This is a genomic window from Brevundimonas sp., from assembly GCF_046293315.1.
Classification (GTDB): Bacteria; Pseudomonadota; Alphaproteobacteria; order Caulobacterales; family Caulobacteraceae; genus Brevundimonas.
In genome coordinates this window covers 56929-114599 of sequence record NZ_JBKBPF010000001.1, presented here as the reverse complement: position 1 = coordinate 114599, position 57671 = coordinate 56929, and the positions used below count along the sequence as shown (strand labels likewise).

The window sequence follows — 57671 nt, the reverse complement described above, 5'->3', positions numbered from 1 at the left end:
GACCTGCGCGTCTCCGGCCGCGAGGCCCGCCCCGACGGGGGCGAGGCCTGTCGTCTGGCGGGCGAGATCAGCGCGCGCCTGCGCGCCCCTGACTAGTCATTCGGCCCGGGCGCTTTCCAGCGGTCCCAGATAGCTGTCCGGCGCGCCGTCGCGGACGAGCATCACCCGCTGGATCACCACCCCCGGATCGATGCGCCAGATCCTGATCGTGTGCGGCCCGGCCGTCGCCACCTGATGCCGGGTGACGTGGACGGCCACGGCGTCGGCCACATCGCCCTCCCACGCCGCGGCGGTGTCATTCGGGTTCAGGGCCACGATCTGCACCGGCCCGTCACCGATGGAGACGCCGTAGCGCAGGCCCTCGCCGCCGGTGAAGTCCAGCGTCGGCGACAGCACCAGCCGCAGCTGGACCTCGCCCGGTTCGAACAAGTGGACGTCGTATTCCAGACGGGGCCCCTCCTCCGGTTCAGACGCCGGGGCCGTGGCGGGGGTCGTGGTCACGCCCGACAGGGTGCGGCCCAGGCCCGGGATGATCCGCCAGTCCACCCCGTGGGCCGCGACGGCGCGCGCGTGGTGTTCGGCCTCCATGGTCACATGGCCGTCGGCCTCGATGAAGCGGCCGGGCTCCACCGGCGCGCCGGGATTGATGATGGGCGCGAGGACAGTGATCTCGGTCCCGTCGGCGCCGCGCACCCGCACCGCGCCCTCGGCCTGACCTTCGGGCGCCGCGGACCAGTCGACAGAGACCCGCACGCGCATGTCGCCCCGGCCCTCGGCGGTGGACAGCCGGATCCATGGCGCGTCGGCTTCAAGCGTCCAGGCGACGGGCTGATCGCCCCGGTCGAACAGGTCGATCCAGCGGCTCTCGACCCCATAACGATGCAGGGTGGGCAGGGAGGCCGCGCCCTGCGCATCCGGCCACGCCCGCGCCTCACCCTCCACCGCCACGCCCAACGCGGCGCCGGCAACCGGCGCCGCCTCGGCCAGATCGGGCAGGACGTCCTCGTCCGGCTGCTGCCAGTAGGTGTAGCTGATGTGGGTCTGGGACATCATGTGGTTCCAGCGCCCGCCGGCCACGTCCTCATGATAGATACGGGTCAGTTCAGCATCCCTCGCGAACAGCGCGCGCACCTGCCCCGCCGCCGCCTCGGCCGCCGCGGCGCGACCCTGGGCGGCGTAGAGGCGGTTGCGTCCCGTCTCCACATGCAGGGCCGTCAAATTGCCGCTGGCGTGGATCGGGAACCAGACCAGCTGGACGAAGGCGTCGTCGTACGCCGGCGGCAGGGCCGCGCGCATGACGTCGGCGCGGACGGCCAGATCGGCCCAGTCCGCCGTCACCCGCTCGGCCTCGTTGTGATGGAGCAGGCTGAAGGTGTCCGGCCCGATCAGCTCCGGCTTCCGCCGGGAATTATAGCGGGTGTAGAGCCGCAGCAGGTCGGCGATCTCGTCGGCGTGCTGGCCCCCGAACTGCTGCGCCGCCCAGTCGCGGGTGAAGCCGGTCATGGCCTCCAGCGTCATGGCCTCGGGGTTCCAGGCCTGGGCCAGGAAGGCGCTGATGGGCAGCTCCATGGGCTTGAGGTCGCCCACATTGACGATCCACAGCCGGTCCGCGCCGTATTCCCAGGCCAGGTTCATCTGCTCCCAGGTGCGCTCGACCTGGGTGGTGTTGAGCCATTTGTAGTTCCGGGGCCCGCCCACATAGTCGAAGTGGAAATAGACGCCGTAGCCGCCGGGCCGCTCGGCGCCCGGTTCAGGCAGGCGGCGGATGTTCCCCCAGTTGTCGTCGGCGAACAGCAGGGTGACGTCGTCCGGAACCCGCATGCCGTCGTCGTAATAGTCCTGCACTTCCTTGTAGAGAGCCCAGACCTGGGGCGTCTCGGCGGGGTCGCGGCCGGTGACCTCGGCGATGATGGCGCGCTGGTCGGCCACGATAGTCTCCAGCAGGGCGGTGGCGGTGTCCTCGGTCATGGCCTCGTCGCCGTCGCCGCGCATGCCGACGGTGACCAGACTCTCGTGATCACCCATGCGGGTGACGCCCTCGCGCCAGAAGCGACGCAGGGCGTCGGGGTTGGTGGTGTAGTCCCAGGCGCCGACGCCGTACCGCTCCCACTCCACATGGGCGCGCATCATGGGTTCGTGGTGGGAGGTCCCGATGACCACGCCGTATTCGTCGGCCATCACGGCATTGAGCGGGTCGTCGTCGGAGAAGGCCTTGCCCCACATGGCTGGCCACAGATAGTTGCCCTTCAACCGCAGGGTCAGTTCGAACCCGCGGGTGTAGAAGTGGTGGTTGAAGCCGCCGAAGGTCTCGTTGACCCAGCCGTACAGGGCCGGGTTCTCGTCGTTCAGGAACATGCCGCGATAGCGCACGCGAGGCCGGTCGGCCCGGCGGCCGGGCAGTACATGCAGGTCGCCCTGACGCACCACGGGCACATCGGCCCACCAGGTCCAGGGAGAGACGCCCATGCGCTCTGACAGGTCATAGACGCCATAGATCGCGCCGCGCATGTCCGATCCGGCGATGATGAGGGCCCGGTCCACGCCCGGTGCCGGGTTGTCGATCACCTGCTGGACCCAGGCCTCCCACTGGCCGGTCACGTCCGAGACGTCGAGCCGGCCTTCGGCGGCGAGGGCGTCGATGACGGCGTTGCGGCCCAGGGTTCCGACGATGACCGCCAGCCCCTGCCCTGCGTCATGGTCGAGCGGCGAGGGCGAACCGGACACCCGCTCCAGATCACCGCGCAGGTCGGCGGCGGCGCGCAGCAGGCCCGCGTGGTCGCCGGGATCGGTGCGCACCACGGTCGGGCGGCCCGAGGCGATCAGGGCGAAGGCGTCGCCCGACGCGGCGCCGGGGCAGATCGCGCCCGGGCCTTCGCAGGCGGCGGCGGGCAGGGCGGCGCCCAGCCACAGAAGACAAAGGGCCAGAAGACCCGTCACGAAACGCGGCATCCACGCCTCCTGTCGCAAAAAGGCGCCGCCCGCCGCTCCCGAAGGAACGACGGGCGGACGGGGAGGATCAGCGTACGGTCAGGGTTGCGGACTGCAGGTCGACCGAGTTGGGTCCGGCGTGGATGGTGAAAGTGCCGGGCTCCACCACCCGCTGCATGTTCAGGTCCCACAGGGACAAGGCCTCGGGCGACAGATCCAGGGTCACCGTGCGGGTCTCGCCGGGCTGCAGGGTGACCCGCTCGAACGCCTTGAGCTCCAGCACCGGGCGGGTGATCGAGGCGTGGTCGTCGCGGACGTAGATCTGCACCACCTCGTCCCCGGCCACGCGGCCGGTGTTGGTGACGTCCACCTGCACCTGGGCCGCCTCGCCGACGCGGATGGTCGGGCTGGTCAGACGCGGCGCGGACATCCGGAAGCTGGTGTAGCTGAGGCCGTAGCCGAACGGGAACAGGGGGCTGGTCTCGTCGAACAGATAGCCCCGGCGCGCGGTCGGCTTGTGGTTGTAGAACACCGGCAGCTGCCCCACCGAGCGGGGGATGGTGACCGGCAACTTGCCGCCCGGATTGACCCGGCCGAACAGGACGTCGGCCACGGCGTTGCCGGTCTCCTGACCCAGATACCAGCCCTGGATCAGGGCGTCGGCCTGCTCGACCAGTTCGCCGACCGCCAGCGGGCGGCCGTTGAGCAGCAGCACGATGGTCGGCTTGTTGAGGGCGAAGATGGCGCGGGCCAGATCCATCTGCTGGCCCACCAGCTGCAGGTCGGCGCGGTCGCCCAGGTGGCTCTCGGCCCAGGCCTCGCGGCTGAGCTGTTCGTTCTCGCCCAGCACCATGACGATGACGTCGGACTGGCGGGCGACCGCGACGGCCTCCTCGATCAGGCGGGCGTTGACGGCGGGGTCGACCAGATCGACGTCGTCGGCGGCCCATTCGCGGCTTTCGGTCAGGCGCACGCCTTCGGAATAGACCACTTCGAAGCCGCCTTGTTCGGCCTCGGCCTCAAGCCCTTCCAGCACACTGACCACATGGCGCGGGATGTCGCTGTAGCCGCCGATGGGGGTGTCCACGGCGTGGGTTCCCAGCACCGCAAGACGGCCCAGCCCTTGCGCGCGCAGTGGCAGGGTCTGGTTGTCATTCTTCAGCAGGGTAATGGCGCGTCCGGCCACCTGACGGGCCAGGGCGATGGCGTCCGGCGTGGCGGTCAGGGCGTCGGCGGTTTCGGGGTCCGCATAGGGATTCTCGAACAGGCCCGCCTCGAACTTCATGGTCAGGATGCGGCGCACCGCATTGTCGATCTGGGCCTCGGACACGCGGCCTTCGGCGACCAGCGCGGGCAGGTGCGTGAAGCCCTCGCCGTCGGGCAGTTCGATGTCGACGCCCGCGTCCATGGCGCGGACGGTGGCGTCCTGGATGTTGGCGAACATCTGATGGCGGGTGACCATCTCGCGGATGGCGAAATAGTCGGAGACGATCAGGCCGTCGTAGCCCCACTCCTCGCGCAGCACGTCATTCAGAAGCCAGCGATTGGCGTGGGACGGCAGGCCGTCGATCTCGTTGTAGGAGGCCATGATCGAGCGCACCGGCAGCTCGCGCACCGCCCGCTCGAAGGGTGGGAAGAACACCTCGCGCAGCACCCGCTCGGAGATCTGGGCCGGGCCGACGTTGATGCCGTTTTCCGGCTCGCCGTGGCCGGTCATGTGCTTGAGGGTGACGAAGACGCGGTCCTGCGCCAGCGGCAGGGTCTCGCCCTGATAGCCGCGGATGACCGCCAGACCCATTTCGGACACCAGGTGGGGGTCCTCTCCATAGGTCTCCTCGATGCGGCCCCAGCGGGGGTCGCGGGCCACGTCCACCACCGGCGCGAGGGTCAGGTGCACGCCGCGGGCGCGCATCTCCCGGGAAGCCACATTGAACACCCGGGTGATCAGCTCGGGATCCCAGGTGCTGGCCAGGGCGATGGACTGGGGAAAGCTGGTGGCGCCGCGGGCGGTGTAGCCGTGCAGCGACTCCTCGTGGAAGATCAGGGGGATGCCCAGTCGGGTCTGTTCGGTGGCCCAGCGCTGGGCGGCGTTGATGTACTCCACCGTCTGGCGGCCGTCGCGGTTGACGGCGCCCTCGGTGACGCCCGCCGCCCCGTTGGTGGAGGGATCGACCCCGCGCATGTCGGACGGCCGCGAAATCTGGCCCAGACCATGGGGAAAGGCGGCCGAGGCGCGCTCGGGCGAGAAATCACCCTCCGGCGTCTGCACATCGCCCTTGTTCTCCCACAGGCCCTGCATCTGGCCGACCTTCTCCTCCAGCGTCATGCGCGAGAGCAGGTCCTCGACCCGGTCGGGCACAGAGCGCGCGGCGTCGCGATAGGCCGGCGTCTCCTGCTGAAAGGCGAAGGCCGGCTGCATCGGCGCCAGCGTGATGGCCAGGGCGGCCCCGAAGGCGGTGATCGCCCGTCCTCGCCGGAATCGCTCCGGCCGGTCCCATTTGGTCATTTGCGTCCTCCCTCGCTCCCGCCAGTTCGTCAGTGACCGGCTTGGTAGCGCTATCATCATTTAGAGGGCATCCCGCCACCCTGGTCAACCAATGGTCTGACGATTGCATGGCGCCCCAGAACATCGCATAGGCATTTCTCGCACAAGAGGCGGGCCTGCGACCACGCCCATACCTGAATACCGAACGGAACGAGACAGCCGCCCATGGCGCCCGAAAAGAAACCCAGAACCGGGGGTGACCGGCGCATCAGCAAGCCCGTGCGCAGCCCGGCCCGAATCCATGGCGTGATCGCCCACGACCTGGGCGTGGCCATCGTCTCGGGACAGTACAAGCCCGGCGAAATTCTCCAGAACGAGATCGACTTCTCGGAGCATCTGGAGGTGTCCCGCAGCGCCTATCGCGAGGCCATCCGCATCCTCGCGGCCAAGGGACTGGTGGAGAGCCGGCCCAAGACCGGGACGCGGGTGAACCCGGAGGCGCGCTGGAACCTGCTGGACCCGGACGTGCTGGCCTGGTCGTTCGAGACCGAGCCCAGTCCCTCCCTGGTCAAGGGCCTGTTCGAGCTGCGGCTGATCATCGAGCCGGCCGCCGCCGCCCTGGCCGCCCAGCGGCGCAGCCCCGAACAGGTGACCCGCATGCGCGAGGCCCTGATGGCCATGGAGCGCCACGGCCTCAACACCGAGGAGGGCAAGGGCGCGGACCGCGAGTTCCACGCCACCATCCTGGAGGCCACCGACAATCCGCCCCTGCTCAGCCTGGCCAGCACCATCGGCGCGGGCGTCCGCTGGACCACGGTCTACAAGGAGCGGAAGAAGGAACTGCCGCGCGATCCCATGCCCGACCACTGGAAGGTGTTCGACGCCATCGCCTCGGGCGGGCCGGAGGCGGCGCGCGCGGCCATGACCGAACTGGTGGAGATGGCCCTGCACGACACGGCCCGGGCCCTGCAGCAGCGCCCGCGGGCCTGATCGCCGTTCATTAGGCACTTGTCCGACTATTGAGACGCGTCTATTTGTCCGACTAATACGGGCGTTGTTCGGAGACCACCGGTCGCCATCGGCCCGGCGCGTTTCCCCTCGCCCCCGGTTCGCCGGCGGCCCTGACCGACAGGCCCGAATGACCAAGCCCCTCCGCTCCCGTCTTTGGTTCGACAACCCTTCGAACCCGGACATGACGGCGCTGTATCTGGAGCGTTACCTGAACTACGGCCTGACGCTGGAGGAGCTGAGGTCGGGCAAGCCGATCATCGGCATCGCCCAGACGGGCTCGGACCTGTCGCCGTGCAACCGCCACCATCTGGAGCTGGCCCAGCGGGTGCGCGAGGGCATCCGCGAGGCGGGCGGCATCGCCCTGGAGTTCCCGGTCCATCCGATCCAGGAGACGGGCAAGCGCCCCACCGCCGGGCTGGACCGCAACCTGGCCTATCTGGGGCTGGTGGAACTGCTGTACGGCTATCCGCTGGACGGGGTGGTGCTGACCATCGGCTGCGACAAGACCACGCCGGCCTGTCTGATGGCGGCGGCCACCGTGGACATCCCCGCCATCGCCCTGTCGGTGGGGCCCATGCTGAACGGCTGGAACAAGGGCCAGCGGGTGGGCTCGGGCTCCATCATCTGGACCGCCCGCGAGATGATGGCCCGCGGCGAGCTGGACTATGAGGGCTTCATCGAGCTGGTGGCCACCTCGGCCCCGTCGGTGGGCTACTGCAACACCATGGGCACGGCCTCGACCATGAACAGCCTGACCGAGGCGCTGGGCATGAGCCTGCCGGGCTCGGCCGCCATCCCGGCGCCCTACCGCGAGCGGGGCCAGATGGCCTACCGCACCGGCCTGCGCATCGTGGACATGGTCAAGGAGGACCTGAAGCCGTCGGACATCCTGACGAAGGACGCCTTCCTCAACGCCATCGCCGTCAACTCGGCCATCGGCGGCTCCACCAATGCGGCGGTGCACCTGACCGCCCTGGCCCGGCACGCGGGGGTCGAGCTGCCCCTGAAGACCTGGCAGGACCACGGCCACCACATCCCCCTGCTGGTCAATCTGCAGCCGGCGGGGACCTATCTGGGCGAAGACTTCCACCAGGCCGGCGGCGTGCCGGCGGTGGTCGCCCAGCTGATGAGCCAGGGCCTGATCCGCGAGGATGCGCCCACGGTCAACGGCCGCTCCATCGGCGAGAACTGCAAGGGCGCGGAGATCGTCCTGCCCGACGTGATCCGGCCGTTCGGGACGCCGCTGATGGCCGAGGCGGGCTTCGTGGTGCTGTCGGGCAATCTGTTCGACTCGGCGGTGATGAAGACCAGCGTCATCTCGCCCCGGTTCCGCGAGCGCTATCTGTCGGACCCCAACGACCCCGAGGCCTTCGAGGGGACCGCCGTCGTGTTCGACGGGCCGGAGGATTACCACCACCGCATCGACGATCCGTCCCAGGGCATCACCGAGCGCTCGGTGCTGGTGATGCGCGGCTCGGGCCCCATCGGCCATCCCGGCGCGGCCGAGGTGGTCAACATGCGCCCGCCCGCCCACCTGATCAAACAGGGGATCACCGCCCTGCCCTGCATCGGCGACGGCCGTCAGTCGGGCACGTCCGGATCGCCGTCGATCCTGCACGCCTCGCCCGAGGCGGCGGCGGGCGGGACCATCGCGGTGCTGAAGACCGGCGACCGCATCCGGGTGGACCTGAACACGTCAACCGTCACCCTGATGGTCCCCGACGAGGAGATCGCCGCGCGCAAGGCGGCGCTGGAGGTCGCCGGCGGCTATGCCTATCCGGCCTCACAGACCCCCTGGCAGGAGATCCAGCGCGGCCTCACCGGCCAGCTGGAAACCGGCGCCACCCTCGAGAACAGCGTCAAATACCACCGCATCGTCGACACCATCGCCCGCGCGCCAAGGGATAATCACTGACGCGGCGGCGGGGTCAGACGCGGACCCGGCTCACCACCAGATGGAATAGACCAGGATCAGGAAGGCGATCACGCCCACGCCCGCCAGATTGAAGGCGGTGGAGGTGCGGAAGCTGATGCCGTCCAGCTGGACCTTGAGGGCTGAAGCGGGGGCCGGGCGCAGCAGGGACACCCCCACCGCCAGCGCCAGGGCGATCAGGAACACGATCCCGACCCGGTTCATGAAGGGCATGACCAGCAGGCCCTCGTTGTTCAGCCACCACATCACGCCCGACAGGAGCACCCCGCCGATGGCGGCGGCCAGGGCGCCGGCCTCGGACGCGCGGCGCCAGAACATGCCGAGGATGAAGATCACCACGATGGCCGGGGTGAAGAAGCCGGTGAAGTCCTGGATGAACTGGAACGCCTGATCGAAATTCCCCAGCAGCGGCCGGGCCACCAGGGCGCCGATCAGCATGGCCGCCGCCGCCGACAGCCGGCCCACGGTGACCAGATGATGCTGGGACAGGTTCGGGCGCGCCTTGGCGTACAGGTCGAGGGTGAAGATGGTGGAGATGGAGTTCACCAGCGAGCCGAGAGTGGCGATGATGGCGGCCACCAGGGCGGCGAACACCAGCCCCTTCAGACCGGTGGGCAGCAGGGCCATCATGGTAGGATAGGCCTGATCCGGACGCGTCAGGTCGGGCGCCAGCACCAGCGCGGCCAGACCGGGCAGCACCACGATCAGCGGCATCAGCAGCTTGAGATAGGCGGCGAAGGCGATGCCCTTCTGGGCCTCGTCGATGCTGGAGGCGGCCAAGGCCCGCTGGATGATGTACTGGTTGAAGCCCCAGTAGCTCAGATTCATGATCCACATGCCGCCGATCAGCACCGACAGGCCCGGCAGGGCTGCATAGTGCGGGCTGTCAGGCGAGAGGATCATGTCGAACTTCTCGGGGAACTCGGTGGTCAGGCGCGCGAAACCGTTCAGCACCCCGCCGTCGCCGCCGATCTGGTTCAGGGTGATGACGGCGATCACCAGACCGCCCGCCACCAGCAGGGCCACCTGCACCGCGTCGGTCATGGCCACGGCCTTGAGCCCGCCCCACAGCTGATAGACCAGGCCGAACGCGGCCAGACCGAACAGGGCGAGGGTCTGGTCCACGCCGGTCACGGTGGTGATGGCCAGCGAGCCCAGCCACAGGATCGAGGTGATGTTCACGAAGACGTAGAGCACCAGCCAGAACACAGCCATGACACTGCGGATCTTCGCGCCGTACCGCTGCTCCAGAAACTGGGGCATGGTGACGATGTTGTTCCTGAGGAAGATGGGCAGGAAGAACTTGCCCACGATCAGCAGGGTCAGGGCCGCCATCCATTCATAGGAGGCGATGGCAAGGCCGATCACATAGCCCGATCCCGACATGCCGATGATCTGTTCGGCCGAGATGTTGGCTGCGATCAGAGAGGCGCCGATGGCCCACCACGGCAGGCTTTTCGAGGCCAGGAAATAGTCGGTGGTGGTCTTCTGCTCGCCGGGCCGGTCGCGCGAGACCCACTGGGCCAAGGCGAAGATACCGACCCCGTAGAGGGCCAGAAGGATCAGATCGATCGGCGCCAGCGTCATGAATGTCTCCCCCGACGGGCCGTTGAATTCGGCCGCTGAAGCAAGGGCTACGACATCCTCAAGCCCTACGCAATGAAAGTCATTTCATATATGGTTTGATCGGGCGACGCGGGCTAAGAAGCGGCGCGGACGGCCTTCTATCGGGGTGACGGCGGCGCTAAGACTTGGGGGAGAGTCAGCTTGATCGGGGAAGCCATGCCGCCGCTGGAAGAAGAGCTCGAGGAGCGCAAATACCGCGCGCCCGCGCTCGAAAAGGGCCTGGACGTGCTCGAACTGCTGTCCAGCCACGGACGGCCCATGACGCCGTCGCAGATGTCGGTGACGCTCAAGCGCTCCGTGTCCGAACTGTTCCGGATGATCCAGGTGCTGGAGTTCCGGGGCTACATCGAACAGTCCCCCGAGGGCTATCGCCTGACCAACCGCCTGTTCACCCTGGGCATGGCCCAGGCCCCGGTGAAGTCGCTGGTGGAAGCGGCCATGCCGGCCATGCGGACCCTGGCCGAGACCACGGTTCAGTCGTGCCATCTGGTGGTGCCCAGCGAGACCCAGATCGTGGTGGTGGCCCGCGTCGAGAGCCCCGGCGACCTGGGCTATTCTGTGCGCATCGGCTATCGCCGCAACCTGATCGAGGCCACCTCGGGCCGCATGTTCTACGGCCTGGCCTCGCCGGCGGGACGGGCCCGGCTGGAAGAGGTGCTGCGCCGCCTGCACGGTGATGCGATGTTCGACGCCTTCGCCGAGGAGTCGGACGCCACGGCGGTCAAGGGCTACGCCCAGCGGGCCAGCGACTTCGTCAGGGGCGTCACCGATCTGTCGGCGCCGGTGATGGGATCTGACGGCATCATCGCCACCCTGATCACCCCCTTCATCGAGCACACCACGGTGGGCTGCGACATGGCCACGGCCCTGATCCATCTGCGCCGCGCCGCCGCCGCCATCTCCGCCGACATGGGCTCCGCGTCCCAGGCCTGAGACGGGTCTGGCGCGGCGCAGGCGGCGTCGGGCTTGCGGCTCGATGTTTTCGCATGCGATAAGTTCTTCACGAATGAAAGGTCGGGGTTTGCGCTCCGGCGTCCCCGCCCCGCTGTGGGCCCGCTGAAGACTGTCGCTTTATGACCAAGCCCCTCCGCTCCCGTCTTTGGTTCGACAACCCTTCGAACCCGGACATGACGGCGCTGTATCTGGAGCGTTACCTGAACTACGGCCTGACGCTGGAGGAGCTGAGGTCGGGCAAGCCGATCATCGGCATCGCCCAGACGGGCTCGGACCTGTCGCCGTGCAACCGCCACCATCTGGAGCTGGCCCAGCGGGTGCGCGAGGGCATCCGCGAGGCGGGCGGCATCGCCCTGGAGTTCCCGGTCCATCCCATCCAGGAGACGGGCAAGCGCCCCACCGCCGGGCTGGACCGCAACCTGGCCTATCTGGGGCTGGTGGAACTGCTGTACGGCTATCCGCTGGACGGGGTGGTGCTGACCATCGGCTGCGACAAGACCACGCCGGCCTGTCTGATGGCGGCGGCCACGGTGGACATCCCCGCCATCGCCCTGTCGGTGGGGCCCATGCTGAACGGCTGGAACAAGGGCCAGCGGGTGGGCTCGGGCTCCATCATCTGGACCGCCCGCGAGATGATGGCCCGCGGCGAGCTGGACTATGAGGGCTTCATCGAGCTGGTGGCCACCTCGGCCCCGTCGGTGGGCTACTGCAACACCATGGGCACGGCCTCGACCATGAACAGCCTGACCGAGGCGCTGGGCATGAGCCTGCCGGGCTCGGCCGCCATCCCCGCGCCCTACCGCGAGCGGGGGCAGATGTCCTATCGCACCGGGCTGCGCATCGTGGACATGGTGAAAGAGGACCTGAAGCCGTCGGACATCCTGACGAAGGATGCGTTCCTGAACGCCATCGCCGTCAACTCGGCCATCGGGGGGTCCACCAATGCGGCGGTGCACCTGACCGCCCTGGCCCGGCATGCGGGCGTCGACCTGCCCCTGAAGACCTGGCAAGCGCACGGTCACCACATCCCCCTGCTGGTCAATCTGCAGCCGGCGGGGACCTATCTGGGCGAGGACTTCCACCAGGCGGGCGGCGTGCCCGCGGTGGTCAACCAGCTGATGGGCCAGGGGCTGATCCGCGAGGACGCGCCCACGGTGAACGGCCGCTCCATCGGCGAGAACTGCAAGGGCGCGGAGATCGTCCTGCCCGACGTGATCCGGCCGTTCACAGACCCCCTGATGGCCGAGGCCGGCTTCGTGGTGCTGTCGGGCAATCTGTTCGACTCGGCGGTGATGAAGACCAGCGTCATCTCCCCCCAGTTCCGCGAGCGCTATCTGTCGGACCCGAACGATCCCGAAGCCTTCGAGGGGACCGCCGTGGTGTTCGACGGGCCCGAGGACTATCACCACCGCATCGACGATCCGTCCCAGGGCATCACCGAGCGCTCGGTGCTGGTGATGCGCGGCTCGGGCCCCATCGGCCATCCCGGCGCGGCCGAGGTGGTCAACATGCGCCCGCCCGCCCACCTGATCAAACAGGGGATCACCGCCCTGCCCTGCATCGGCGACGGGCGGCAGTCGGGCACGTCGGGGTCGCCGTCGATCCTGCACGCCTCGCCAGAGGCGGCGGCCGGCGGGACCATCGCGGTGCTGAAGACCGGCGACCGCATCCGGGTCGACCTGACTGCCTCCACCGTCACCCTGATGGTCCCCGACGACGAGATCGCCGCGCGCAAGGCGGAACTGGAGGCGGCCGGCGGCTATGCCTGTCCGGCCTCACAGACCCCCTGGCAGGAGATCCAGCGCGGCCTCACCGGCCAGCTGGAAACCGGCGCCACCCTCGAGAACAGCGTCAAATACCACCGCATCGTCGACACCATCGCCCGGGCGCCAAGGGATAATCACTGACGCGTCAGGTCAGGCGGATCTGGTTCTGGGGCAGGCCGGGGGTGTCCACGCGGACGCGGAAGAGGCCGCCGGCCATGGGCTGTGTGGCGCGGGTCTGCGCATCCTGACCCAGCCAGGCGGTGGTGCAATAGAGGGTTTTCAGGTCGTCATCGCCGAACGCGGCCTTGGTCACGGCTGAAACGGGAAACGCGATCTTGCCCAGGTACTGGCCGTCATGCCCGTATCGTCCCACGCCCCAGCCGCCGAACAGGCCCACATGCAGCACGCCCGCCGAGTCCACCGATGGACCGTCAGCGTAGCCTTCGGCGGTGGTGGCGAACAGGCGCTTGTTGGTGATCGCGCCGTCCGCGTGGTCGAAGGCGTAGACGGCCTTGTCCAGGGTGTCGTGGTGGTAGAGAACCCTGCCGTCCGGGCTCAGGGCCGGGCCGTTGCTGACGCCGTAGCCGTCGTCCATGAGTGTCAGCTGACCGGCCGCCCAGCGGTACAGGGCGCCGGTCTTCTGCTGTTCGGAATCGTCCATGGAGCCGAACCACAAGGAGCCGTCCGGGGCGACGAAGCCGTCGTTCAGGCGGTTCTGCGGGCGGTCTTCCTCCACCGGCTGGAGGAGGGAGAACGCGCCCGTGCCCACGTCGAACCGGTAGAGCCCGCCGTGCACGCCGCAGATCAGCGAACCGTCCGAGGCCGGCAGGGCGAAGCCGATCTGGTCCGGGGCGGACCAGCTTTGCTTGCCCCCGTCATCGACGCCGTAGCGGTTCAGGGTCCGGCCCTTGATGTCCACGAACCAGACGCAACGCCGGGCCGCGTCCCACACCGGCCCCTCGGCCAGTTCGGCCTTGAGGTCCCAGATCAGCTCGGGCGTCGACACCATCAGCTCCAGGAGTAGGCGGTCTTGGTCTGGGTGAAGAACTCCACCGCCGCAAAGCCCTGCTCGCGCGGGCCGTAACTGGACTTCTTCGAGCCGCCGAAGGGCACGTGATAGTCCACCCCTGCAGTCGGCAGATTGACCATCACCATGCCGGCGCGGACGTTGCGCTGGAAATCGCGGGCGTGCTTCAGGCTGGTGGTGACGATGCCGGCGGACAGGCCGAACTCGACGCCGTTGGCGATCTGGAGCGCCTCCTCATAGGACTTGACGCGGATGGTGGAGGCGACGGGGCCGAACACCTCTTCCTGATTGATGCGCATGTCGGCGGCCGTATCGGCGATCAGGGTCGGCTGGACGTACCAGCCGGGCTTTTCCATCTGCAGGCGGTCGCCGCCGGTGACGATGCGGCCGCCGTCCCCCTTGGCCACCTCGATGTAGCGGTAGGAGGTCTCCATCTGGTCCTCGCTGACGGCGGGCCCCATCTGGGTCTGCGGGTCCAGGGCGTCGCCGACGCGCAGGGCCTTCACCTTTTCCGCCAGGGCTGCGACGAATTTGTCGTGGATGCCGTCCTGCACGATCAGGCGCGAGGAGGCGGTGCAGCGCTGGCCGGTGGCGAAGAAGGACCCGTCCAGGGCGATCTGCACCGCCCGGTCCAGATCCGCATCGTCCATGACCACCAGGGGGTTCTTGCCGCCCATCTCCAGTTGCACCCGGGCCTGACGCTTGACCGCGCCCTCGGCCACGCCGGCGCCGACGCCTTGCGAGCCGGTAAAGCTGATGGCGTCCACGCCGGTGTGATCGACGATGGCCTGGCCCACGCGGCCCCGGCCGATGATCATGTTGACCACGCCCTTCGGCAGGCCCGCCTCATGCAGGATGGCCACCAGCGCCTCGGCGGTGGCCGGGGTCTGGCCGGCGGGCTTGATCACCACCGTGTTCCCGAAGGCCAGGGCCGGGGCCATCTTCCAGGCCGGGATGGCGATGGGGAAGTTCCACGGCGTGATCAGGCCATAGACGCCCACCGCCTGACGGTAGGTCTGGACCTCCACGCCCGGGCGCGTCGACATCAGGTTCTGACCGTGCAGACGCAGGGCTTCGCCGCCGAAGAACTTCAGGATGCGGGCGGCGCGGGCGGTCTCGCCGATGCCTTCGGCGAGGGTCTTGCCCTCTTCGCGCGACAGCAGGCGGCCCACCTCCTCGCGGCGCTCCATCAGAATGTTGGACGCCTTGTCCAGCACGTCGGCGCGCACCTCGGGCGAGGCGTCGGCCCAGCCGCCGAAGGCCGCGCGCGCGGCGTCCACCGCCGCATTGACCTCAGCGTCGCCGCCATCGGGGACACGGGCCACCAGATCGCGGGTGTCGGACGGGTTCAGGCTCTCGGACGGCCGGTCCGTCGAAACCTTCTCGCCGTTGATCCAGTGGGACAGTTCGAGGGTATCGGACATGGCGTGTCTCCTGTTTGGTCCGGGCCGGGGAGGGCGCGGGCCTTAAGTCATTCCAAAATCAGGCAAGGGCCGAACGACGAATTCGTTCGGCCCCGCCCGCTTGTGTCGATAACCGGCGGCTCAGCCGGTCATCTGCTCCAGCTCCTTGCCGCGGGTCTCGTGGACCAGGGCCAGGACAAAGAAGACCGAGACCAGGGCGCTGACGGCGTAGAAGCCGTAGGTCAACGTCAGGCCGATGCCGGCGGCCATGATCGGGAAGCTCATGGTGATGCCGAAGTTGGCGATCCACTGGGCGAAGCCCGAAACCGCCAGGCCGGAGCCGCGGATCTGGTTCGGGAACATTTCACCCAGCATGACCCACATGACCGGGCCCCAGCTGAAGTTGAAGAACATCACATAGATATTGGCCGCCACCAGCGCCAGCAGACCCATCCCCGGCGTCAGGTCGAGGAAGCTGGAGGACAGGGTGGTCTGGGCGTCATAGACCGTGCCGTTGTTCAGCGCCGTACCCGCTTCCAGCACCGTGCCCGAAGCCATGAAGGTTCCGGTGGAGAACGCGTAGGCCACCAGCCCCAGGGTGATGGCCATGCCCACCGAGCCGATCAGCAGCATGGGCTTGCGGCCCAGCCTGTCGATCACCAGCAGGCCCGCGATCACCGCCGCGATGGACAGGGCGCCGGACAGTACATTGATCATCAGGGCGTCGTTTTCGCTCAGCCCGACCGACTGCCACAGCACCGCGCCGTAGTAGAAGACGATGTTGATGCCCACCAGTTGCTGGAACACCGCCAGGCCGATGCCGGCCCAGACGATCATGCGGATGCCGCCCTTGTTGCGGTCGATCAGGTCCGACAGGCGCGGCTTGTGATCGGCCGTCAGGGACTGTTGGATTTCGGCGACCTTGAGGCCGGCGGCCTTCGGTCCGAACAGGCGGGCCAGAACCTCGGTGGCCTTCTCGTGCTTGCCTTTGATGACCAGGAAGCGGGGGCTTTCGGGGATCAGGAACAGGGCGAAGAAGAAGATGACCGCGGGGATCAGCTCGATCCAGAACATCCAGCGCCAGGTGGTGAAGCCCAGCCAGAACTCGGCGGTCGATCCGCCCGCTGTGTTGGCCAGCAGGTAGTTGGCCAGGAACGAGAAGAAGAGGCCGGAGATGATGGCGATCTGCTGGATCGTGGTCAGGCGGCCGCGCATGTGCGCCGGAGCGATCTCGGAGATGTAGGCCGGAGCCATGACGCTGGCGGCGCCCACGGCCAGCCCCCCCAGAATGCGGTATATGACGAACTCGGTGGAGGTGCCCGCGATGCCTGAGCCCCAGGCGCTGACGATGAACAGCACCGCCGCAACGATCATCATGGTGCGACGGCCCCAGACGTCGGCCGCCCGGCCCGCGAAGGCCGCGCCGACCGCGCAGCCCAGCAGCATGGAGGCAACGTTGAAGCCGGTGCCCACCGCTTGGGAATCGAAGGCCTGGCGCAGGCCTTCCACGGTGCCGTTGATGACGCCGCTGTCGTAGCCGAACAGAAAGCCGCCGATCGTCGCCACCAGCACGGTGAGGATGACCAGCCCCATGTTCGTTCGCTCGAGTTCGGCCGAGGGCGGAGCCCCCGCCTGATTCAGATCCGTCATGCCTCAATCCTCCCGATGGGGTTCTCCCGACCCCGGTTGAGACGCCCGGCTATCGCCAGCCTGCGTCCACGAAATACTCATGCCCGGTGATCGCGCGGGCGTCTTCCGAAGACAGGAACAGGGCCATGGCGGCGATGTCCCTGGGTTCGATCCTCAGCGTCAGGCACTGGGCCGCCACGATCTCGGCCTCGCCTTCCGGCGTGTACCATTTCATCTGGCGTTCGGTCTTCACATTGCCGGGCACGATGCAGGCGACGCGCACGCCGTCCGCCCCCCATTCGCGGGCCAGGGCGCGGGTCATGCCCTCGATGGCCGCCTTGGCTGTCTCGTAGAGCGACAGGTCCGGCAGACCCAGATGCCAGGAGATGGAGCCCAGGTTCAGGATCACGCCCCTGCCCCGTCGGCGCATGGCCGGGGCAACCGCCTGGGCGGCGAAGAACTGGTGGCGCAGGTTCACCGCCATGCGCTCGTCCCAGTAGACGGGCGTGACGGCCTCGGCCTGGTGACGATCGTCATTGGCGGCGTTGTTGATGAGCACGTCCACCTCGCCGTGCTCCGCCTCGATACGGGCGAAACAGGTCTTCAGCGCGTCGAGATCGGTCAGGTCGCAGGGCAGGAAAACCGGTGCGGGAGCCTGTTTCGCAAGGCGCGCCTCCAGCGCGCGGGACGGCGCCTCGGCGATGTCCAGAAACACGACGCGCGCGCCCTGCCGGACATAGGCCTCGGTCATGCCTTCGCCGATGCCCGAACCGCCGCCGGTGATCACAACCAGCCGGTCCTTGAGAGAGGGATAGATGGCTTCGCTCACCGCGCGCCTCCAAGCAGGCCGCGAGAGGCCAGATTACGCATCAGTCCGGAGACCCCCAGGGTCCAGGGCGGGGCCTGGTCACAGGTGGTCACCTTGTTGTCCAGAACCCCCAAGCGGGGCGAGGACACCCGAACCCGATCGCCCGGCTTGTGGGTGAAGCCGCCGCCGGGCGCATCGCGATCCTCGATGGGGGCGAACATGGTGCCCAGATAGAGGATGAGGCCGTCGGGGTACTGGTGGTGCCTGCCGATGGTCTGACCGACCAGATCCACCGGATCGCGGCTGATCAGGCTCATGGAGCTTTCGCCCTTCATGACGAAGCCGTCCTCGCCGACCACCTCCAGCGAAATGGTGGCCTGACGCAGGTCGTCCAGGGTGAAGGCGTCGTCGAACAGGCGGATGAACGGGCCCAGCGCCGCCGAGGCGTTGTTGTCCTTGGCCTTGCCCAACAGCAGGGCCGAACGTCCCTCGATATCGCGCAGGTTGACGTCGTTGCCCAGGGTCGCGCCGAGGATGCGGCCGGTGGCATCGCAGACCACCGCCACCTCGGGCTCGGGGTTGTTCCAGGCGGAGTCCGAGCGCACGCCCACATAGTCGCCCCAGCCCACCGAGGACAGGATCGGGGCCTTGGTGAAGATCTCTGCGTCCGGGCCGATGGCGACCTCCAGATACTGGGACCACAGGCCGTCGGCGATCAGGGCGGTCTTGAGGGCGGCGGCCTGCTCCGAGCCAGGCTTAACGGCCGACAGGTCGGCGCCCACCTTGTCCTTCAGCGCCTTGCGGATTTCGTCGGCGGCGGCGGCGTCGCCCCGGGCGCGCTCCTCGATCACCCGCTCCACGGCCGAGACGGCGAAGGTGACACCCGACGCCTTGACGCATTGCAGGTCCACCGGCGACAGCAGTTTGATCGCGCCGGGCGAGGGCTCGTCCCAGACCGTGGCGAAATCCATGTCGGCCAAGGCGCCGAGATCGCCGCCTTCGAAGGCGGCGAGGTCATCGGCGCGGGCCAGCGCGTCGGCGCAGGTGGGGGCGAAACCGGAGATGTCCTGAACCCGGCCCTTGCGGACGCGGATGGGCGTCGGGCCTTCGGGCAGTTCGATCCGTCCGATCAGGGTCGCGGCGTCCCAATCCGCCGCAAGGCATTCAACAATACTGGTCATTTCCCCCGCCGTCGCGTGAGGTGGGCGAGCCCACCGGCGCGGTCGTTTCTGTTAGCGGTAACATCAAAGGGCTGACCGCCGGTGTCAAGAGCCATCACGCGGCGGCCCGATCAGGCGGTCAGGCGGCGGTCGGCGCGGGTCCGCAGGAGTCACGCACGACCAGGGTGTGCAGCACCAGCCGGTCGACAGGCGCGTCGCCGCGCGCCTGTCCCCGCCCCCGGATGTCCTCGCTGAGGATGCGCACGGCGGCCTCGGCCATCTCGGCCACCGGCTGGCGCACGGTGGTCAGCTCGGGCCAGACGGCGGTGGCGATGGAGGTGTCGTCGAAGCCGACCACGGTCAGCTCGCCCGGCACGTCCAGCCCCTTGCGGTGGGCGGCGGTCAGGACGCCCGCGGCCATGTCATCGTTGGAGGCGAAGATCGCCGTCGGGGGCCGTCGCGCCGACAGCAGGCGCTCGGCGGCCTCGAGGCCCGAGCGATAGGTGAACTCGCCCGCCTCGATCAGGGCCGTGGCGGCGGGGTCGGCGGCGCGCATCTCGGTCTCGAAGCCCAGCAGGCGCTCGGCGCTGGCGGTCTGGTTGGGCGCGCCCTTGATGAAGCCGATGCGGCGGTGGCCCAGCTCCAGCAGGTGCCGGGTCATCTCGGCGGCGGCGGCGAAGTCGTCGATGCGCACGGCGCTGGCGTCCGAGCGGAAGCGCCCGGCAGCCACAGCCACCACGGCCACGTCGCCGTCCTTCAGCTCCGACAGGGCAGCGTAGGATTCCCCGTGGGGCGGCGGCAGGATCACGCCCGAGGCCCCGCCCGCGATCAGGCGGCCCACGGCGGCGCGCTCGCTGTCGGGGTTGGGGTCGCACTTCTCGATCAGCAGCAGGGCGCCGGTCTTCTGGGCGCCGTCCAGGGCCCCGACCAGGAACTCGCTGAGATAGCCGGCCGACGGGTTGGAGTAGAGCAGGCCGATGCGTCCGCCGCCCTGACGAGCCAGGCTTCGCGCCGCCGCATTCGGCGCATAGCCCAGAGCGTCCACCGCCTTCTGGACCTTCTCGCGGGTGGCGTCCTTGACCCCGGGGGCCGCGTTCATGACCCGCGACACGGTCATGGGCGAGACCCCGGCGTGACGCGCCACGTCATGGATGGTGACGGCGCCCTTTCTGTCCTTGCGGGAGTCGGCCAAGCCTGCTCGCCCCTTCAAATCACGATGTCCCCTGATCGACCCTGGAACGGCTCAGGTCAACGGTCCGAAGGGAACGACACGGTTGGCGGAATCGTGGCCGATGTCGGCCCGGCCCAGATAGGGAATGCCCGACCGGTCGCACCAGTAGCGCACGATCTGCTCCGAGGTCAGGCCGAAGTCCGGGTCGTTGGGGGTGACGTCGCTGATCCGGCCCAGGCGGATGCCCGCGACGCGGCGGATCGCGGGCTGGCCGGTGATGTGGAACATGGCCCGGTCGGTGCGGTAGTCCGCCTCGCCCACCTCCTCCAGCATCAGGACGTGGCCGGTCAGGTCCGGCTCCAGCGCCGTGCCCAGAAGCTGGCTGAGGATGGTGATGTTGAACGCGGCCGTGGGCGCGCCGCCGCTCAGGACGCCGGGCTCCAGCGCCGCCTTGTCGCGCCGCACCAGCCAGTCGAGGGCGCGGGCGAAGGCGATCTTGCCGTCGGAGCGGCGCAGGTCCTGCACCATCGGCCCGTGGAACACCTGCTCGAACCCCAGCCGGTATAGCCCGGCCAGGATCGATCCGGCGTCGGAATAGCCCATGTATGTCTTCTTGCGCGCGTGCGCGCTGACCCCCGCCATCACCGCCTCGGCGATGCGGCAGGAGCCATAGCCGCCCCGGGCGAACCACAGGGCGTCGTGGGTCGGGTCGTTGGCGATCTCCAGAAAAGCCTTCGCCCGGCTGGCGTCGTCGCCCGCGAAATGGCCGTGCTTGCCGAAGGACGCGGGGTGGAACTTCAGTTCGACCGAGCCCTCGGGATGCAGCGCGCGCACCATCGCCTGCGCCTGCTCGGCGGTCTCCCGATCGAAGCGCGAGCTGGCGGCCACGACGCCGATGCGGAAGGGCTTGTCGGGGCTGGCCATATTCTGTCGCGCAATCCTCTGGCGGACCCGCCGGTCCATGCTAGTCAGGCGCTTCAAGCCTTCGGGGTTCGCGGCGCATGAATCAAGACCAGTCCTATTTCTTCTGCGGCGTCGGCGGCTCGGGCATGCTGCCGCTGGCCCTGATCGTGAAGGCGCGCGGGGCCGCTGTGGAAGGCTCCGACCGGGCGCTGGACCAAGGCCGGACGCCGGAGAAATTCGACTGGTTGCGCGGCCAGGGCTTCACCCTTCACCCCCAGGACGGGTCGGGCGTGCGCGCCGGTCAGGTGGTGGTGGCCACCGGGGCGGTGGAGGACACCGTGCCCGACATCCGCGCCGCCAAGTCCGCGGGCGCCCGCATCCTGACCCGGCCCGAGCTGCTGTCGGAGCTGTTCAACGGGGCCGGGACCAGCGTCGGGGTGGCGGGCACCAGTGGCAAGTCCACCATCACCGGCATGATCGCCTGGATCCTGCACCGGGCCGGGCGCGAACCCACGGTCATGAACGGCGCGGTGATGAAGAATTTCGTCCGGCCCGACCAGCCCTTCGCCAGCGCCCTGATCGGCGGGCCGGACCTGTTCGTCAGCGAGGTGGACGAGTCCGACGGCTCCATCGCCCGCTACGAGCCCACTGTGGCCGTGATCTCCAACGTCTCGCTGGATCACAAGTCCATGGACGAGCTGCGCGCGCTGTTCGGCGGCTTCGCGGGCCGGGCGACGACGGCGGTGCTGAACCTGGACGACGCCGAGACCCCTGCCCTTGCGAAACAGGCCAGGGCGACGATCACCTTCGCGCTCGATCATCCCGAAGCCGATCTGCGCGCCGAGAACCTGGCCCCCACCGCTGCCGGCATGACCTTCCGCCTGATCGAGACCGACGGCGCGGCCCATGACGCGGCGCTGCGCGTACCGGGGGCGCACAATGTCGCCAATGCGCTGGCGGCCGTCGGCGCGGTCAAGGCGCTGGGCGTGTCGGTCGCTGACGCCGTGGCGGCGCTGGGCGACTTCTCCGGCATCCGCCGTCGTCTAGAGGTGGCCGGTCAGGCGGGGGGCGTGACCGTCATCGACGACTTCGCCCACAACCCGGACAAGATCACCGCCACCCTGAACACCCTGCACGCCTTTCCCGGCCGCCTGCTGATCCTGTTCCAGCCCCACGGTTTCGGCCCGCTGAAGCTGATGAAGGCCGAGTTCATCGACGTCTTCGCCCGACTGATGAACCCCGACGACGTGCTGCTGATGCCCGAGCCGGTCTATTACGGCGGCACCACGGACCGCAGCGTGGGGTCCGGCGACATCGCGGGCGGGGTGACGGCGGCGGGCCGCCATGCGGAGGCCCTGCCGGACCGGGCGGCCTGCGGCGAACGCCTGATCCAGGTGGCCCGCCCCGGCGACCGCATTCTGGTCATGGGCGCCCGGGACGACACCCTGTCCGAGTTCGCCGCCGACCTGCTGAAACGGCTCGACGCCGGGGTTTGAGGGAACGCCCGCACGTTCCATCTGTTCGACAGGTCTCTTTCACATCCAGCCTTCCCGCCGGAGCCCGTCATCTTTCAATCCGACGTCCCGCCCGCCCCGCCCGTCACCCTTGACGAGATCGTGGTCACCGCCGCGCGCCTGCCGCCCGCCGCGGGCGACGCCGCCTTTGCGGTGATCCGGCTGAGCCAGGACGATCTGGAGGCGAGCCAGCGGGTGGACGAGGCCCTGACCGGCGTGCCCGCCGTGTCGCTGTTCCGCCGCACATCCAGCCTGTCCGCCAACCCCACCACCCAGGGCATATCCCTGCGGTCCATCGCGCCGTCGGGGGCGGGCCGCACGCTCGTGACCCTGGATGGCGTGCCGCTGAACGATCCGTTCGGGGGCTGGGTGATCTGGTCGCAGCTGGCGCCGGAATCCCTCGGCAGTCTGGACATCGTGCGCGGCTCGGGCGCAGGCCCCTACGGCGCCGGCGCCCTGACCGGGGTGATCGTGCTGCGCGAGCGCGAGGCCGGCGGCGTGCTGGACGCCTCGCTGGCCGAGCGCGGCGGCGCGCGCCTGTCCGGTTCGGGATCGCGCGGCTTCGGGCGGCTCACCCTGACCGCTTCCGGTCTTTACGAGCACAGCGACGGCTATGTGCCGGTGCGCGGCTCGGAACAGGGCGCGGCGGATACGCCCACGGATCTGGAAAGCCTGGGCGGCGCCCTGCGCGCCGACTGGGCCGCCACCGACGACATCGCCGTCTCCGCCCGCGTCGGCGCCTGGGAGGACGAGCGCGGCGCCGGGCTGGATGGGGCGCGGGCGGTCTCCAGCGGCCAGATCTACAGCCTGACGGCGGCGCGGCAGCCCACCGCCGACCGGCTGGGCTGGCGGGCGCAGGTGTGGCGCCATGACAGCGATCTCGCCAACACCTTCGTGGCGGTGAATCCGGACCGGTCCGGCACGACGCTCTCCAACAACCAGTACGCCACACCGGCCACCGGGCTGGGCGCCAATCTGGCCCTGCGCCGCGCCACCGACCGCTGGGGCGGATCGCTGGAATGGGAGGTGGGCGCCGACGTCCGCACCACCGAGGGCGAGGCACGCGAGGTGAACGCGTTCGGCCGCCAGCGGATCGCGGGGGGCGAGACGCTGATCGCGGGCGCCTATGCCGAGGGCTCCTGGACGGGCGGGCCGTGGCTGGTCGCCGGGGGCCTGCGCGCCGACCGGTGGAGCAACGAAAAAGGCCGCCGACTGGAAACCAACACGGTGACGGATGTGGTGTTGCTGGACCAGCGCTCGCCCGACCGCGACGGCGAGGTGGTCAGCGCCCGTCTGGCGACGCGGCGCGATCTGGGCGGCGGCTGGGCGGCGCGGGCGGCGGCCTACACCGGCTTCCGGCCCGCAACCCTGAATGAACTGCACCGGCCCTTCCGCGTCGGCAACGACATCACCGAGGCCAACCCCGAGCTGGAGCCCGAAGTGCTGCGCGGCATCGAGGCGGGTCTGGCGTGGAGCGGCGGCGCGGTCGATCTGACGGCCACGGTGTTCCACAACGAGATCGAGGACGCCATCGTCAACGTCACCATCGGCGAGGGCCCCGGGACTTTCCCCGTGGCCGGGTTCGTGCCTGCGGGCGGCGTGCTGCGCGAGCGCCGCAACTCCGGGACCGTGGAGGCCACGGGCGTCGAGGTGGAGGCGCGCTGGCGGCTCGAGACCGTGACCCTGTCCGGCGCCCTGTCGGCCACCGACGCCCGCATGGACGGCGGGACCGACGCGCCCCAGCTGACCGGGCTCCGTCCCGCCCAGGCGCCCATCTGGAGCGCCACCGCCGGGATCGACTGGCGCGCCACCGAGCGCCTCGGCCTGTCGGCCCGCGCCCGCTACGAGAGCCGCCGCTTTGACGACGACCTGAACAGCCGCGCGCTGGATCCCGCCCTGGTGCTGGACGCCCGGGCGGAATGGCGGGCGAACACGCGCACCGTTCTGTACCTGGCCGCCGACAACCTGTTCGACGAGGATGTGCAGGTCGCCCGCACCGGCGACGACGTGCCCGGCTATGGTCCGCCGCGCACCCTGCGCGCGGGGCTGCGCCTCACCTACTGACGCCGCTGGAGTGAAATCTTGCGCCGCGGGCTCCCGGAAACCGGTGTCAGCGCATAAACTGATGTTTCAATCCGGATTGGTCCGGTTGGCGCGGGCGCGGAAATCCCCCAAGACGGATCCATCCACGCAACTGGGGAAGGTGAGGCGCGAATGCCGACGCTCGTTCTGTTCGGCGGAGGCGGCGATCTGGCGCTGCGCATGCTGCTGCCGTCGCTGTACTTCCTTGAGCACGATGATCTCCTGCCCGAGGGGCTGAAGGTCGTCGCCGCCGCGCGCAGCGAGGAAAGTCGCGACGCCTATCTGGCCAGCGTACGCGAATGGGTCCAGCCCCGCGCCGAAAGCGACGGCCAGTGGAGCGTCAAGGCCTTCGATCGGTTGGCGAAGCGGATCGACTACCTGGCCATGGACGCCACCGATCCCGACAGCCTGACCGCGCTCAAGGAAAAGGCGGGGACCGAGGACATAACCTACTTCCTGGCCGTGTCGCCGTCGCTGTACGCCCCCATCGTCAATGCGCTGAAGGCCATCGACATGACCGGGCCCACGACCCGCATCGTGCTGGAAAAGCCCGTCGGGCGCGACCTGAAGACCTTCCGCGAGATCGACCAGTCGGTGGCCGCCGCCTTCACCGAGGACCAGGTGTTCCGCATCGACCACTATCTGGGCAAGGAGACGGTCCAGAACCTGATGGCGCTGCGCTTCGCCAACGTCATCTTCGAGCCCCTGTGGAACAACCTGTCCATCGACCACGTGCAGATCACCGTGGGCGAGACCACCGGCGTGGGCGACCGCTGGCCCTATTATGACGAGTACGGCGCCCTGCGCGACATGCTGCAGAACCACATGCTGCAGCTGCTGTGTCTGGTGGCCATGGAGCCGCCGTCGGACATGGACCCGGACTCGGTGCGCAACGAGAAGGTCAAGGTGCTGCGGTCCCTGCGCCCCATCACCAAGGCGGCGGCCAGGAAGGTCACCGTGCGCGGCCAGTACACGCCCGGGACCGTCGAGGACCAGGCAGTCAAGGGCTATGAGCAGGAGCGCGGTCAGGCGTCGGACACCGACACCTTCGTCGCCCTGCGCGCCGACATCGACAACTGGCGCTGGGCCGGGGTGCCGTTCTTCATGCGCACCGGCAAGCGCATGCCCGACAAGCGGACCGAGATCGTCATCCAGTTCAAGCCGGTCCCCCACTCCATCTTTGACGGCGACGGGCGCGGCGACATCGTCGCCAACCGCATGGTCATCGCCCTGCAGCCGGATGAGGACGTGTCCCTCTCGGTGATGAACAAGGCGCCGGGGCTGGACGCCAAGATGCGGCTGCAGCCGATCCGCATGTCGCTGTCGTGGGGCATGGAGGGGGCCAACGCCCGCCCGCCGCGCCGCCGCATCGCCTATGAGCGGCTGCTGATGGACGCCCTGAACGGCGATTCCACCCTGTTCGTGCGCCGCGACGAGGCGGAAAAGGCGTGGGAGTGGGTCGACGGCGTCTCGGCCGCCTGGCGCGCCGCCGAGATCAAGCCCGAGACCTATGAGGCGGGAACCTGGGGGCCCTCAGGCGCCTTCGATCTGATGAGCCGAAACGGACGGGCGTGGAATGAGTAGGATGCAGGAGCATGAATCCCTCTCCCTGTGGGAGAGGGCTGCGCGCACGGATGCGAACGCATCCGTCCTTCGCGCGCAGGGTGAGGGTTCGGTTGTTGTTCCTTCGCGCACCCGCCCCTCATCCCCCGCGCGAGTACCTTCGCGCTACGCGCTACGGTGCGCGGGTTCCCCCTTCTCCCAATGGGAGAAGGCCGCATGACCGTCACCATCGAAGTTTTTTCCTCCGCCGACGACTGGTCGGAAGCCTGCGCCGAACGCCTGGCCAGTGCGCTGAGTGAAGGTCTGTCGACAAACAACAAGGCCCTGTTCGCCGGGGCGGGCGGATCGACGCCGTCGCCAATCTATCAGCGTCTGGCCCAGGCCGATCTGGACTGGTCGAAGGTGGCCGTCACCCTGGTGGACGAACGGCATGTGCCGGAAAGCTCGCCGGACTCCAACGCCCGGCTGATGCGCGAGACCCTGCTGACCGGCCCGGCCGCCGCCGCGCGCTTCATCCCCTTACACCACGCCGCGGCCACCGTGGACCGGGCCGCGGCCCTGGCCGCCCGCGCGCTGGAGGCCGAGGGGCCGCTGGACGCCGTGCTGCTGGGCATGGGCGAGGACGGGCACATCTGCTCCATGTTCCCGGGCAGCCCGACCCTGAAGACCCTGCTGACCACGGCGCTGGAGCCCGCGGTCTTCGGCGTGCCGCCCGGGCGCGACGGCATGGCCCCGCCGCAGGAGCGGATCAGCCTGAACATCCCGTACCTGGCCCGCGCCCGCCGCGTGGTGCTGGCCCTGACCGGCGCGAAGAAGCGCGCGGTGTTCGAGGCCGAGGCGACGGGCGATCCCGCCGTCCAGCCCATCGCCGCCCTGATCGCGAGCGGCGCCCCTCTCGAGGTCCTCTGGACAGAGTAAGCTGATGCCCCCGAATCCTGTGCCCCTGAACCCCGTCACCGCCGCCGTCACCCAGCGGATCATCGACCGCAGCCGCGAGACCCGCGCGGACTATCTGCGCCGCATGGACTGGGCCGCCGGGAACACCCCCGGCCGGGCCAAGCTGTCCTGCGCCAACTGGGCCCACGCCTTCGCCGGCGCCCCGGTCAAGGACAAGCTCAACGCCATGTCGGGCAGCCAGCCCAATGTGGGCATCGTCACCGCCTACAACGACATGCTGTCGGCCCACCAGCCGTTCGAGCGCTTCCCCGACATCGTGCGCGAGGCGGCGCGCGCGGCCAACGCCACGGCCCAGGTGGCGGGCGGCGTCCCGGCCATGTGCGACGGCGTCACCCAAGGGCGCCCCGGCATGGAGCTGTCCCTGTTCAGCCGCGACGTCATCGCCATGTCCACCGGCGTGGCCCTGACCCACGACGCCTTCGACGCCGCCCTTTGTCTGGGCGTCTGCGACAAGATCGTGCCGGGCCTGTTCATGGGCGCGCTGGCGTTCGGCCATCTGCCCGTGGTGTTCGCCCCCGCCGGACCCATGCCGTCCGGCATTCCCAACGCCGAGAAGGCCCGCGTCCGGGCGCTGTATGCGCAGGGGAAGGTGGAGCGTCAGACGCTGCTTGAGAGCGAGATCGGCAGCTACCATTCGCCGGGCACCTGCACCTTCTACGGCACCGCCAACTCCAACCAGATGATGATGGAGCTGATGGGGCTGCACCTGCCGTCGACCGCCTTCGTGCACCCGGAGACAGGCCTGCGCGACGCCCTGACGGCGGCGGCGGCGACGCGGGCGGTGGAACTGGCGCGCGAGGGCCGGAGCCGCATGGCCGACGTCATCGACGAGAAGGCCATCGTCAACGGCATCGTCGCCCTGCTGGCCACCGGCGGCTCCACCAACCACGCCATCCATCTGGTGGCCATGGCGCGCGCGGCGGGGGTGCTGATCAACTGGACCGACATGGACGAGCTCTCGTCGGTCACGCCCCTGCTGGCGCGTGTCTATCCCAACGGCTCGGCCGACGTGAACGCGTTCCAGGCGGCGGGCGGGGTGGCCTTCGTCACCCGCGAGCTGGCCCGGGCAGGATATCTGCACAGCGATGTGACCACCATCATGGGCCGGGGCATCGAGGCCTATTTCCAGGAGCCCATGCTGGAGGACGGCGTGCTGGTCTGGAAGGACGGGGTGAGCGAGACGCTGGATCCGGAAATCCTGCGCCCGGCCTCGGACCCGTTCCAGAAGGACGGCGGCCTGCGGCTGGTCAAGGGCGCGCTGGGCCGGGCGGTGATCAAGGTCTCGGCGGTCAAGCCGGAGAACCGGATCGTCGAGGCCCCCGCCGCCGTGTTCGACAGCCAGGAGGACGTGCTGGAGGCGTTCAAGGCCGGGCAGCTGGACCGCGACGTGATCGTGGTGCTGCGGTTCCAGGGGCCCAAGGCCAACGGCATGCCCGAGCTGCACAGCCTGTCGCCTGCCCTGTCGGTGATCCAGGACCGCGGGTTCAAGGTGGCGCTGGTCACCGACGGCCGCATGTCCGGCGCCTCGGGCAAGACCCCCGCCGCCATCCACCTGAGCCCCGAGGCGCTGGACGGCGGCGCTTTGGCCAAGGTGCGCGACGGCGACGTCATCCGGCTGGACGCCGAGAGCGGGGTCTTAACCGTGGTGGGGGCCGACGGCTTCGAGGACCGCCCCCTCGCCCCGCGGCCGCAGGCCTATGCCGAGGGTTCGGCCTGGGGCTACGGCCGCGAGCTGTTCGCTGCGTTCCGCCATGTGGTGGGGGCGGCGGAGGACGGCGCCTCGGTCTGTTTCGACTTCGCCACCGGCGGGCCCGCGCGTGAAGATACCCCGCCCGATCCCAACCTCGTTGACCGCACGGTGGACGCCTGATGATTCCGTCCAATCCGGCCCGCACCGATGACCGCACCCTGCTGGTTGGCGACGTGGGCGGCACCAACGCCCGCTTCGCCATCGCCCGCTGGAGCGACGGCCGCCCGGTGCTGGAGCACCACGAGAGCGTTCTCGGGGCCGACTATCCGACCTTCCTCGAGGGCGTGCGGGCCTTCATCGACGGCTGCGAGGTCAAGCCGACCGGCGGCGTTATCGCGGTGGCGGGTCCCGTCACCGACGGCGCCATCGACCTGACCAACTCGCCCTGGCAGGTGTCGGAGGCCGAACTGGCGACCCTGGGCCTGAACCCCGTCCGCCTGATCAATGATTTCGAGGCCCTGGCCTGGGGCGCGCCCATCGTGCCGGGCGACTGTCTGGAACGCCTCGGCGGGCCCGAACAGGGCGACGCCCATTCGGCCATCGCGGTGCTCGGCCCCGGCACAGGCTTCGGCGTGGCCGGACTGGCGCGGGACATCCACGGCAATGAAATGGCCCTGCCGTCCGAGGGCGGCCACGCCTGTTTCGCCCCGGGCGACCCGGTCGAGGACGAGATCCTGCGCATCCTGCGTCGCCGCTACGACCGGGTCTCCATCGAGCGCCTGATCTGCGGGCCGGGCCTGCTGAACATGCACCGGGCCCTGGCCGAGATCGACGGGCGCGAGAGCCACATCGACGATCCCGCCGAGATCACCCGCGCGGCGCTGGAGGATCCGAACAGCGCGTGCGGCGCCACCCTGGCCCGGTTCTGCGCCATTCTGGGGGCGGCGGCCGGGGACATCGCCCTGACCATGGGCTCGCGCGGCGGGGTCTATATCGCCGGCGGCATCGCCCCGCGCATCCTGCCCTTCCTGAAGGCCAGCCCCTTCCGCCAGCGCTTCGAGCGCAAGGGCCGGTTCAAGGACTACATGGCCGACATCCCCACCTGGGTGATCACCCACAGGCACGCCGCCCTGCTGGGCGCCGCACGGGTCGCCTTCGCCGAGGAATGACAGCCCTTTTCCCGCCCGCGCATTGCTCTATGTGTCGGGCATGGCCGTTTCCGACAGTCCGACCGAAGTCTTCAAGCGCGCGATCGCGCACGCCGCCCGGGCGTTGGCGGAACAGCCCGATCTTGAGGTCCTGTTCGGGACCGACGGACCCAGGGTGGTCGGCCAGACCCTGACCCTGCCCACGCCGCCGCGCGACCCCGGCGGCCCGGAGGCCCAGACCCTGCGCGGCCAGGCCGATCGCATGGCCCTGCGTCTGGCCAACCACGACGAGAGGCTGAACGCCCGTCTGCGCCCCGCCGACGCCTCGGCCGCCGAGGTGTTCGACGCGGTGGAGCAGACCCGTGTCGAGGCGGTGGGCTCGGCCGCGCTGAAGGGCGTGCGCGACAACATGAACGCGGCCCTTGTGTCGCGCCTGCACCGAATGGGGGCGGCCGCCGCCACCGAGGCCCAGCGCGTCCCCGTGGCCGAGGCCGTGGGCCTGCTGGTGCGCGAGCGACTGACGGGCGAACCCGCGCCGGACGGGCTCAAGCCCATGGTGGATCTGGTGCGCGCTGATCTTGAGGCGCGGGCGGGGGCCCATCTGGATGCCCTGACCAGCCTGGCGGGAGATCAGGCGGCGTTCGGAACAGCCCTGAAGGACGTGCTGCGCGCGCTGGATCTGGATCCCGGCGACGGCCGTGGCGAGGACGCCTCGGACGACCCCGGCGAGGAGGAGCCCGATCCGCAGGAGCCGGACGCCGCCGACGATCAGGACGAGGACGAGGCCGGCGGCGAGGGCGGCCAGTCCATGGAAGGCTCGGCCGACGACGCCGGGGCCGACGAAGAGCGCGAGACCCGGCCCGAGGGCGGGCGCGCGGACGGCGAGGCCGAGCCCGGCGATGGCGAGCCCGAACTGTCCGAGGGCGACCAGCCCCAGCGCCGCGCCAACGCCGACGACGGCCGGCCCACCGACGGCTACCGCGCTTTCACTACCGCCTTCGACGAGACCATCGGAGCGGAAGAACTGTGCGATCCCAGTGAGTTGTTGCGGCTGCGGTCGCTGCTGGACCAGCAGCTGGTGCAGCTCTCCAGCATCGTGGCGCGGCTGGCCAACCGGCTGCAGCGCCGCCTGCTGGCCCAGCAGAACCGCTCGTGGATGTTCGATCTCGAGGAAGGGATGCTGGACACCGCCCGCCTGACCCGGGTGATCACCGACCCCACCGCCCCGCTCAGCTTCAAGCAGGAGAGCGAGAGCCCCTTCCGCGACACGGTGGTGACCCTGCTGCTGGACAACTCAGGCTCCATGCGCGGGCGGCCGATCATGGTGGCGGCGGTGTGCGCCGACATCCTCGCGCGCACGCTGGAGCGGTGCGGCGTCAAGGTGGAGGTGCTGGGCTTCACCACCCGCGCCTGGAAGGGCGGTCAGTCGCGCGAGGCGTGGATCAGCGCGGGCAAGCCGCCCGAGCCGGGCCGCCTGAACGACCTGCGCCACATCATCTACAAGGCCGCCGACGCGCCCTGGCGCCGGTCCAAGAAGAACCTGGGCCTGATGATGCGCGAGGGCCTGCTGAAGGAGAACATCGACGGCGAGGCCCTGCTGTGGGCCCACGACCGCCTGCTGGCGCGCAGCGAGGCCCGGCGCATCCTGATGGTCATCTCCGACGGCAGCCCGGTGGACGACTCGACCCAGTCGGCCAATGCGTCCCTGTATCTGGACAAGCACCTGCGCGGGGTGATCGGCTGGATCGAGGAGCGGTCGCCGGTGGAGCTTCTGGCCATCGGCATCGGCCACGACGTGACCCGCTGGTACCGCAAGGCCCTGACCATCACCGACGTGGAGCAGCTGGGCGGCGCCATGACCGAGAAGCTGGCCGAGCTGTTCGAGGCCGAGGCCAGACCGGCCCCGCAGCGCCGCCGCCGCGCGGCCTGATTTCGGACTCTGGCGCCGGGAAAAAGACTGTCCGAATTGTCCGAATTGTCCGAAATCGGGGCGAGCGCTCCACAGTCAGCTGTTGTTTTGTCTGTCTTTTCCCCTCGATGACGGGCGTTCGGCAATTCGGACTGTCTGAATTCCGCCAGGCCTGCGGATGTCCCACCGCCAAACCCGACCGGTGAGTATGCGGGCGCCCCGAACGCGGCGGCGGAAAAAGCCTCCAAAGTCGTCAGGGCCCTTGCAGGGGCGGCGGTTCGGGCCGTGAAACCGGCGGACAAACGGGCGAGTCTGACCCGTCCCGCCCTCCCAAAGACAAAACCGGCCGGGAGGTCGCCCTCCCGGCCGGCTTCAGTCACTCAAAGGCGGCTGTGGATCAGTAGCGAACCCGCAGCGTCACGCCCCAGGTCCGGGGCGCGCCCAGGAAGGCGTTATAGGTCAGGGTGTCGGCCGCCGGGTTGTAGTAGGTGCCGGCGTACGGGCCCGAGGCCGTGGGCGTGGCCTGGAAGGCCGAACCCTGCAGCGGGCCGTTGAACACAACCTGGTTGTACTCTTCGTCCGTCAGGTTCTGACCCCAGATCTCCAGGGTCCAGCGGTCATCCTCGGAGCCGATGCCGATGCGGCCGTTCACCAGGGTCATGGCGTCGTTCATCTTCAGCGGCAGCAGGTCCGAGCCGGTGTTGTATTCCGACGTGTACTTGGCCGAGAGGTTGAACAGGCCACGCAGGCCGCCGCCCAGCGAGCGGTCGTAGTTGACGCCCGCCGTGACCGACCATTCCGGCGCAAACGACATCTGGGCGCCCGGCAGCAGGCTCAGGGCCGGGAACCGCGACGGATCCGACAGATCGGCGGCGGTGAAGTCGCCGTACTCCGTCTGGGCGTAGGTCACGCCGCTCGTCAGGGTCAGACCCTCCACGGGGGTGAGCCACAGCAGATCGGCGTCGACACCGGTCGAGGTCAGCTCGGGGATCGACTCCACGATGAAGTTGATGCCCGCGAAGGTGTTCAGCTGGAAGTCCGAGTAGGTCTGGTGGAACCAGGTGGCGTTGAACAGCAGCCGGCGGTTCAGCAGGGTCGACTTGAAGCCCAGCTCCCAGCTGTCCACGGTTTCCGCCGGGAACGAGGTGTCATCGATGGGCAGGACGTCGCCCGGGCGCGCCGGGTTCGGGCCGGTGGACCGCTCCAGGTTAAAGCCGCCCGCCTTGTAGCCGCGCGCGTACGAGCCATACACCATGAGCTCGGGGCTGAAGCGGTACTGGGCCGCGAACCGTCCGGAGATGTCGTCGTCGTCCAGGGTCTGCGTGTAGGCCCGGCCGTCGAAATCGGGGTTCAGCTGGTTGATGCACAGCGCGCCGCCCAGAAGCGCCGGGGGAGCGAAGGGGTTCGCCCGCACGGCGGTGCAGACCGCGTCACTGCCGCCGACGTTGTCCTGCAGCGTATGCATGACCTTCTCTTCGCGCGTGTAGCGAAGGCCCAGGGTGAACTCCAGCGCGTCGGTGGCGCGCCAGGTGTTGTTGGTGAAGAAGGCGATGGAGTCCGAGGACTGGCTGTAGCGGTCGATGTAGCCGGAGCCGGCCGGGACGGTCGGGCCGAAGCTGGGCACGAAGCCCGGGAACGGCGCGATGGCGCCGGTGCAGACCAGGAAGGTGGTCGTCTGGGCGGTGATGCACGGCAGGGCATTGGGATCCGCCGCGCCCAGCTGGGACGTGATCAGGGTCGAGAAGAACGGCGTGAAGGCCGCGCCGAAGATGAAGCTGTCCTGACGGCGCAGTTGCTCCTCGGCGTAGAACATGCCGACCAGCCAGTCGAAGCTTTCGCTGGAACCGGCCAGGCGCAGTTCCTGGCTCCACTGGTCCATGCTGAAGCCGAAGTCGCCGTTCGGCTCACGGTAGAACAGGTCCGCGCCCGAGAAGTCGATATCCGAACCGTTGACCGAGTCCCAGCCGCGGACGGCCGTGATCGAGGTCAGGGTCGAGCCACCGAAGAGGGCGGTGTCCACGTTCACTTCAGCCGACAGCCCCCAGTCCTCGACCTGCTGGTCGGTGGGACGGTTGGCGTTGACGGAACGGGTGAACTCGTTCGGCGCGAAGCCGGGTTGCGGGCCCACCACGCCGTTGCCGCCAGGGGCCAGGGCGTTGATGATCGCGCCGGTCGGGCCGGTGCGCACCTGGGTGGCGACGCAGCAGTATTCATCCCGCTTGGTGTAGTCGGCGATCAGCCGGATCGAGGCCTCATCGCTGGGCAGGATCAGAAGCTGGCCGCGAACGGTCCAGAAATCCTGGTTCTGGTCGTCCGTGGCGGTGCGGGGGCCGCTGGTCGGGTTGACGTCATAGTAGCCGTCGCGCTCGCGCGCCGCCACATACAGGCGTCCGGCGATGTTTTCGCTCACCGGTCCGGTGACCGACGCGGCCGCGCCCCAGGCGCCGAAATTCCCGCCGGTCAGTTCGGCGTCGAAGCCGGGCTGGAACGAAGGGGCCTCGGTGACGATGTTGATGACCCCGGCCGAGGTGTTCTTGCCGAACAGGGTGCCCTGGGGGCCCTTCAGCACCTCGATGCGGGACATCTGGCCCAGGTCGCCGAAGCCGACGCCGTTGCGGGGGCGATAGACGCCGTCGATGACGATGCCGACCGAGCTTTCCAGGCCGGGGTTGTCGCCCACGGTGCCGACGCCGCGGATACGGGCGGTGGTGATGGTCTCGGATGTGGTCGACGTCACGGTCAGACCGGGCGTCAGGATCGTCATGTCCTTGATGTCGCGGACACCCGCGTTTTGCAGAACTTCCTGCGACAGGGAGGTGACCACGATGGGCACATCCTGCAGGCTCTGCTCCCGCTTCTGGGCGGTGACGATGATCTCGTCGACGGAAGTCACCTCCTGGGCGGCGGCGCCGGTAGCGGCGACGGCCGTCAGAACGATGGCTGAAGCAGACGTGGTGAGAAATTTATTGAAGCGCATGGAGCAACCCCCGGCTCTTGAGGCCCGGCATCCGGTGTGGACGCCGCGGCGTTTCCTGGTCCCTGCGACCCCGCTTCTTCGTGGAAAACGGGGTTCGTCAGGCAACGACTAGTCCAAGGTCTGAATCGCGACAATAAGTCCGGTCGCAATTCCGCCGTGAAACCTGCCGGTGTGACGCGAAAGTGACAGAAAATCGTTACGCAAGGTCAATATTGGCAAGGGTTTCCGGCCTTTTCGCTGCTTGCGAGCGCGACCGCCCCTGCTGTTCGCGCCGCCGCCGCAGGTCCGAACATCGCCCCAGAATGACCGATCCGAGCGCGGCGGACGCCAGCGACCCGGTCAGGACCCCCAGCTTGACCTCGGCCTGGACCGGTGAATCCAGCGCCCCGGGAAAGGCCAGGACGCCGATGAACAGGCTCATGGTGAAGCCGACCCCGCACAGCAGAGAGACGCCGTAGATCTCGATCCAGGTGGCGTTGGAGGGCCGCTTGCCCAGGCGGGTCATTACGGTGAAGACCGTGGCGATCATCACCCCGGCCTGCTTGCCGAAAAACAGCCCTGCGGCGATCCCCAGGGCCACCGGCGACAGCAACCGGTCGATGGACAACCCCGCGAACGAGAAACCCGCCTTGGCGAAGGCGAACAGGGGCAACACCCCGAAGGCGACCCAGGGGTGCAAGACCTCCATGGCGCTTTTCAGCGGGCTGCGTCGTCCCTCGACCCGGGGATTGATGGGCACGATGCAGGCGAAGGCGACACCGGCCAGCGAGGTGCTGAGCTGGGCCTGAACCGAGAAGTACCAGACCCACAGGAAACCCAGGGTCCAGAGGGGAACGCCCAGCCGTCCCTGCCGGGCCAGCGCCCCCAGTCCGATCAGCCCGCCCAGCGCCCAGGCCAGGGGAACGGTCTCCACACCCTCGCTGAAAAAAGCGCCGATGATCAGGATGGCGCCCAGATCATCGACGATGGCCAGGGTCAGCAGGAAGATGCGCAGCGACGCCGGCAGGCCGCGCGCCACCAGGGCGAAGATGGCCACGGCGAAGGCGATGTCGGTGGCCACGGGGACAGCCCAACCCGAGGTGGGACCGCCGGTCCATTCGGCGATCTTCAGATAGACCACGGCCGGGGCGATCATGCCGCCCGCCGCCGCCAGGACCGGCGCGGCCAGCTTGCGGGCATCCGACAGCTCGCCCTTCAGGATCTCGTGCTTGATCTCCAGACCCACGATCAGGAAGAACAGGGCCATCAGCCCTTCCTTGATCCAGTCCGCGATGGTCAGACGCACGGTGAAATCGCCGATGCTGACCGGCAGATACGATTTCAGCGCCGCGAAGTACTCTCCCGCCAGGGGCGAATTCGCCACGACCAGCGCCGCCAGGGCCGCCAATCCCAGAACCGAGCCCGAGGTGGTCTCGGTCTTGAGAAAATCCAGCGTGATCCGCCGCGCCATGACCCCATCCCCCAATGGTTACCCGTGACGGAGCCTTGCGCCGCACCCCCCGTGCGCGCACCTAACCCCCCATGCCCGTTCTAGACGCCCACAGCCCCCGCCCCGCGTTCTTTCAACTGGGAGACGAGTTCGGCGACGCCGTCGAACCGGCCGACTTCCCTCAGCACATAACGCGGTTTCGTAACAATCGCGCGGCGATGACCGTGGGGCTGGATGGCCTGACTGAGGCCGAATGGACCGACGCCTTCGGCCGGTTCGCCCCCCTGTCCGGTCAGCCCGGGCCGGTGGCCATGCGCTATCACGGGCACCAGTTCCGCACTTACAATCCCGATCTGGGCGACGGGCGCGGCTTTCTGGCCGCCCAGATGCTGGAGGCCGGGACCGGCCGCCTGCTGGATCTGGCGACCAAGGGCTCGGGCCAGACGCCCTGGTCGCGCGGCGCCGACGGGCGACTGACCCTGAAGGGCGGGGTGCGCGAGGTGCTGGCGCCGCTGATGCTGGAGGCGCTGGGCGTCCCCACCAGTCGGCCGTTCAGCCTGATCGAGACGGGCGAGCAACTGACCCGCCACGACGAGCCCTCGCCTGCGCGCTCGGCGGTGCTGGTTCGTCTGGGCCACAGCCATGTGCGCTTCGGCACGTTCCAGCGGGCCGCTTATCTGGAGCGGCGCGACCAGATCGAGACCCTGATCGAGCATGTGCGGGCGCACTATCACCCGCAGGTGGCCGAGGGCGACGCGGCGGGCCTGCTGGCCGCCGTGGTGGAGGCATCGGCGAAGCTGACCGCCCGATGGATCGCCGCCGGCTTCGTGCACGGGGTGCTGAACACCGATAATCTGAACGTGACGGGCGAGAGCTTCGACTATGGCCCGTGGCGTTTCCTGCCGCACTACGAGCCCGGCTTCACGGCCGCCTATTTCGACCAGACCGGACTGTACGCCTTCGCGCGCCAGCCCGAGGCGGTGTTCTGGAACCTGACCCAGCTGGGCGGCGCCCTGCGCATGGTGGCGGACGCCGAACCCCTGACCGACGCCCTGAACGGCTTCGGCCCTGCCTATATCCGGCATCTGCGCGCGGCGTTCCTGATGCGGCTGGGCGTGAAGAGCCTGGGCGAGGCGGCGGATCAGCGGCTGGTGGACACCACACTGGCCCTGCTGCGCGAAGGCGGCGAGGCGCTGCGATGGGAGCCGCTGTTCTTCGACTGGTTCGCCGGCTTCGCCTCGTCCGAACGCGCCCTGCGCGGGCCGCGCCGGACGCTGTATCAGGGCGAGGCATTCGACGCCTTCCGCTTCGCCCTGTTCGAGCACGAGCCCGACCGGCCCGAGCGGCTGGAGCATCCGGCGTTCCGGGCCGACGAGCCCGAGGAACTGCTGATCGACGAGGTGGAGACCCTGTGGGCGGCCATCGCCGAGCACGACGACTGGGCGCCGTTCAACGCCAAGCTGGCGCGCATCGAGGCATGGCGTCAGGCGCTGGGCTTCTAAACGCCCCTCTCCCCTTGTGGGAGAGGGCTGCGCGCAGCGGGATGCGAAGCAGACCGCTCCTTCGCGCGCAGGGTGAGGGTGAAGCGGTGCAGGACGCCCGCGGTCCGTGATGCGGAACCATACCCCTCATCCGACCGCCTCCGGGGGCCACCTTCTCCCTCAAGGGGAGAAGGAAACTCAGTCGCCGACCAGGGCTGACCACCGCACCGGGTGCGCCTTCTTCCCCAGCGCAACGGCCAGCGGGGGGCGCGCGAACAGGCCAGAGAAGGCCGGGTCGCGCACATTCAGTCCGCCGGCGTAGGCGCCGAAGGCGGGCAGGATCAGGCGCTGGCCGTCGGTGACGAAGCATCGCCGCCGCACCGACCCGGCCGTCCCCTTCACCCGTGCGCAGGGGTGCAGGTGTCCTGCCGCCTCGCCGGGCGTGGGGCCGGGGCTGGGTTCGTGGCGCAGGACCAGTTTCGACAGGCCGATCTCCACCGCCGTCTCGCCTGCCAGATCGCCGGATCCGTCCGGGTCGTGGTTGCCGGTGATCCACAGCAGGGTGGTGCGCCGGGCCAGGCCGGCGATGCGCGCCCGGTCGTCCGGGGCGATACGGGTGGTGGCCGAGCCGTCATGCAGGGTGTCGCCCAGCAGCACGGTCACACGCGGGTCCAGCGCCTCGATCTCGGCCTGCAGCCGGTCCAGGGTCTCGCGGGTGTCGTAGGGGGGTAACATCTGGCCGCGGGCGGCGTAGGCCGAGCCCTTCTCGAGGTGCAGGTCCGCTACGACCAGCGCCCGCTCGCCCTCCAGCCACAGGGCGCCGGAGGGGCGCAGGACCACCTCGGCGTCATTGACCGCCATGACCGCCGAGCCGCACGCCCGCTGCTGAACCCGCCACACCGTCACGCCATCGCCTCCTCGATCAGGGCCGCCTGCTCCAGCATCATCTCCGCCGCCGAGGAGCCCGGCGCGCGCTCGCGACCGATCTCCATCATGGCGGGCACGGCGAAGGGCGAGACCCGCTCCAGCCGCTGGACCCGGATGCGGCCCCGGATGCGGGCCAGAAGCTCGCCCAGCCGCGCCACGTCCAGCAGGCCCCGCGCCGCGTCCGCCCGCGCGCACTGCAGCAACAGGTGCTCGGGATCGTGGCGGCGCAGGGTGTCGTAGATCAGGTCCGCCGAGAAGGTGACCTGACGGCCGTTCTTCTCGTGACCCGGCATGCGTCGCTCGATCAGGCCGGCGATCAGGGCGCAGTCCTTGAAGGTGCGCTTCATCATGAAGCTCTCGTCCAGCCAGCTTTCCAGATCGTCGCCCAGCATGTCCTGTTCGAACAGGGCGTCGAAATCCACCCCGTCCATGGACTTCACCGACCAGATGGCCAGCATGTAGTCGTTGGCCACATAGCCGATGGGGCCGACCCCCGCCCGGTCCAGCCGCCGGGTCAGCAGCATGGCCAGGGTCGAGTGGGCGATCCGCCCCTCGAACGGATAGGCCACCATGAAATGGCGATTGCCCCGCGCGAAGGTCTCGATCAGCAGGTCGTCGATGCCCGGCAGGCTGGAGTGGTCGCGCTGGGCCTCCAGCCACTCCTGCACATCGGCGGGCAGGACGGACCAGGCGGACGGGTCGCTCATCATCCGCCGCACCCGGCTGGCGAGGAAGGTGGACAGGGGGAACTTGGACATGCCCCAGCTGGGCACCTTGGGCTCCTTGTCCGCCGCGCGGGTGACGATGGCGTTGGTCCCCTCGATGCCCATGAAGCGCCAGATCTCGCCGCCGAAGACGAAGGTGTCGCCGGGCGTCATCTGTTCGAAGAACCATTCCTCGGCCTCGCCGATCTTGCGGCCCGAGCCGTGGCGGCCGGGCAGGCGCAGGCTCAGGGTCTGGGCGGTGATGATGGCGCCCACGTTCATCCGGTGGCGGCGCGCGGTCTCCTCGTTGCGCACCCGCCACAACCCGTCCTGCCCCCGCACGATGCGGCGATAGCGGTCATAGGATTTCAGCGCGTAGCCGCCGGTGGAGACGAAATCGACCACCCGCTCCCAGTCCTCCCAGGACAGGTCCGCATAGGGCGCGGCGCGGCGCACCTCGTCGTACAGGGCCTGCAGGTCGAACGGCTCAGAACAGGCGCAGCCCATGACGTGCTGGGCCAGCACATCCAGCGCCCCGACCCGCACCGGCTCGCCGTCCAGGGCGTTCTCCGCCACCGCCTCCACCGCCGCCTGACACTCGAGCATCTCGAAGCGGCTGGCGGGCACCAGAATGGCGCGCGACGGCTCGTCCAGCCGGTGGTTGGCCCGGCCGATGCGCTGGACCAGCCGCGACGAGCCCTTGGGCGCGGCCAACTGGATCACCAGATCCACCGCGCCCCAGTCGATCCCCAGATCGAGGGTGGAGGTGCAGACCACCGCCCGCAGTTCGCCTCTGGCCATGAGCGCCTCCACCTTGCGGCGCTGTTCGGCTGACAGGCTGCCGTGGTGCAGGGCGATGGCCAGACCGTCCTCGTTCAGCCGCCACAGCTCCTGAAAGGCGAACTCGGCCTGCCAGCGCGTATTGACGAAGATCAGGGTGGTCGTCGCCGTCTTGATGGTCTCATAGACCTCGTCCATGGCGTGCTGGGCGGTGTGGCCGGCCCAGGGCACCCGGTTCCCGGACAGCAGCACTTCCATGACCGGCGGCGCGCCGGGGCGTCCCAGCACCATGTCGTCGCCCCGGTCCGACAGCCAGCCACGCACCGCCACCGGATCATCCACCGTCGCCGACAGGCCGACGAACCGCGCGTGGGGCGCGAACTGCCGCAGCCGCGCCAGCCCCAGAGACAGCAGGTCGCCGCGCTTGGAGCTGTGGATGGCGTGGATCTCGTCCACCACCACGCAGCGCAGGTCGGCGAAATAGCCCCGCGCGCCCTCCCAGGCGCAGAACAGGGCCAGTTGCTCGGGGGTGGTCAGCAGGATGTCGGGCGGGGCGATCCGCTGGCGCTGTTTTCGCGCCTGCCCCGTGTCGCCGGTGCGGGACTCCACCACGATGGGCAGGTCCATCTCGCGCACCGGGGTCATCAGATTGCGCTCCACGTCCACCGCCAGCGCCTTCAGCGGCGATATGTAGAGGGTGTGGACGCCCTTCGGCCCGTTGCGGGGGCCGCGCTCGGTCAGGTCGATCAGGCTGGGCAGGAAGCCGGCCAGGGTCTTGCCGCCGCCGGTGGGCGCCACCAGCAGCACGTCGGCGTCCTCGCGCCCCTTGGCCACCATGGCCAGCTGGTGATCGCGCGCGGCCCAGCCCCGCCCGGCGAACCAGTCGGCGAAGCGGGGCGGCAGAAGATCGCTCACGCTGTCTCTCTCCCGATGGGAGAGGGCTGCGCGCAGCGGAATGCGAAGCAGGCCGCTTCTTCGCGCGCAGGGTGAGGGTCGGGCGTGTGCTGCCAGACCACCCGACCCTCATCCCCCGCGCCAGAACCGGATCGCTCACGCGTTCCGGTGCGCGGGTTCCCCCTTCTCCCAACGGGAGAAGGGCATGTGGTGGCGGCGGCGAACATGAGGAGCGAACTCAATCCCGGGCGGATGACGGAGTCTATTACATCCGTTCCCGTTCCGTTTCACCCCGTCATGAGGGCGATCTCAAGGCGTTCCATGCGCCCGCATCGCCGCAGCCAGCTCGTCGGCCATCACAGCCTTGAGCCGTTCGGGGGCCAGGATGCGGACCCGCTCGCCCCAGGTGAACAGGTGCCAGGCCAGTTCGCGCAGGCCGCTGGCGGTGAAGCGCACGATGACCGAGCCGTCGGGCTGGTCCTCCAGCGTCTGGGTGGGGTGCCAGCGCCAGGCGCGCGCCTCCGCCGCGCCCTCGGCGGTCACGTGCAGGGCCACGTCCTCCACATCGTCCTGATAGATGCCGAACGAGCGGTTGGCGAAGGCGGCCAGATCAAAGCCCTCGGGCGGACGGGCGGTCTGGTCCAGCGCCTCCACCGCGCTCATGCGGTCCAGCCGGAAGGTCTGGACCTTACGGGTGCCCAGATCGGCGGCCACCAGATAGTTGGCGCGGCCGAACATAAGGCCGCAGGGCGCCACCGTGCGGCGGCGCGCCTCGGCGCCCGGCCGGCTGTAGATGAAGCCCAGCGCCCGCTCCGCCAGCACCGCGCCCCGGATGGCCGCCAGCATGGCCTCGTCCGCCGTGGGGCGGGGCCCGGCCTGGACCGCGATGGTCTCGGCCCGCACCAGCGCCTCCAGATCGGGCGCCAGCCGGTTCAGGGTGGTGGAGCGCACCGCGGACTTGATCTTGCGCTCCAGGCTTTCGAGGGCCGCCGCCCGCACCGGCTCGTCGGCACGGCGCAGGGCCAGGGCGGCCCGGTTCAGCTCCACCAGCTCGGTGGTGGTGGGCGCCTGTTCGAAGGCCGACAGCCCGCCGCGGATGCGCCAGCGTTTGGTGGGCGGGTCCGACACCTCCTCGGCGCCGGGGAACAGCATCAGCACCGCGTCGCGCAGGCGCTCGGCGGTGCGGCGGCCCACGCCCATGTCCCGGGCCATGTCCTCCAGGGTCAGGCCCTCGGCGCTGCCGGCCATACGGCGGGCCAGCTCGATGACCACGGCCGCCTTGTCGTGTCTCATTGCACCTACGTCCGATTTTGGCGCAACCCTGTCATAGGGTGCTTTCATCAGCAAGACGCCACACAGATTTCCGAAGGACCCCGCCATGGCCAGCCAGATCGCCGCCCGCTACGCCCCCAACGCCTTCATCCCGGGCCGCGCCGTCAACGACGCCCGCTACCTGATCGTGCCTTGCGAGGCCGACGGCTGCGGCGACCTGGCGGTGATCTGGGATCGGCTGGAGGAACAGGTGGTGGACGTGATCGACGCCGCCGCCGGACGCTATACGGACGAGGACGCCCTGTGGGACGAGTTCAAGGCCGAAACCTTCCGCCCGGCCCAGCCCTCGCGCCAGTGGCGCGCGGCCGCTTGAAGCGTCGGCGCACGGAACGCCGCGACAGTCTTGAACCGGAATGGCAGGCCCTATATAGGCGCGTCTCTCTTGACCACGCGCCCGGCTCCGGGCGTCTCCGGCGGCTGGGTAGCTCAGGTGGTTAGAGCGATGGATTCATAACCCATAGGTCGGCGGTTCGATCCCGCCCCCAGCCACCACCTTGCTGTCGAGATCATCTGGAAATGGTCCCCGTGAAGCCCAAGCGCGGGCAGTTTTTTATTCGCTGGACCCAGGGGACAGGTTGCGGCCTGACGCGTCGGCCCTCATCGTGGTGCCATGATCTCCAACAAAGCCCGCTACGCCCTGCGCTCGCTCATCTTTCTGGCCGAGCGCCATCCCCGGCCCGCGTCGATCGCGGAGATCGCGGCGGGCGCGCGGTCGCCACGCAAGTTTCTGGAGACCATTCTTCTGGAGCTGAAACTGGACGGGATTCTGGAAAGCCGCCGCGGGCGCATGGGCGGCTATGAACTTGCCCGCCCGGCGTCGGAGATCACGGTCGCCGACATCCTGCGATCCATAGACGGCCCCCTCGCCCTGGCGCCCTGCGCCTCGCGCACGTCGTTCAAGCCCTGCGATGACTGTGCGGACATCGACAATTGCCGCATCAGGCACATTCTTCTGGAGGGTCGTGACGCCTTGGCGGCCATTCTGGAGGCGCGTAAACTCTCCGATCTGACAAAGGTTTCCGGCGCTCTCGAAGAGCTGACCTGACATCACGTTTCAGAGATAATCGCCGTATTCCTACTTGTCGGATAGGAAATAATCTGTCCCCCTGATCTCCGCGATCAACGAGGAGGGCTGAACATGTTGGACCGGCGTAGACTGCTTATCGGAACCGGGGCGCTGACCTTGGCGGCGTGCTCCGGACAGACCAGCGGCGCGACCCGCCTGCTGAATGTCTCCTACGACCCCACCCGGGAATTCTATCAGGACTACAATCCACTATTCGATGAGGAATGGCGGCGGCGGGGCAATCCCGGCCTGACGGTGGAGCAGTCCCACGGCGGCTCGGGTCGTCAGGCCCGCTCGATCATCGACGGGCTTGAGGCGGACGTGGCCACCCTCGCCCTGGCCGGCGACATCGACGAACTGGCCCAGCGCGGGCTGGTGGCGCAGAACTGGGAGACCCGGCTGCCGAACAATTCCGCCCCCTACACCTCCACCATCGTGTTCCTCGTACGCAAGGGCAATCCGAAGGCCATCCGCGACTGGCCCGATCTGGTCCGCGAGGGCGTGCAGGTCATCACGCCCAATCCCAAGACGTCAGGCGGCGCCCGGTGGAACTATCTGGCGGCGTGGGGCGACGCCCTGCGGCGACCGGGCGGCTCCGAGACCACGGCGCGTGCCTTCGTCGGCGAGTTGTTCCGCCATGTGCCGGTGCTGGACACCGGGGCCCGGGGATCGACCACCACCTTCGTCCAGCGCGGCATCGGCGACGTGCTGCTGGCGTGGGAGAACGAGGCCTTCCTGGCGGTCGAGGAACTGGGCCCCGACAGCGTCGACATCGTCGTGCCGCCCTATTCGATCCTGGCCGAGCCGTCGGTGACGGTGGTGGATCGCATCGTGGACCGCAAGGGCTCGCGCGCCGTCGCCGAAGCCTATCTGGAGCACCTCTATTCCGAGCCGGCCCAGACCCTGGCGGGCCAGCATTTCTACCGGCCGCGCAACCCCGACGTGGCCGCCACCCTGACGGACCGGTTTCCGGATCTGGACCTTTCCACCATCGCCGACTTCGGCGGCTGGCAGCAGGCCCAGCAGATTCACTTCGCCGACGGCGGCGTCTTCGACGCCATCTATCAACCGAGCGCCGGATGACGGCGATCGCCGCCAGACGATGGCGGTGGAAAGCCCCCAGCATCCTGCCGGGCTTTCCCATCGCCTTCGGCTTCACGGTGTTCTACCTGTCGCTGGTTGTGCTGATCCCGCTGTCGGCCCTGGTGCTGCGGCCATGGGAGCTTGGTCTGGACGGGGTTTGGGCGGTGGTGACCAATCCCCGCACCGTGGCGGCGCTCAGGCTCAGCTTCGGCGCGGCGGCGCTGGCGGCCCTGATCAATGTGGTCATGGGTGTCGTCGTAGCCTGGGCGCTGGTCCGGTATGACTTTCCCGGCAAGCGGATCATCGACGCCATCGTCGATCTGCCCTTCGCCCTGCCCACCGCGGTGGCGGGCATCGCCCTGACGGCCATCTATGCGCCCAACGGGCCCATCGGCGGGTTCCTGACCGGGCTGGGGATCCAGGTGGCCTATACGCCTCTGGGCGTTCTTCTGGCGCTCATCTTCGTCGGCCTGCCGTTCGTGGTGCGCTCGGTCCAGCCGGTGCTGGAGGATGTGGATCGGGAGGTGGAAGAGGCCGCCGAGACCCTGGGCGCCTCGGCGTTCCAGCGCGCGCGCCTGGTCATCCTGCCCGCCATCCTGCCCGCCCTGATCTCGGGCGCAGGCCTCGCGTTCGCCCGGGCGGTCGGGGAGTACGGCTCGGTCATCTTCATCGCCGGCAACATGCCGCTGCGCTCGGAGATCGCGCCCCTGCTGATCGTGATCCAGCTGGAGCAGTTCAACTATGCGGGCGCGGCGACGGTGGGTCTGGCCATGCTGGTGCTCAGCTTCGTCATTCTGCTGGTGCTGAACGCAGCTCAGGGCGCCCTGGTCCGAAGGATCGCGCCATGATCGCCGCCTCCACCCGGTCGCCATGGCGCGGATGGGCGCCGGCCATGCTCCTGCTGGCGCTGGGCTGGCTGGGGCTGATCATCCTGCTGCCGCTGTTCACCGTCTTCCTGGAGGCGTTCCGGCGCGGCGTGGAGGCGTTCCTCGGCTCGATCGACCAGCCCGACACCTGGGCCGCCGTGCGCCTGACCCTGCTGGTGGCGGCCATATCGGTACCCCTCAACGCCGTGTTCGGCGTGGCGGCCGCGTGGTGCGTTACGCGCTTCGAGTTCCGGGGCAAGAGCATCCTGACCACCCTGATCGACCTGCCTTTCTCGGTGTCGCCGGTAATCTCGGGTCTGGTGTGGATCCTGCTGTTCGGTGCGGCGGGCTGGTTCGCCCCGGTGCTGGACGCCCTGGGCATCCGCGTCATCTTCACCGTCACCGGACTGGTGCTGGCGACGGTTCTGGTCACCCTGCCCTTCGTGGCCCGCGAGCTGATCCCGCTGATGCAGGAACAGGGCGCCGACGAGGAATCCGCAGCCATCACCCTGGGCGCCGGCGGCTGGACCACCTTCTTCCAGGTGACCCTGCCCAACATTCGCTGGGCCCTGCTTTACGGGGTCCTGCTCTGCAACGCCCGCGCCATGGGCGAGTTCGGCGCGGTGTCCGTGGTCTCGGGCCACATCCGGGGCCAGACCAACACCCTGCCGCTGCACGTCGAGATTCTCTACAACGAGTACAATTTCGTCGGCGCCTTCGCGACCGCCAGCCTGCTGGCCGGGCTCGCCCTGGTCACCCTCCTCATCAAGAGCCTGCTGGAATGGCGTTACGCCGGCGAGTTGGCCGTCCGGAGACGTCACTGACCATGCCGCTCGAGATTCAATCCGTCTCCAAGAGCTTCGACCGTTTCCCGGCGCTGAAGGACGTGAGCCTGAAGGCGGAGGACGGCGAGTTTCTGGCCCTGCTTGGCCCCTCGGGATCGGGCAAGACGACGCTTCTGCGCATCCTCGCCGGGCTCGAAACGCCGGACACGGGACAGGTGCGTTTCGAGGGGCAGGACTTCCTGTCGCAGACCCCGCGCCAGCGCCGGGTCGGTCTGGTGTTCCAGCACTACGCCCTGTTCCGGCACATGACCGTGGCCCGCAACATCGCCTTCGGGCTGAAGGTGCGTTCCCGTCGCGAGCGCCCGTCGAAGTCCGACATCAACGCGCGGGTTCAGGAACTGCTGAAGCTGGTCCAGCTGGAGGATCTGGGCGGACGCTATCCGGCCCAGTTGTCGGGCGGCCAACGCCAACGGGTCGCCCTGGCCCGCGCCCTGGCCATCGAACCGCGCATCCTGTTGCTGGACGAGCCCTTCGGCGCCCTGGACGCCAAGGTGCGCCGGGACCTGCGCCGCTGGCTTCGGCACATCCATGACGAGACCGGCGTCACCACCGTCTTCGTCACCCACGATCAGGAGGAGGCCATCGACCTGGCCGACCGGGTGGCGATCCTCAAGGACGGCCAGCTGCAGCAGGTGGACACCCCCCAGGCGCTCTACGAGCGCCCCGCGAACCCCTTCGTGCACGACTTCCTAGGCGCCTCGCTGGAACTGGAGGCGGAGGTGGTCGACGGCGAGGTGCACGCTCACGGCTGGCGCGGCCCGGCCCCGGCGGATGCGACCCCGGGACCGGCGCTTCTCTGTGTGCGCCCCGACACCCTGAGGCTGGCCGATGACGGCCTGCAGGCGCGGGTGATCTCCATATCTGCGCGCGGGGCTCTCATGCGTGTGGAGTGCGAGATCGAGGGCCGCATTCTGGAGCTTGACCGCCCGTCCGATGACCCTTTGACCACCGTCAAACCGGGCGCATCCGTGCGCCTGTCGCCCGCCCGTTTCCACCTCTATCCCCGCTAGAACCAGCCCCCTCCACGACACCGCACGCCCAAAAACCCTATCAATTTAGTAGATAAAGGAGCGCTTTCATGATCCCCCATCCCGCCTCGATCCTGGCAGGCGTCTCTGCGCTTGCTCTGGCCACGTCCCTGTCCATGGCCTCGCCCACCCTCGCCCAGGATGCGCCGTCCTGGACCCTGCAGCAGGCGCTGGGCGACCCTGATCGCCTGACCGTCAGCGGCGACGTCCGGGCTCGCTATGAAAGCCTCAGCGACCAGTTCCGCGCCGGCCTGACAGGTTCGGACCAGCTATTCAGCCTGCGCACGCAGGTCCGCGCCGAACTGGACCTGGCGCCCGCCGCCCTCGTGATCGAGGTGCTGGATGCGCGCGGCTGGGGCGCAGACACGGGCTCGTCCATCACCAACTCCGAGATCAACACCTTCGACGTGTTGCAGGCCCATGTGCGTTTCGACACGCCGAACCTGTTCGGCGAGGGCGCAGAGGCGTCGACGCGCGTGGGACGATTCAAGCTGGACTTCGGCTCGCGGCGCCTGGTGGGCTACGGGGGCTATCCCAACGCCAGCACCACCTTCACCGGCGCGGCCGTGGACTGGGAGCGGGGCGACCATCAGCTTTCCGCCTTCTACACCCTGCCGGTGAACCGCCTGCCGTCCGACCAGGCCTCCCTGCTCGACAATCGCCACGACTGGGACGACCAGACCACCGACCTGCGCTTCTGGGGGGCCTTCTATGGTCGCAAAGGCCTGCCGGGCGGGGCCGCGCTGGAGGCCTTCGTCTTCGGCCTGGAGGAACAGGATGGGCGACGCCAGACGCGCGACCGCGACATCGTCACCTTGGGGGGCCGCCTGCACCGGGCCCCCCGCGCCGGGGCCTGGGACTTCGAGATCGAGGGCGGCTGGCAGACCGGCGAGACCCGCGCCTCCACCGCCGCCGCTGACGTGACAGCCCTGGATGTGCGCGCGCACTATCTTCACGCCGAGGTGGGCTATCGTTTCGATGCGCCATGGTCCCCGCGCGTGTCGCTGGAATACGATCTGGGCAGCGGCGACAGCGACCCGACCGACGGCGAGTACAACCGCTTCGACAGCCTGTTCGGCCCGCGAGGCCCCGACTTCGGCCCTACTGGCCTGTTCGGCCCGTTGAGCCGTTCCAACCTCAGCTCGCCCGGTGTTCGGGTCGAGGTGGCGCCAAGCAGCCGCTGGGACGGGTTCGCCTTCTACCGCGCCCTGTGGCTGGACGAGGCCCGGGACGCCTTCGCCAGCACGGGAGTACGCGACGCCTCGGGCGCCTCGGGCCGTTTCGCGGGCCATCAACTGGAACTCAAGACCCGCTACTGGCTGCAGCCCCGCGTCTGGCGTCTGGAGCTGACGGGGGGAGCCTTGATCCGCGGTGATTTCCTCGACGATGCACCCAACGCCAACGACGAGGGCGACAGCCTCTATGGCGGCCTCGACCTGACCCGCAGCTTCTGAAGCCAGCAAACCGGCGGCGCCGTCCGGCGCGCAGCAGAGAGCACGATGTGATGAGACGTTTCGCCGTCATCGGCGCCGGATTCAGCGGACTGCTGACGGCCATCCATCTGCTCAGGGCGCCGAAGACGAAGGTGACCCTGATCGAAAGGTCCACCTCATTCGCCACCGGCGCGGCCTACGCCACCGGCAATCCGGACCACCTGCTGAACGTCCGGCTGGGCAATATGAGCGCCTTTCCGGACAGGCCGGACCATCTCATCGACTGGCTGGCGACCCACAGCCAGTGGACGGTGCACGACGGCTTCATAACGCGGGGCGTCTATGGCGAGTATCTGCGCAGCCTTCTGGCGGAGACCATGGCCAACGAGGGGTCGGGAGATCGCCTGACCCTGATACGGGGCGAAGCGGTCGATCTCGAGCCTAGGGCGGGCGGCTGGTCCGTCGTCCTGGACGACGGTTTCAAGGTCGAGGCGGACGCGGCTGTGCTCGCCCTGGGCAATATCGAGCCCATGACGCCGCCGGGCATCGCCCCGGCGCTGGAGGAAACCTGGCGCTATGTGGGAGACCCCTGGCGGGCCGCCGCCAGTTTGCCGTCTTCGGCCCGCCGGGTGCTGATGATCGGATCCGGTCTGACCATGGTCGATGTGGCCATGAGTTTGCGAAGTCCGGGCCGAAAGCTCCTGGCGATTTCGCGCCGGGGCCTGTTGCCCCGCACCCATGGCGCGGCGCCTGGCGGATCTGAATCCGTGCCGTACGCGGGCAGCCCGGTTCAGGTGCTGCGACAGGCGCGTCGACAGACGAGAACCCGGGAATGGCGCGACGTGGTGGACGAGGTTCGCCGCTCGGCGCGCGACCTCTGGCGCGACTGGTCGCCCGGCGAACGGGCCGGGATTCTGCGCCACCTGCGGCCCCACTGGGACGTGCATCGCCATCGCCTTTCGACCATGGCGGCAGGACAGATTCACCAGATGATCGCCAGCGGCGACCTCACGGTTCTGGCCGGCCGCGTCGTCAGCCTGGATCTGGAAGGGGACGCGGTGATCCTCACCTTTCGGCCACGCGGCTCGCAACGAACGGCGACGCGACGCCTCGATGCTGTCGTCAATTGCACCGGTCCGCTCGGCGAGATCCGGCAGAGCCGCTCGCCCCTGATCCGTAATCTGCTGGCGCGGGAACTGGTCACCCCTGATCCCAATGGCCTCGGCATCCATGTCAACGACCGCTGCCAACCCCTGGCCAAATCGGGTGAACCGATCGCGGCGCTCCACGCCGTCGGCCCCCTGACGAGGGGAACCTTCTGGGAAATCACCTCGGTCCCGGACCTTCGGGTTCAGGCCGCCGAGGTTGCGGCCCATGCGGCATCGGGAAGCGACTGACGGACGCCCCGCGCCTTCGCCATCCTCAGACCCTCCCCCCTATTCCGGCGCCGGCTGGTCCTGCAGCGGGGCGTGGTGGCGGCGCTGGAAGCGTTCGATCAGGTGGGCGGCCAGCCACAGGGCCATGGCCCAGGCGGCGCCCAGGCTCCATCCGGCGAAGACGTCCGTGGCCCAGTGGGCGCCCAGATAGACGCGGCTGAGGCCGACCAGCATGGCCACGGTCACCGCCATGGCCATGACCCAGGCCTTCAGTCGCTTGCTGGGCAGCACCCGGGCCAGCATCACCCCTACGGTCAGGTAGAACACCGTCGACAACAGGGCGTGGCCGGACGGGAAGCTGGCGTTGAGGGTGTCCACCGCCTGGTATTCCACGGGCGGGCGCTCCCGCTCGAAGACGCCCTTGAAACCCTCGCTGAGCACCACGCCGCCCGCCAGTCCAATGACCAGCATCAGCGCCGAGAGCCGCTTTCTCTGTATCACCAGGAAGCCCACCACCGCGACGGCGAACAGGCCCAGCACCGATATGCCGCCCAGCGAGGTGACGTCGGCCATGGCCTCCTTGAGCCACCAGGGCCCCCAGGCGTGGCCCGGGTCGGCGTGGGGCCGCAGCGCGCTCAGAACCATGGCGTCAAAGGCGCGGCCGTCCGCCTCGGTCATGTCGTCGGCGATCTCGATGAAGGTCAGCACCCCTGCCCCGCCTACGAACAGGGCGGTCAGGAGCGCGAGCTCGCCCCGCGCCAGGGTGAGGAGGCGGCGGGTCAGACGGCCCATTTCGGGTCGGTCGAGGGAGGGGAAAGCGCGCATGATGGTCCCGGAACGGTCAAGCTGGCGGCGGCGTTCCGCGCCTTTTTATTGCGCTGTCGCTCCCGGCGCGGACGCGCGCTGCCTGCGCGCCCGATTCACGGCTTCGTGAAATGTTTCCGCGATCACTTTTTTCGAACTGTCACATCGCGTTTCCGGGGAATTTCCACAGGCTGCGAGAACCGCTCCACCGATTCGACAGACAAAGCTCCGGTCAAGTGCTTTACGGGGCGTTAGGGATGTGCGCCCATACATCTAGGCGAGCGGGGTGCTCCAGCCACCAGATTTAGTGTCTGGGGTCGGAGCAAGGTTCCATAACCGATTAGTTCAGGGCTTAGACGAATATGGCTGGTGGTGAAGCGTTGAAGGCGGATTTTGAACCCAAGGTTAAGGTGGCCGATGTGATCAGCCTGGGCGCTGACCGGCCGGCGCTGAGCGTGGTTCAGGGCATCCAGCTCGACCGCTCGCGTGATGCGCTTCTGACCGATTTCGGCAAGAAGACACTGGAAGATCGCTATCTGCTGCCGGGCGAGTCCTATCAGGACATGTTCGCCCGCGTCGCCACGGCCTACGCCGACGACGCCGAACACGCCCAACGCGTCTACGACTACATGTCCAGGCTGTGGTTCATGCCGGCCACGCCGGTGTTGTCCAACGGCGGCGCCGACCGCGGCCTGCCCATCAGCTGCTTCCTCAACGCGGTGGGTGACTCGCTCGACGGCATCCAGTCGGTCTGGAACGAGAACGTGGCGCTGGCGTCCAACGGCGGCGGCATCGGCACCTACTGGGGCGGCGTCCGCTCCATCGGCGAGAAGGTCAAGGGCCAGGGCCAGACCTCGGGCATCATCCCCTTCATCCGCGTCATGGACTCCCTGACCCTGGCCATCAGCCAGGGCAGCCTGCGCCGCGGCTCGGCGGCGGTCTATCTGGACGTGCACCACCCGGAGATCGAGGAGTTCCTAGAAATCCGCAAACCCTCGGGCGATTTCAACCGCAAGTCCCTGAACCTGCACCACGGCATCAACATCACCGACGCCTTCATGGAGGCGGTGCGCGACGGCCGGACCTTCGACCTGCTCTCGCCCAAGAACGGCGAGGTCATCAAGACGGTGGACGCCCGCAACCTGTGGCAGAAGATCCTCGAGATCCGCCTGCAGACCGGCGAGCCCTACCTGATCTTCTCCGACACGGTGAACAAGGCCATGCCGCGCCACCAGCAGGAGCTGGGTCTGAAGGTGAAGCAATCCAACCTGTGCAGCGAGATCATGCTGCACACCGGCGCCGACCACCTGGGCATCGATCGCACCGCCGTGTGCTGCCTGTCCTCGGTCAACGCCGAGACCTTCCTGGAATGGCGCGAGGAGCCCCGGTTCATCGAGGACCTGATGCGGTTCCTGGACAATGTGCTGGAGGACTTCATCCGCCGCGCCCCGCCGGAAATGAAGGCGGCGGTCTATTCGGCCAAGCGCGAACGTTCGGTGGGTCTGGGCCTGATGGGCTTCCACTCGTTCCTGCAGGCCCAGGGCGTGGCGTTTGAATCCGCCATGGCCAAGTCGTGGAACATGCGCCTGTTCAAGCACCTGCGCCGCGAGGCCGACAAGGCCAGCCGCGTACTGGCTGAAGAGAAGGGCCCCTGCGAGGATGCGGCCGACCGCGGCGTCATGGAGCGGTTCAGCCACAAGCTGGCCATCGCCCCCACCGCCTCCATCTCGATCATCTGCGGCGGCACCTCGGCGGGCATCGAGCCGATCCCGGCCAACATCTACACCCACAAGACCCTGTCGGGCTCCTTCGCGGTCAAGAACCCCTATCTGGAGCAGGTTCTGGAGGCCAAGGGCCTGAACACCGAGGCGGTGTGGAACTCGATCCTGGAAGAGGAAGGCTCGGTCCAGCACCTGGACGGCCTGACCGACGACGAGAAGGCCATCTTCAAGACCGCCTTCGAGCTGGACCAGCGCTGGGTGGTCGAACTGGCCGCCGACCGCACCCCGGAAATCTGCCAGGCCCAGTCGGTGAACCTGTTCATCCCCGGCGACGTGGATAAGTGGGACCTGCACATGCTGCACTGGCGCGCCTGGGAGCAGGGCATGAAGTCCCTGTACTATCTGCGCTCCAAGTCGGTTCAGCGCGCGTCCTTCGCGGGCTCCGCGGACAAGGTCGAGGTCGAGGTCGACCCCAACCAGCCCGACCTGTTCGCCGCCGCCCGCACCGATTACGACGAGTGCCTGGCCTGCCAGTAGGGCCGGCGTAATCACCCTGTCTTGAACGGGGGCCATCCTCACTTCGGACCGGAACCGGTCCGGTTTGGACTTATGTCTGACCGGTCCCGCCCCGGTCGCGATGGCCGGGCAAACTGGATCACGGGGTCGACAGGACGGCGCCCAGGTCCACAGCGTCCGCTCCCGGACGGCCGCCACATTTGGAACACCATCGCGCCCGGAGCGTTGTGGTGAAAGGATGTCGGCGGGCGAATTGGGGTGACAGGGGCGGCGATCGCCGTCAGTCTGGTCCCATCGTTGGCGGTAGGGAGGCCGTTGATGAGAGTTGGAGGCGCCTTTCTCTGTGGACTTGGCGCGGCGGTATTCGCCGCTGCTACGCCTGCGGTCTGCCAGACCTGGGTCGGACAAGCCCAGACCGTGCCGGGCGCCTGGAGCGTCGACTCCTTCCAGTCTGATTTCACCGACAGCACGGATTTCGAAGCCGCAGATCGCGGCTTCGGCGGTGGATTCCGCCTGCCGGACCGGGATTTCATCCCGGGTCGTGGCGAGGTCGTCACCGAAGCCTGGCGCGACACGCCGGCCGGGGCCGTCGAGCGCTTGAGGCTTAGCCGATCGGGCGACTGGCTGCGCGCGGACGGCGCCGCCCTCGCCTTCAGCCCGCGCGACGGCGCCGTGCTGGACGACGACGCCTATAGTCTCAGCTATACCCGCGGCTGGCCTTCCCGCGGCTATGACGCCGACACGGGTCTGCAGTTCGAGGTGATCCCCCACGCCGGGTTCGGCGTCGGGAGCGAAGGCAGTACGGCCGAGGCAGGCGCCACCATCCGCATCGGTTCCGGCCTGGAGCGGCTGGTGCCTGACGGCGACACCGCCTTTGATGACGACCAGGGCCGCTGGTACGTCTTCGCCGCAGGATCACGACGGGCGGTGGGCTATAATTTTGCTCGCACGCGAGAAGGCGACTTCATCCGCTCGGGGATGAGCCACGATTCCGGTTCCTTTATCGGCGACGCCCAGCTCGGCGTCGCCTGGCGGCGCGGCGACATTCAGACCTCGTTCGGCTACGTCTATCGCAAGCACAAGGTGCGCGAACTCGTTGGCCGGGATTTCGAACGCGAACGCAGCGAAGGCGTGCTGGCCTTCCAGCTGTCGATCCGGCCCGACTGGTAGGCCTCAGCGCGCGCCCACGGCGGCCTGAATCGACCCGAACCCATCCGCCTTGAGCCTGTCCGCCAGATCGTGGCGGATGCGCATGACCAGACTCGGCCCCTCATAGATCAGCGCCGAATACAGCTGCACCGCCGCGGCGCCCGCCCGGATGCGGGCATAGGCGTCCGCGCCGGAAGCGATGCCCCCCACCCCGATCAGCGCCAGCCGCCCCTGCGACGCCGCGTGCGCCCAGCGCAGCGCCGTTAGCGCCTTGTCCTTCAGCGGCGCGCCTGACAGGCCCCCGCTCTCGCCCGCGTGCGCGGAACGCAGACTGTCGGGGCGGTCCAGTGTGGTGTTGGACACGATCAGCCCATCCACCCCGTGGGCGACGCAGGCCTCCACGATCATGGCGATCTCGGCCTCGGTCAGGTCGGGTGCGATCTTCAGGAACAGCGGCTCGGGGCCGCGCGCCATCGCAAGCCGCCCCAGCAGGTCGTCGAGCGCCGCCCGACCCTGCAAATTGCGCAGGCCCGGCGTGTTGGGCGACGACACATTGACGGTGAAATAGTCCGCCAGACCGCGCAGCCGGACCAGCCCGGCCACATAGTCCGCCGCCTTGTCTTCGGTATCCTTGTTGGCGCCCAGATTGGCGCCGATGACCGCTGTCTTCGGGCGGCCCGACAGATTGCGGGCGAAGGCGTCCAGCCCCGCATTGTTGAATCCCATGCGGTTGATGATCGCCCGGTCCTCGCTCAGGCGGAACAGGCGCGGCTTCGGATTGCCCGGCTGGGCCAGCGGCGTGACCGAGCCGCATTCCACGAAGCCGAACCCTGCCCGCGCCAGGCCGTGCAGCGCCTCGCCGTTCTTGTCGAACCCGGCCGCCAGCCCCACCGGGTTGGGCAGGTCCAGCCCGGCCACCCGCGTGGCCAGCACCGCATCGCGCGGATCACGGCGCCCACCGAGCCCCGCCTTCAACGCCGACAGGGCCAGGCCGTGCGCGGCCTCCGGGTCCAGACGTCGCAGGACCGCCGCGCCCACATCATCCATCACGCTCATGGTTCAATCCTCAAGACGCCGTCCGCGTCCACCGACGCCGGTCGCGCGGTCATGATCCATTCGGCGCGCAGGTCGCCATAGATGTGTGGAAACAGGGCGCCGCCCCGCGAAGGCTCCCAGCGGATCAGCGCCTTGAGCGGAGTGTGGTCGGCGTCCAGCGTCAGGATCACCAGCCCGCTCTGGCCCGCATAGTGCTTGGCCGCCGTCTCGTGCAGTTGGGCGTCGGTGGACAGGTGGATGAAGCCATCGGCCCGATCCACGGCCGACCCGCCCCAGGCGCCGTCAGGCGGCACCGCGTCCCAGTCCGACGCGGTCAGGATCTTGTGAACCGGCGTCACCCCTGGTCCGTCCCGTCCGGCTGGATGATGCCGTCGTAGGTGCAGCGTCCCGCTGCATCCACCAGGAACAGGGCCGCCGTGGCCGGGGCGAAGCCCAGCCGGACCCGGTCCAGAATCTGGCCTGACGCGCCGCCGTCGATGAGCAGGTCGAAGGCCAGCTGATGAACGCCCGGATTGTGGGCGATCAGGATCAGGCTCTGGCACCGCTCCTCCGCCCCTTCCACATGCCGGCGCAGGGTCATCGCATCCGCGTTATAGAGCGCGGCCTCGACCTCCAGCCACGCGGGCTCAGGCTCAAGGCCCAGCCCCTCGGCCACCCCCGTCCAGGTCTCACGCGTACGGCGCGCGCCCGACACAATGGCCAGGTCCGGCGCCGCGCCGCGCGCGCGCAAGGCCTCGCCCACGGCGATCGCCTGCGCCCTGCCCGCCGCACTGAGTGCGCGCTCGCGGTCACCGCCGACCGGCGACGAGCCCTGTGCCTGGGCATGGCGCATGAGAATGAGTTGACGCATGGGCTCGATTTAGGCGGGTTCGCCGCCGTCGTCCAACCGTCCGGCGCCGCGCGACGCCGGACGCGGCGTCAGCATGCCTTTCGCCAGCGCCGCCTCCACCGGTACGGCTGCGCCTCCGCTGACCTTGCGCGGTGCGTAGCTTCGGCGCGAGGCCTCCACCAGGATCAGGCCGCAGGCGGCGGGAAAAAGCATGCGGCCGGCCTGCTCGAAGCCGTCGGCCGCGCCCAGCAGCAGCTTCCAGGGCGGCACATACAGGGTCTGGGACCACGCCAGCGGCTCCAGTTGCACATCGCGCAGGAGGTCCTCCAGCTGGCGGCGGCTGAACGGACGGCCGTGACCGAACGGCGTGGACTCCGACCGCGCCCACAATCCGCCTCGCGAGGCGACAGCCAGAATGATCCGACCCGCCGGCGCCATCACCCGCACGGCCTCCGCCAGCACCGCCGGGGCGTTATCGGCCTCCTCCAGCGCATGGGTCAGCAGCACCCGGTCGAAGGATCCCGCCGCGAAGGGAAGGCGCTGATCGTCCGTCAACAGGGTTCGGTTGCGCCCCACCGAGGGCCAGCGCTCGACCCCCTGCCCGCCCGGCATGGCCGCCACCACCCGGCGCGCGCCGACGAACGCCCCCAGCCACGGCGTGCAGTAGCCCATGCCCAGCACGTCACAGCCCGCCGCCTCGCCCCAGGCGTCCTCCAGTCGTCGCGCCACCAGCCGCCGCGCCAGGGCGCCGGCCGGTTCGCCGTAGAAGGCTCTCAAATCATCGACGCTGCGGCGCATGGCGGCACTATAGGCCCCGGCGCCCCCTAGCTGCTAGACTCGGCGGATGCCCCTGGAAATCCGTCAATTCCCCTGCCTGTCCGACAACTACGGCTACCTGATCCGCGATCGCGCCTCTGGCGAGGTCGCAGCCGTGGACGCGCCGGACGCCCCCGCCATCCTGGCCGAACTGGCGGCGTCCGGCTGGAAACGCCTGGACCTGATCCTGAACACCCACTGGCACCCCGACCACACCCAGGCCGCCGGTGCCGTGAGGGAACAGACCGGCTGCAAGATCGTCGGGCCAGAGGAATCCGCCCGCGTCATCGCCCTGGATCAGGTTCTGGCCGACGGAGAGCAGGTCGATCTGGGCGAGACGCGCTTCGATGTCATCCACACGCCCGGGCACACCCTGGGCCACATCGTCTTCATCGATGCGCGAGGCGGGGAAGCGTTTGTCGGCGACACCCTGTTCGCCCTGGGCTGCGGACGGCTGTTCGAAGGCACGCCCGAGCAGATGTTCGACAGCCTCAGCCGCCTGTCCGACCTGCCGGATGAAACCCGCATCTGGTGTGCCCACGAGTACACCGCCGCCAACGCGCGCTTCGCCCTCAGCCTCGACGAGCCGGATGGTGAGCGCCGCGGCGCGCTCGAGGCGCATGCCCGGGACATCTTCGCCCTGCGCGAGGCGGGCCATCCCACTGTGCCGACGATGCTGGGCCGCGAAAGACAACTGAACCCGTTCCTGCGCGCGCCCGACGCTGCGGCCTTCGCCACGCTCCGGGCCGCCAAAGACCAGTTTCGCGGCTAGCGGCCGGCCAGGGTCCGCACCACGCGCGCCGATGACGGCCGCCCGGCGGGCCCCTCGCGGGGCGCCACGGTGATGATCAGGGAGCCGCGCGAAAACTCCGCGTCGTTTCGGGCGCCCTCG

45 protein-coding genes and 1 tRNA gene (2 of these 46 only partly in view) are annotated in these 57671 nt (G+C 69.1%); 25 read left to right on the top strand and 21 right to left on the bottom strand.

Annotation, left to right across the window (positions count from 1 at the left end; translation table 11 throughout):
- Positions 1 to 96: the 3' end of a DUF1499 domain-containing protein gene (locus ACK4SE_RS00475; protein WP_409687145.1), read on the top strand. 606 nt of this gene lie to the left of the window's left edge; 96 of the gene's 702 nt are visible here — the last part of the coding sequence; the start codon falls outside the window, past its left edge; the stop codon is at positions 94 to 96.
- Here the strand turns inward: ACK4SE_RS00475 and ACK4SE_RS00470 are convergent, their stop codons facing one another.
- Both ACK4SE_RS00470 and ACK4SE_RS00465 read right to left on the bottom strand, forming a co-directional pair.
- The gene (locus ACK4SE_RS00470) at positions 97 to 2949 is read right to left on the bottom strand and encodes a glycosyl hydrolase 115 family protein (RefSeq protein ID WP_409687142.1); all 2853 of its coding nucleotides are present in this window, start codon (positions 2947 to 2949) and stop codon (positions 97 to 99) included.
- Positions 2950 to 3016: 67 nt separating this feature from the next.
- Positions 3017 to 5434 carry a glycoside hydrolase family 3 N-terminal domain-containing protein gene (locus ACK4SE_RS00465; RefSeq protein WP_409687139.1) on the bottom strand — a complete coding sequence of 806 codons (2418 nt, stop codon included), beginning with the start codon at positions 5432 to 5434 and terminating at the stop codon, positions 3017 to 3019.
- 204 nt (positions 5435 to 5638) lie between these two features.
- On the opposite strand from ACK4SE_RS00465, the gene ACK4SE_RS00460 reads away from it, so the two are divergent.
- Both ACK4SE_RS00460 and ACK4SE_RS00455 read left to right on the top strand, forming a co-directional pair.
- A complete protein-coding gene (locus ACK4SE_RS00460; RefSeq protein WP_409687136.1) occupies positions 5639 to 6403 on the top strand; it encodes a FadR/GntR family transcriptional regulator in 765 nt (254 codons plus the stop codon).
- 148 nt (positions 6404 to 6551) lie between these two features.
- Positions 6552 to 8339, top strand: coding sequence for an IlvD/Edd family dehydratase (locus ACK4SE_RS00455; RefSeq protein ID WP_409687133.1), 1788 nt, complete (start codon positions 6552 to 6554; stop codon positions 8337 to 8339).
- A gap of 30 nt (positions 8340 to 8369) precedes the next feature.
- Here the strand turns inward: ACK4SE_RS00455 and ACK4SE_RS00450 are convergent, their stop codons facing one another.
- Positions 8370 to 9944: a sodium/sugar symporter gene (locus ACK4SE_RS00450; RefSeq protein ID WP_409687130.1), complete on the bottom strand. Its 1575-nt coding sequence runs from the start codon at positions 9942 to 9944 to the stop codon at positions 8370 to 8372.
- A 180-nt stretch (positions 9945 to 10124) separates the two neighbouring features.
- On the opposite strand from ACK4SE_RS00450, the gene ACK4SE_RS00445 reads away from it, so the two are divergent.
- On the top strand, positions 10125 to 10916 hold the full coding sequence (locus ACK4SE_RS00445; protein ID WP_409687127.1) for an IclR family transcriptional regulator: 792 nt from the start codon (positions 10125 to 10127) through the stop codon (positions 10914 to 10916).
- Between the two features lie 140 nt (positions 10917 to 11056).
- A complete protein-coding gene (locus ACK4SE_RS00440; RefSeq protein WP_409687124.1) occupies positions 11057 to 12844 on the top strand; it encodes an IlvD/Edd family dehydratase in 1788 nt (595 codons plus the stop codon).
- Positions 12845 to 12848: 4 nt separating this feature from the next.
- Here the strand turns inward: ACK4SE_RS00440 and ACK4SE_RS00435 are convergent, their stop codons facing one another.
- The 7 genes from ACK4SE_RS00435 to ACK4SE_RS00405 form a co-directional block, all read right to left on the bottom strand.
- On the bottom strand, positions 12849 to 13712 hold the full coding sequence (locus tag ACK4SE_RS00435) for an SMP-30/gluconolactonase/LRE family protein (RefSeq protein ID WP_409687121.1): 864 nt from the start codon (positions 13710 to 13712) through the stop codon (positions 12849 to 12851).
- Entirely contained in the window at positions 13712 to 15154 is a 1443-nt protein-coding gene (locus tag ACK4SE_RS00430; RefSeq protein WP_409687118.1) for an aldehyde dehydrogenase family protein, read from the bottom strand. The genes ACK4SE_RS00435 and ACK4SE_RS00430 overlap by 1 nt, the downstream gene beginning before the upstream one ends.
- A gap of 120 nt (positions 15155 to 15274) precedes the next feature.
- Positions 15275 to 16783, bottom strand: a complete 1509-nt coding sequence (locus tag ACK4SE_RS00425) for a sugar porter family MFS transporter (RefSeq protein WP_409687115.1) — start codon at positions 16781 to 16783, stop codon at positions 15275 to 15277.
- A gap of 49 nt (positions 16784 to 16832) precedes the next feature.
- Positions 16833 to 17591 carry an SDR family NAD(P)-dependent oxidoreductase gene (locus ACK4SE_RS00420; protein WP_409687112.1) on the bottom strand — a complete coding sequence of 253 codons (759 nt, stop codon included), beginning with the start codon at positions 17589 to 17591 and terminating at the stop codon, positions 16833 to 16835.
- The gene (locus tag ACK4SE_RS00415; RefSeq protein WP_409687109.1) at positions 17588 to 18751 is read right to left on the bottom strand and encodes a fumarylacetoacetate hydrolase family protein; all 1164 of its coding nucleotides are present in this window, start codon (positions 18749 to 18751) and stop codon (positions 17588 to 17590) included. Before ACK4SE_RS00415 ends, ACK4SE_RS00420 begins: the two co-directional genes overlap by 4 nt.
- Before the next feature lie 118 nt (positions 18752 to 18869).
- Positions 18870 to 19922 carry a LacI family DNA-binding transcriptional regulator gene (locus ACK4SE_RS00410; protein ID WP_409687106.1) on the bottom strand — a complete coding sequence of 351 codons (1053 nt, stop codon included), beginning with the start codon at positions 19920 to 19922 and terminating at the stop codon, positions 18870 to 18872.
- A 51-nt stretch (positions 19923 to 19973) separates the two neighbouring features.
- Positions 19974 to 20825 carry an LD-carboxypeptidase gene (locus ACK4SE_RS00405; protein WP_409687103.1) on the bottom strand — a complete coding sequence of 284 codons (852 nt, stop codon included), beginning with the start codon at positions 20823 to 20825 and terminating at the stop codon, positions 19974 to 19976.
- Between the two features lie 77 nt (positions 20826 to 20902).
- On the opposite strand from ACK4SE_RS00405, the gene murC reads away from it, so the two are divergent.
- The 7 genes from murC (at position 20903) to cobT (ending at position 31688) form a co-directional block, all read left to right on the top strand.
- The gene (gene murC / locus ACK4SE_RS00400; RefSeq protein ID WP_409687100.1) at positions 20903 to 22300 is read left to right on the top strand and encodes a UDP-N-acetylmuramate--L-alanine ligase; all 1398 of its coding nucleotides are present in this window, start codon (positions 20903 to 20905) and stop codon (positions 22298 to 22300) included.
- A gap of 120 nt (positions 22301 to 22420) precedes the next feature.
- A complete protein-coding gene (locus ACK4SE_RS00395; RefSeq protein ID WP_409687098.1) occupies positions 22421 to 24382 on the top strand; it encodes a TonB-dependent receptor in 1962 nt (653 codons plus the stop codon).
- Positions 24383 to 24532: 150 nt separating this feature from the next.
- Positions 24533 to 25984: a glucose-6-phosphate dehydrogenase gene (gene zwf, locus ACK4SE_RS00390; protein ID WP_409687095.1), complete on the top strand. Its 1452-nt coding sequence runs from the start codon at positions 24533 to 24535 to the stop codon at positions 25982 to 25984.
- A 195-nt stretch (positions 25985 to 26179) separates the two neighbouring features.
- Positions 26180 to 26881, top strand: a complete 702-nt coding sequence (gene pgl, locus ACK4SE_RS00385; protein ID WP_409687092.1) for a 6-phosphogluconolactonase — start codon at positions 26180 to 26182, stop codon at positions 26879 to 26881.
- A 19-nt stretch (positions 26882 to 26900) separates the two neighbouring features.
- Positions 26901 to 28790: a phosphogluconate dehydratase gene (gene edd / locus ACK4SE_RS00380; protein ID WP_409687862.1), complete on the top strand. Its 1890-nt coding sequence runs from the start codon at positions 26901 to 26903 to the stop codon at positions 28788 to 28790.
- Positions 28790 to 29779, top strand: coding sequence for a glucokinase (gene glk / locus ACK4SE_RS00375; protein WP_409687089.1), 990 nt, complete (start codon positions 28790 to 28792; stop codon positions 29777 to 29779). The genes edd and glk overlap by 1 nt, the downstream gene beginning before the upstream one ends.
- A gap of 40 nt (positions 29780 to 29819) precedes the next feature.
- On the top strand, positions 29820 to 31688 hold the full coding sequence (gene cobT / locus ACK4SE_RS00370) for a cobaltochelatase subunit CobT (protein WP_409687086.1): 1869 nt from the start codon (positions 29820 to 29822) through the stop codon (positions 31686 to 31688).
- Between the two features lie 376 nt (positions 31689 to 32064).
- On the opposite strand, the gene ACK4SE_RS00365 is transcribed toward cobT, so the two are convergent.
- Positions 32065 to 34644, bottom strand: coding sequence for a TonB-dependent receptor (locus ACK4SE_RS00365; RefSeq protein ID WP_409687083.1), 2580 nt, complete (start codon positions 34642 to 34644; stop codon positions 32065 to 32067).
- Positions 34645 to 34840: 196 nt separating this feature from the next.
- A complete protein-coding gene (nhaA, locus tag ACK4SE_RS00360) occupies positions 34841 to 36094 on the bottom strand; it encodes a Na+/H+ antiporter NhaA (protein WP_409687081.1) in 1254 nt (417 codons plus the stop codon).
- A gap of 71 nt (positions 36095 to 36165) precedes the next feature.
- Here nhaA and ACK4SE_RS00355 point away from each other — a divergent pair, with 71 nt between their 5' ends.
- Positions 36166 to 37575 (top strand): protein adenylyltransferase SelO family protein, encoded by a 1410-nt coding sequence (locus ACK4SE_RS00355; RefSeq protein ID WP_409687078.1) that lies wholly within the window; start codon positions 36166 to 36168, stop codon positions 37573 to 37575.
- Positions 37576 to 37752: 177 nt separating this feature from the next.
- On the opposite strand, the gene pdeM is transcribed toward ACK4SE_RS00355, so the two are convergent.
- The 3 genes from pdeM to ACK4SE_RS00340 all read right to left on the bottom strand — a co-directional run bounded on the left by pdeM (position 37753) and on the right by ACK4SE_RS00340 (position 42152).
- Positions 37753 to 38454: a ligase-associated DNA damage response endonuclease PdeM gene (pdeM, locus tag ACK4SE_RS00350; protein ID WP_409687859.1), complete on the bottom strand. Its 702-nt coding sequence runs from the start codon at positions 38452 to 38454 to the stop codon at positions 37753 to 37755.
- Between the two features lie 2 nt (positions 38455 to 38456).
- A complete protein-coding gene (locus ACK4SE_RS00345; protein WP_409687075.1) occupies positions 38457 to 40880 on the bottom strand; it encodes a ligase-associated DNA damage response DEXH box helicase in 2424 nt (807 codons plus the stop codon).
- Between the two features lie 288 nt (positions 40881 to 41168).
- Positions 41169 to 42152 carry a helix-turn-helix transcriptional regulator gene (locus tag ACK4SE_RS00340; protein WP_409687072.1) on the bottom strand — a complete coding sequence of 328 codons (984 nt, stop codon included), beginning with the start codon at positions 42150 to 42152 and terminating at the stop codon, positions 41169 to 41171.
- 85 nt (positions 42153 to 42237) lie between these two features.
- Between ACK4SE_RS00340 and ACK4SE_RS00335 the strand changes: the two genes are divergently transcribed.
- From ACK4SE_RS00335 to ACK4SE_RS00295, 9 genes are all read left to right on the top strand, one after another.
- Complete coding sequence (locus ACK4SE_RS00335) at positions 42238 to 42504, top strand: hypothetical protein (RefSeq protein WP_409687069.1); 267 nt, start codon at positions 42238 to 42240, stop codon at positions 42502 to 42504.
- A 102-nt stretch (positions 42505 to 42606) separates the two neighbouring features.
- Positions 42607 to 42683 (top strand) — tRNA-Met (locus tag ACK4SE_RS00330).
- Between the two features lie 118 nt (positions 42684 to 42801).
- A complete protein-coding gene (locus ACK4SE_RS00325; protein ID WP_409687066.1) occupies positions 42802 to 43236 on the top strand; it encodes an RrF2 family transcriptional regulator in 435 nt (144 codons plus the stop codon).
- Between the two features lie 93 nt (positions 43237 to 43329).
- A complete protein-coding gene (locus ACK4SE_RS00320; protein WP_409687064.1) occupies positions 43330 to 44340 on the top strand; it encodes a sulfate ABC transporter substrate-binding protein in 1011 nt (336 codons plus the stop codon).
- Positions 44337 to 45188, top strand: coding sequence for a sulfate ABC transporter permease subunit CysT (cysT, locus tag ACK4SE_RS00315; protein ID WP_409687061.1), 852 nt, complete (start codon positions 44337 to 44339; stop codon positions 45186 to 45188). The genes ACK4SE_RS00320 and cysT overlap by 4 nt, the downstream gene beginning before the upstream one ends.
- Positions 45185 to 46030, top strand: a complete 846-nt coding sequence (gene cysW, locus ACK4SE_RS00310) for a sulfate ABC transporter permease subunit CysW (protein ID WP_409687058.1) — start codon at positions 45185 to 45187, stop codon at positions 46028 to 46030. The genes cysT and cysW overlap by 4 nt, the downstream gene beginning before the upstream one ends.
- Before the next feature lie 2 nt (positions 46031 to 46032).
- Positions 46033 to 47061 (top strand): sulfate/molybdate ABC transporter ATP-binding protein, encoded by a 1029-nt coding sequence (locus tag ACK4SE_RS00305; protein ID WP_409687055.1) that lies wholly within the window; start codon positions 46033 to 46035, stop codon positions 47059 to 47061.
- Between the two features lie 68 nt (positions 47062 to 47129).
- Positions 47130 to 48533, top strand: coding sequence for an alginate export family protein (locus ACK4SE_RS00300; RefSeq protein WP_409687052.1), 1404 nt, complete (start codon positions 47130 to 47132; stop codon positions 48531 to 48533).
- A gap of 50 nt (positions 48534 to 48583) precedes the next feature.
- Entirely contained in the window at positions 48584 to 49909 is a 1326-nt protein-coding gene (locus ACK4SE_RS00295) for an FAD/NAD(P)-binding protein (protein WP_409687049.1), read from the top strand.
- A 39-nt stretch (positions 49910 to 49948) separates the two neighbouring features.
- On the opposite strand, the gene ACK4SE_RS00290 is transcribed toward ACK4SE_RS00295, so the two are convergent.
- Entirely contained in the window at positions 49949 to 50713 is a 765-nt protein-coding gene (locus ACK4SE_RS00290) for a phosphatase PAP2 family protein (RefSeq protein ID WP_409687046.1), read from the bottom strand.
- A 341-nt stretch (positions 50714 to 51054) separates the two neighbouring features.
- Between ACK4SE_RS00290 and ACK4SE_RS00285 the strand changes: the two genes are divergently transcribed.
- A complete protein-coding gene (locus ACK4SE_RS00285) occupies positions 51055 to 52950 on the top strand; it encodes a ribonucleoside-diphosphate reductase subunit alpha (RefSeq protein ID WP_409687043.1) in 1896 nt (631 codons plus the stop codon).
- A 297-nt stretch (positions 52951 to 53247) separates the two neighbouring features.
- Positions 53248 to 54099 (top strand): lipid A-modifier LpxR family protein, encoded by an 852-nt coding sequence (locus tag ACK4SE_RS00280; RefSeq protein ID WP_409687040.1) that lies wholly within the window; start codon positions 53248 to 53250, stop codon positions 54097 to 54099.
- 3 nt (positions 54100 to 54102) lie between these two features.
- Here ACK4SE_RS00280 and ACK4SE_RS00275 read toward each other — a convergent pair whose 3' ends face one another.
- The 4 genes from ACK4SE_RS00275 to ACK4SE_RS00260 are packed head-to-tail and all read right to left on the bottom strand — an operon-like array spanning position 54103 to position 56761.
- Complete coding sequence (locus tag ACK4SE_RS00275; protein WP_409687037.1) at positions 54103 to 55134, bottom strand: quinone-dependent dihydroorotate dehydrogenase; 1032 nt, start codon at positions 55132 to 55134, stop codon at positions 54103 to 54105.
- Positions 55131 to 55472, bottom strand: coding sequence for a DUF952 domain-containing protein (locus ACK4SE_RS00270; RefSeq protein WP_409687034.1), 342 nt, complete (start codon positions 55470 to 55472; stop codon positions 55131 to 55133). The genes ACK4SE_RS00275 and ACK4SE_RS00270 overlap by 4 nt, the downstream gene beginning before the upstream one ends.
- Positions 55469 to 55984, bottom strand: coding sequence for a SixA phosphatase family protein (locus ACK4SE_RS00265; protein WP_409687031.1), 516 nt, complete (start codon positions 55982 to 55984; stop codon positions 55469 to 55471). The genes ACK4SE_RS00270 and ACK4SE_RS00265 overlap by 4 nt, the downstream gene beginning before the upstream one ends.
- 9 nt (positions 55985 to 55993) lie before the next feature.
- Complete coding sequence (locus ACK4SE_RS00260) at positions 55994 to 56761, bottom strand: class I SAM-dependent methyltransferase (protein WP_409687028.1); 768 nt, start codon at positions 56759 to 56761, stop codon at positions 55994 to 55996.
- 46 nt (positions 56762 to 56807) lie between these two features.
- Between ACK4SE_RS00260 and gloB the strand changes: the two genes are divergently transcribed.
- A complete protein-coding gene (gene gloB, locus ACK4SE_RS00255) occupies positions 56808 to 57551 on the top strand; it encodes a hydroxyacylglutathione hydrolase (protein ID WP_409687025.1) in 744 nt (247 codons plus the stop codon).
- Here the strand turns inward: gloB and ACK4SE_RS00250 are convergent.
- Positions 57548 to 57671, bottom strand: partial view of a DUF4908 domain-containing protein gene (locus ACK4SE_RS00250; RefSeq protein ID WP_409687022.1) — the 3' end only. The gene runs 668 nt beyond the window's last position; the window shows 124 of its 792 coding nt (coding positions 669-792); the start codon falls outside the window, past its right edge; the stop codon is at positions 57548 to 57550. The two genes, gloB and ACK4SE_RS00250, sit on opposite strands and share 4 nt — an antisense overlap.

Excerpts from the sequence above, each read along its gene's own strand:
- ACK4SE_RS00470 (WP_409687142.1), bottom strand. The coding sequence starts at position 2,949 with ATGCCGCGTTTCGTGACGGGTCTTCTGGCCCTTTGTCTTCTGTGGCTG.
- ACK4SE_RS00465 (WP_409687139.1), bottom strand. The coding sequence starts at position 5,434 with ATGACCAAATGGGACCGGCCGGAGCGATTCCGGCGAGGACGGGCGATC.
- ACK4SE_RS00460 (WP_409687136.1), top strand. The coding sequence starts at position 5,639 with ATGGCGCCCGAAAAGAAACCCAGAACCGGGGGTGACCGGCGCATCAGC.
- ACK4SE_RS00455 (WP_409687133.1), top strand. The coding sequence starts at position 6,552 with ATGACCAAGCCCCTCCGCTCCCGTCTTTGGTTCGACAACCCTTCGAAC.
- ACK4SE_RS00450 (WP_409687130.1), bottom strand. The coding sequence starts at position 9,944 with ATGACGCTGGCGCCGATCGATCTGATCCTTCTGGCCCTCTACGGGGTC.
- ACK4SE_RS00440 (WP_409687124.1), top strand. The coding sequence starts at position 11,057 with ATGACCAAGCCCCTCCGCTCCCGTCTTTGGTTCGACAACCCTTCGAAC.
- ACK4SE_RS00435 (WP_409687121.1), bottom strand. The coding sequence starts at position 13,712 with ATGGTGTCGACGCCCGAGCTGATCTGGGACCTCAAGGCCGAACTGGCC.
- ACK4SE_RS00430 (WP_409687118.1), bottom strand. The coding sequence starts at position 15,154 with ATGTCCGATACCCTCGAACTGTCCCACTGGATCAACGGCGAGAAGGTT.
- ACK4SE_RS00425 (WP_409687115.1), bottom strand. The coding sequence starts at position 16,783 with ATGACGGATCTGAATCAGGCGGGGGCTCCGCCCTCGGCCGAACTCGAG.
- ACK4SE_RS00415 (WP_409687109.1), bottom strand. The coding sequence starts at position 18,751 with ATGACCAGTATTGTTGAATGCCTTGCGGCGGATTGGGACGCCGCGACC.
- ACK4SE_RS00405 (WP_409687103.1), bottom strand. The coding sequence starts at position 20,825 with ATGGCCAGCCCCGACAAGCCCTTCCGCATCGGCGTCGTGGCCGCCAGC.
- murC (WP_409687100.1), top strand. The coding sequence starts at position 20,903 with ATGAATCAAGACCAGTCCTATTTCTTCTGCGGCGTCGGCGGCTCGGGC.
- zwf (WP_409687095.1), top strand. The coding sequence starts at position 24,533 with ATGCCGACGCTCGTTCTGTTCGGCGGAGGCGGCGATCTGGCGCTGCGC.
- pgl (WP_409687092.1), top strand. The coding sequence starts at position 26,180 with ATGACCGTCACCATCGAAGTTTTTTCCTCCGCCGACGACTGGTCGGAA.
- glk (WP_409687089.1), top strand. The coding sequence starts at position 28,790 with ATGATTCCGTCCAATCCGGCCCGCACCGATGACCGCACCCTGCTGGTT.
- cobT (WP_409687086.1), top strand. The coding sequence starts at position 29,820 with ATGGCCGTTTCCGACAGTCCGACCGAAGTCTTCAAGCGCGCGATCGCG.
- ACK4SE_RS00365 (WP_409687083.1), bottom strand. The coding sequence starts at position 34,644 with ATGCGCTTCAATAAATTTCTCACCACGTCTGCTTCAGCCATCGTTCTG.
- nhaA (WP_409687081.1), bottom strand. The coding sequence starts at position 36,094 with ATGGCGCGGCGGATCACGCTGGATTTTCTCAAGACCGAGACCACCTCG.
- ACK4SE_RS00355 (WP_409687078.1), top strand. The coding sequence starts at position 36,166 with ATGCCCGTTCTAGACGCCCACAGCCCCCGCCCCGCGTTCTTTCAACTG.
- ACK4SE_RS00340 (WP_409687072.1), bottom strand. The coding sequence starts at position 42,152 with ATGAGACACGACAAGGCGGCCGTGGTCATCGAGCTGGCCCGCCGTATG.
- ACK4SE_RS00335 (WP_409687069.1), top strand. The coding sequence starts at position 42,238 with ATGGCCAGCCAGATCGCCGCCCGCTACGCCCCCAACGCCTTCATCCCG.
- ACK4SE_RS00325 (WP_409687066.1), top strand. The coding sequence starts at position 42,802 with ATGATCTCCAACAAAGCCCGCTACGCCCTGCGCTCGCTCATCTTTCTG.
- ACK4SE_RS00320 (WP_409687064.1), top strand. The coding sequence starts at position 43,330 with ATGTTGGACCGGCGTAGACTGCTTATCGGAACCGGGGCGCTGACCTTG.
- cysT (WP_409687061.1), top strand. The coding sequence starts at position 44,337 with ATGACGGCGATCGCCGCCAGACGATGGCGGTGGAAAGCCCCCAGCATC.
- cysW (WP_409687058.1), top strand. The coding sequence starts at position 45,185 with ATGATCGCCGCCTCCACCCGGTCGCCATGGCGCGGATGGGCGCCGGCC.
- ACK4SE_RS00305 (WP_409687055.1), top strand. The coding sequence starts at position 46,033 with ATGCCGCTCGAGATTCAATCCGTCTCCAAGAGCTTCGACCGTTTCCCG.
- ACK4SE_RS00300 (WP_409687052.1), top strand. The coding sequence starts at position 47,130 with ATGATCCCCCATCCCGCCTCGATCCTGGCAGGCGTCTCTGCGCTTGCT.
- ACK4SE_RS00295 (WP_409687049.1), top strand. The coding sequence starts at position 48,584 with ATGAGACGTTTCGCCGTCATCGGCGCCGGATTCAGCGGACTGCTGACG.
- ACK4SE_RS00290 (WP_409687046.1), bottom strand. The coding sequence starts at position 50,713 with ATGCGCGCTTTCCCCTCCCTCGACCGACCCGAAATGGGCCGTCTGACC.
- ACK4SE_RS00285 (WP_409687043.1), top strand. The coding sequence starts at position 51,055 with ATGGCTGGTGGTGAAGCGTTGAAGGCGGATTTTGAACCCAAGGTTAAG.
- ACK4SE_RS00280 (WP_409687040.1), top strand. The coding sequence starts at position 53,248 with ATGAGAGTTGGAGGCGCCTTTCTCTGTGGACTTGGCGCGGCGGTATTC.
- ACK4SE_RS00275 (WP_409687037.1), bottom strand. The coding sequence starts at position 55,134 with ATGAGCGTGATGGATGATGTGGGCGCGGCGGTCCTGCGACGTCTGGAC.
- ACK4SE_RS00265 (WP_409687031.1), bottom strand. The coding sequence starts at position 55,984 with ATGCGTCAACTCATTCTCATGCGCCATGCCCAGGCACAGGGCTCGTCG.
- ACK4SE_RS00260 (WP_409687028.1), bottom strand. The coding sequence starts at position 56,761 with ATGCGCCGCAGCGTCGATGATTTGAGAGCCTTCTACGGCGAACCGGCC.
- gloB (WP_409687025.1), top strand. The coding sequence starts at position 56,808 with ATGCCCCTGGAAATCCGTCAATTCCCCTGCCTGTCCGACAACTACGGC.